At 43.6% G+C, this 57,671-nt stretch carries 40 protein-coding genes (2 of these 40 cut by a window edge); 19 read left to right on the top strand and 21 right to left on the bottom strand.

What is annotated here, in order from left to right; translation table 11 throughout:
* The 9 genes from EXA13_RS04470 to sstT form a co-directional block, all read left to right on the top strand.
* Window positions 1-663 carry the final stretch of a lactate dehydrogenase gene (locus tag EXA13_RS04470; protein WP_238132088.1) on the top strand. It extends 807 nt beyond the left edge of the window, so only the last 663 of its 1,470 coding nucleotides appear in the window; its start codon lies off the left edge, out of view; it ends in the stop codon at window positions 661-663.
* 245 nt (window positions 664-908) lie between these two features.
* A complete protein-coding gene (locus tag EXA13_RS04465; protein WP_238132087.1) occupies window positions 909-2,396 on the top strand; it encodes a hypothetical protein in 1,488 nt (495 codons plus the stop codon).
* Window positions 2,377-3,960, top strand: coding sequence for a diguanylate cyclase domain-containing protein (locus EXA13_RS04460; protein ID WP_238132086.1), 1,584 nt, complete (start codon window positions 2,377-2,379; stop codon window positions 3,958-3,960). Before EXA13_RS04465 ends, EXA13_RS04460 begins: the two co-directional genes overlap by 20 nt.
* 246 nt (window positions 3,961-4,206) lie before the next feature.
* Window positions 4,207-4,971 carry a PilZ domain-containing protein gene (locus tag EXA13_RS04455; RefSeq protein ID WP_238132085.1) on the top strand — a complete coding sequence of 255 codons (765 nt, stop codon included), beginning with the start codon at window positions 4,207-4,209 and terminating at the stop codon, window positions 4,969-4,971.
* A gap of 582 nt (window positions 4,972-5,553) precedes the next feature.
* Window positions 5,554-6,471 carry a DUF368 domain-containing protein gene (locus tag EXA13_RS04450; RefSeq protein ID WP_238132084.1) on the top strand — a complete coding sequence of 306 codons (918 nt, stop codon included), beginning with the start codon at window positions 5,554-5,556 and terminating at the stop codon, window positions 6,469-6,471.
* A gap of 155 nt (window positions 6,472-6,626) precedes the next feature.
* Window positions 6,627-7,055 carry a hypothetical protein gene (locus EXA13_RS04445; RefSeq protein WP_238132083.1) on the top strand — a complete coding sequence of 143 codons (429 nt, stop codon included), beginning with the start codon at window positions 6,627-6,629 and terminating at the stop codon, window positions 7,053-7,055.
* Window positions 7,052-7,642, top strand: a complete 591-nt coding sequence (locus tag EXA13_RS04440) for an SCO family protein (protein WP_238132082.1) — start codon at window positions 7,052-7,054, stop codon at window positions 7,640-7,642. Before EXA13_RS04445 ends, EXA13_RS04440 begins: the two co-directional genes overlap by 4 nt.
* Window position 7,643: 1 nt before the next feature.
* Window positions 7,644-8,093 carry a copper chaperone PCu(A)C gene (locus EXA13_RS04435; protein ID WP_238132081.1) on the top strand — a complete coding sequence of 150 codons (450 nt, stop codon included), beginning with the start codon at window positions 7,644-7,646 and terminating at the stop codon, window positions 8,091-8,093.
* 368 nt (window positions 8,094-8,461) lie between these two features.
* Complete coding sequence (gene sstT, locus EXA13_RS04430) at window positions 8,462-9,676, top strand: serine/threonine transporter SstT (protein WP_238132190.1); 1,215 nt, start codon at window positions 8,462-8,464, stop codon at window positions 9,674-9,676.
* Window positions 9,677-9,754: 78 nt separating this feature from the next.
* Here sstT and EXA13_RS04425 read toward each other — a convergent pair whose 3' ends face one another.
* From EXA13_RS04425 to lamB, 5 genes are all read right to left on the bottom strand, one after another.
* A complete protein-coding gene (locus tag EXA13_RS04425; RefSeq protein WP_238132080.1) occupies window positions 9,755-10,933 on the bottom strand; it encodes a tetratricopeptide repeat protein in 1,179 nt (392 codons plus the stop codon).
* 383 nt (window positions 10,934-11,316) lie between these two features.
* Window positions 11,317-12,930: an alpha-amylase family glycosyl hydrolase gene (locus EXA13_RS04420; RefSeq protein ID WP_238132079.1), complete on the bottom strand. Its 1,614-nt coding sequence runs from the start codon at window positions 12,928-12,930 to the stop codon at window positions 11,317-11,319.
* Between the two features lie 71 nt (window positions 12,931-13,001).
* Window positions 13,002-13,514, bottom strand: coding sequence for a glycosidase (locus EXA13_RS04415; protein WP_238132078.1), 513 nt, complete (start codon window positions 13,512-13,514; stop codon window positions 13,002-13,004).
* A 92-nt stretch (window positions 13,515-13,606) separates the two neighbouring features.
* On the bottom strand, window positions 13,607-14,443 hold the full coding sequence (locus tag EXA13_RS04410) for a MalM family protein (protein ID WP_238132077.1): 837 nt from the start codon (window positions 14,441-14,443) through the stop codon (window positions 13,607-13,609).
* Window positions 14,444-14,556: 113 nt separating this feature from the next.
* A complete protein-coding gene (gene lamB, locus EXA13_RS04405; protein WP_238132076.1) occupies window positions 14,557-15,741 on the bottom strand; it encodes a maltoporin LamB in 1,185 nt (394 codons plus the stop codon).
* A gap of 448 nt (window positions 15,742-16,189) precedes the next feature.
* Between lamB and glgX the strand changes: the two genes are divergently transcribed.
* The 4 genes from glgX to fdhF all read left to right on the top strand — a co-directional run bounded on the left by glgX (window position 16,190) and on the right by fdhF (window position 25,545).
* Entirely contained in the window at window positions 16,190-18,166 is a 1,977-nt protein-coding gene (glgX, locus tag EXA13_RS04400; RefSeq protein WP_238132075.1) for a glycogen debranching protein GlgX, read from the top strand.
* Between the two features lie 142 nt (window positions 18,167-18,308).
* Window positions 18,309-20,156: an ABC transporter ATP-binding protein gene (locus tag EXA13_RS04395; protein ID WP_238132074.1), complete on the top strand. Its 1,848-nt coding sequence runs from the start codon at window positions 18,309-18,311 to the stop codon at window positions 20,154-20,156.
* Window positions 20,157-20,261: 105 nt separating this feature from the next.
* The gene (locus EXA13_RS04390; RefSeq protein WP_238132073.1) at window positions 20,262-20,966 is read left to right on the top strand and encodes a DUF445 domain-containing protein; all 705 of its coding nucleotides are present in this window, start codon (window positions 20,262-20,264) and stop codon (window positions 20,964-20,966) included.
* Window positions 20,967-21,426: 460 nt separating this feature from the next.
* Window positions 21,427-25,545 carry a formate dehydrogenase subunit alpha gene (gene fdhF / locus EXA13_RS04385; protein WP_238132072.1) on the top strand — a complete coding sequence of 1,373 codons (4,119 nt, stop codon included), beginning with the start codon at window positions 21,427-21,429 and terminating at the stop codon, window positions 25,543-25,545.
* Between the two features lie 9 nt (window positions 25,546-25,554).
* Here the strand turns inward: fdhF and EXA13_RS04380 are convergent, their stop codons facing one another.
* Window positions 25,555-26,400 carry an arginase family protein gene (locus tag EXA13_RS04380; RefSeq protein ID WP_238132071.1) on the bottom strand — a complete coding sequence of 282 codons (846 nt, stop codon included), beginning with the start codon at window positions 26,398-26,400 and terminating at the stop codon, window positions 25,555-25,557.
* Between the two features lie 6 nt (window positions 26,401-26,406).
* Window positions 26,407-27,141 (bottom strand): IclR family transcriptional regulator, encoded by a 735-nt coding sequence (locus tag EXA13_RS04375; protein ID WP_238132070.1) that lies wholly within the window; start codon window positions 27,139-27,141, stop codon window positions 26,407-26,409.
* 278 nt (window positions 27,142-27,419) lie between these two features.
* Here EXA13_RS04375 and EXA13_RS04370 point away from each other — a divergent pair, with 278 nt between their 5' ends.
* Entirely contained in the window at window positions 27,420-28,766 is a 1,347-nt protein-coding gene (locus EXA13_RS04370) for a Na+/H+ antiporter NhaC family protein (protein WP_238132069.1), read from the top strand.
* A 52-nt stretch (window positions 28,767-28,818) separates the two neighbouring features.
* Here EXA13_RS04370 and EXA13_RS04365 read toward each other — a convergent pair whose 3' ends face one another.
* The gene (locus EXA13_RS04365; RefSeq protein ID WP_238132068.1) at window positions 28,819-30,702 is read right to left on the bottom strand and encodes a methyl-accepting chemotaxis protein; all 1,884 of its coding nucleotides are present in this window, start codon (window positions 30,700-30,702) and stop codon (window positions 28,819-28,821) included.
* 424 nt (window positions 30,703-31,126) lie between these two features.
* Window positions 31,127-33,667, bottom strand: coding sequence for a glycosyl hydrolase family 18 protein (locus EXA13_RS04360; protein WP_238132067.1), 2,541 nt, complete (start codon window positions 33,665-33,667; stop codon window positions 31,127-31,129).
* Between the two features lie 385 nt (window positions 33,668-34,052).
* On the opposite strand from EXA13_RS04360, the gene EXA13_RS04355 reads away from it, so the two are divergent.
* On the top strand, window positions 34,053-34,679 hold the full coding sequence (locus EXA13_RS04355) for a DUF2057 family protein (RefSeq protein ID WP_238132066.1): 627 nt from the start codon (window positions 34,053-34,055) through the stop codon (window positions 34,677-34,679).
* A 72-nt stretch (window positions 34,680-34,751) separates the two neighbouring features.
* Here EXA13_RS04355 and EXA13_RS04350 read toward each other — a convergent pair whose 3' ends face one another.
* Window positions 34,752-36,140 (bottom strand): SLC13 family permease, encoded by a 1,389-nt coding sequence (locus EXA13_RS04350; RefSeq protein ID WP_238132065.1) that lies wholly within the window; start codon window positions 36,138-36,140, stop codon window positions 34,752-34,754.
* A gap of 303 nt (window positions 36,141-36,443) precedes the next feature.
* On the opposite strand from EXA13_RS04350, the gene EXA13_RS04345 reads away from it, so the two are divergent.
* A complete protein-coding gene (locus EXA13_RS04345) occupies window positions 36,444-37,400 on the top strand; it encodes an AEC family transporter (protein ID WP_238132064.1) in 957 nt (318 codons plus the stop codon).
* 60 nt (window positions 37,401-37,460) lie between these two features.
* Here EXA13_RS04345 and glgB read toward each other — a convergent pair whose 3' ends face one another.
* The 3 genes from glgB to EXA13_RS04330 all read right to left on the bottom strand — a co-directional run bounded on the left by glgB (window position 37,461) and on the right by EXA13_RS04330 (window position 44,615).
* A complete protein-coding gene (glgB, locus tag EXA13_RS04340) occupies window positions 37,461-39,644 on the bottom strand; it encodes a 1,4-alpha-glucan branching protein GlgB (RefSeq protein ID WP_238132063.1) in 2,184 nt (727 codons plus the stop codon).
* 234 nt (window positions 39,645-39,878) lie between these two features.
* Window positions 39,879-42,059: a 4-alpha-glucanotransferase gene (malQ, locus tag EXA13_RS04335; protein WP_238132062.1), complete on the bottom strand. Its 2,181-nt coding sequence runs from the start codon at window positions 42,057-42,059 to the stop codon at window positions 39,879-39,881.
* A gap of 102 nt (window positions 42,060-42,161) precedes the next feature.
* Window positions 42,162-44,615: a glycogen/starch/alpha-glucan phosphorylase gene (locus tag EXA13_RS04330; RefSeq protein WP_238132061.1), complete on the bottom strand. Its 2,454-nt coding sequence runs from the start codon at window positions 44,613-44,615 to the stop codon at window positions 42,162-42,164.
* Window positions 44,616-45,133: 518 nt separating this feature from the next.
* On the opposite strand from EXA13_RS04330, the gene malT reads away from it, so the two are divergent.
* Window positions 45,134-47,842 carry an HTH-type transcriptional regulator MalT gene (malT, locus tag EXA13_RS04325; protein ID WP_238132060.1) on the top strand — a complete coding sequence of 903 codons (2,709 nt, stop codon included), beginning with the start codon at window positions 45,134-45,136 and terminating at the stop codon, window positions 47,840-47,842.
* Between the two features lie 68 nt (window positions 47,843-47,910).
* On the opposite strand, the gene EXA13_RS04320 is transcribed toward malT, so the two are convergent.
* Entirely contained in the window at window positions 47,911-48,267 is a 357-nt protein-coding gene (locus tag EXA13_RS04320) for a YibL family ribosome-associated protein (RefSeq protein ID WP_078925795.1), read from the bottom strand.
* 381 nt (window positions 48,268-48,648) lie between these two features.
* Between EXA13_RS04320 and EXA13_RS04315 the strand changes: the two genes are divergently transcribed.
* Complete coding sequence (locus EXA13_RS04315) at window positions 48,649-50,310, top strand: methyl-accepting chemotaxis protein (protein ID WP_238132059.1); 1,662 nt, start codon at window positions 48,649-48,651, stop codon at window positions 50,308-50,310.
* 67 nt (window positions 50,311-50,377) lie between these two features.
* Here the strand turns inward: EXA13_RS04315 and EXA13_RS04310 are convergent, their stop codons facing one another.
* The 5 genes from EXA13_RS04310 to EXA13_RS04290 form a co-directional block, all read right to left on the bottom strand.
* Entirely contained in the window at window positions 50,378-51,250 is an 873-nt protein-coding gene (locus tag EXA13_RS04310; RefSeq protein WP_238132058.1) for an AraC family transcriptional regulator, read from the bottom strand.
* A gap of 158 nt (window positions 51,251-51,408) precedes the next feature.
* On the bottom strand, window positions 51,409-52,557 hold the full coding sequence (yiaY, locus tag EXA13_RS04305) for an L-threonine dehydrogenase (RefSeq protein ID WP_238132057.1): 1,149 nt from the start codon (window positions 52,555-52,557) through the stop codon (window positions 51,409-51,411).
* Between the two features lie 250 nt (window positions 52,558-52,807).
* The gene (locus EXA13_RS04300; protein ID WP_238132056.1) at window positions 52,808-53,239 is read right to left on the bottom strand and encodes a DUF1090 domain-containing protein; all 432 of its coding nucleotides are present in this window, start codon (window positions 53,237-53,239) and stop codon (window positions 52,808-52,810) included.
* A gap of 20 nt (window positions 53,240-53,259) precedes the next feature.
* Window positions 53,260-53,571 carry a YkgJ family cysteine cluster protein gene (locus EXA13_RS04295; RefSeq protein ID WP_238132055.1) on the bottom strand — a complete coding sequence of 104 codons (312 nt, stop codon included), beginning with the start codon at window positions 53,569-53,571 and terminating at the stop codon, window positions 53,260-53,262.
* Between the two features lie 115 nt (window positions 53,572-53,686).
* A complete protein-coding gene (locus EXA13_RS04290) occupies window positions 53,687-55,072 on the bottom strand; it encodes an SLC13 family permease (protein ID WP_238132054.1) in 1,386 nt (461 codons plus the stop codon).
* An 89-nt stretch (window positions 55,073-55,161) separates the two neighbouring features.
* Here EXA13_RS04290 and EXA13_RS04285 point away from each other — a divergent pair, with 89 nt between their 5' ends.
* Window positions 55,162-55,974: a helix-turn-helix domain-containing protein gene (locus EXA13_RS04285; protein ID WP_238132053.1), complete on the top strand. Its 813-nt coding sequence runs from the start codon at window positions 55,162-55,164 to the stop codon at window positions 55,972-55,974.
* A gap of 76 nt (window positions 55,975-56,050) precedes the next feature.
* Here EXA13_RS04285 and EXA13_RS04280 read toward each other — a convergent pair whose 3' ends face one another.
* Together EXA13_RS04280 and EXA13_RS04275 are read right to left on the bottom strand one after the other, a co-directional pair.
* The gene (locus tag EXA13_RS04280; protein WP_238132052.1) at window positions 56,051-56,647 is read right to left on the bottom strand and encodes a Fic/DOC family protein; all 597 of its coding nucleotides are present in this window, start codon (window positions 56,645-56,647) and stop codon (window positions 56,051-56,053) included.
* A 259-nt stretch (window positions 56,648-56,906) separates the two neighbouring features.
* Window positions 56,907-57,671, bottom strand: partial view of a GNAT family N-acetyltransferase gene (locus EXA13_RS04275; RefSeq protein ID WP_238132051.1) — the 3' end only. 1,254 nt of this gene lie beyond the right edge of the window; only the last 765 of its 2,019 coding nucleotides appear in the window; the start codon falls outside the window, past its right edge; its stop codon occupies window positions 56,907-56,909.

Here is a 57,671-nt window from a genome sequence, read left to right as displayed (position 1 = left end):
AGAGAACGTATTGATCAAAAATATCAAACCATTTTGGCAAGAGGGAATGTGGAAGACCCAATGGGCAATCTCACCACCTTTCACTATCCATCAAAAGGAGCATTAATTCGGCCGCCATATACCGCTTATGCTCATTATCTGCATGTATTAGACTTGTGTTCCACCGACAACCATGTCTCTTTATTTATGCCTCAAGATCCATTACTACGCTCCGCCGCACTCAGTGTGTGCTTACCGCGTATTCGCCAGCAAACCATTGACCTCATGTATGTAGAAGAAGATCACGATTGGCAAGCGACTGGACCTTTTACGCGCATTGATATTGTCTTGATGGGGTGGTGGCGTGATCGCTGGGCGATTGTCAATCAGCAACACGCCGCAAAAGGAATCTGTTATCTTGCAGGGGCTCATCCCTCACCACAGCATTGGCTCCCTATTGCCAGTACTCGCCAAATTGCATTTTATCAACAACGATTTCAATTGCTGTTTGAATCGCTCATCAATGAACCCAGAAGAAAGTTACGCCCAGGAGGCATTCTGCCTCTCTTAGACATTTTCCGAGCTTGGCACAATTTATGTTATCAAGATAAACATGGTTTTACCGCCGCCCAAAATTTAGGCGTGACTCAGCAACCCTTAACATTGAAAGAACTACTCTCTTAACGATCACCGTTGTCAATCGTCAAGGTAAAGGGCTCATTCCTTTTTCTCCCCCTTGAGTTTTCTCGGTGAAAAATGTGAACCAAGATCAATAACTGTCGTAACCAGTGGTAAATAGGCGTAAATTATTGTCATATAACCCTAAGCTTAGATTTGTACTTGAGTCACCTCACAATGCCTATTAGGGCGCCTAGCAAATTTGGCCTCTTGATCATCATTATCAGCATGGTATTGGCAAGGACAACCACTTGGATAAACATCAACACCTTCTCGAACTTGAGCTTGAACAACTAAAAAGTCGTATAGAGTCCGATCATCAGCGCGTCATACACGCAGCTGAGCGGTGCTTATCTCAAGCCAAACAGTTGAATTTTGCTGATGGTATTCTCCAATCACACATTATTATTTCGCGCTGTGCTTGGTGCAAAATGGATTATCGGTTAGGTCTCAAAACCATTAAACAAGCACTTTTGTATCAAAATAGCCTTGAAAGCGATGACTATCTACCGGAAATCCTCCATATACATGCCCTCCATTTTTGGGGGCAAGCAAAATACTACACAGCCCAGCAGTACTGGATTAATGCGCTAGAGCAAGCCTCTTTAACCGATGAGATTGAAATCATTATTGAGAGCTTAATTGGGTTAGGCAATGTCTGGCGAATAACCCATGAATATTCACAGGCCTGCACCACTCATGAATTAGCGGTGAATGTTGCCAATAAAACTCGAATTCATTGGTTGGAAGGCAAAGCACGAATTTTATGGGCTTGGGACCTCTACTTGCTTAACCAATACCTAGAAATGCTTTCCGTACTCGATGGCGCTGAAGAGGCCTTACATGAGCATACAGATAATACTTGGCAGGCCGAAGTTTGGGACTTTCGAGGCTTGGCACTACTCGGACTAGAACGGCTAGAAGATGCAGAACAAGCGACCCAACGGGCCCATGAGCTTGCAGAACAACATAATTTAGTTTGGATGAAAGCGCACTCCTACATCAGCCGAGCTCGGCTTGAATTGCTGCGTAAAAATCACCAAAAAGCGACACAGTTACTACTCTGTGCCGAACAATCCGCACAAATCTTTGATAACGGCGAACTGTTATCACAAATTTGCTTTCAACAATCACTGGTTGCTGAAGAACAAGGGGATGATCAAAAAGCCCTAATCGCGTTTAAAAAATATCGCCGTTTTTCTTTAACCATGCTGCGCGAGCAAACGTCCCGTCTTGGTCTCGATCGTGCTCATGTCTCTAAACGTCAACTTGAACAACGCGCCCATAAACTCATTCGCCGTGTCCGTAGCCAATATGAGTACAACCCAGAAAAACACCTATCCCATGTTGTTGCAGAAAGCTACTGGTGGGAACAGTTGATGATGTTTAAAGCTGAGCTACAAAATAGTAAGCATTCTGTGATGGTGATTCATCATGAGGATCCGCATTATCTAGATATCTGTACTGAGCTTATTCATACTTTGTGCGCGCAACACGACTTACTTTCTCGTTTAAGCCCAACTCGGCTCGGTTTACTACTGGCTGAAACGGGCCATTTAGCCGAACAACTTAAACAAACGATCAATAATATGATTGAAATTTATCCATGGCAGCGTAAAGGATTTAGCGACTCTCTGCCCGCCATCACGCTGCAAGACATTTTAAGTTTCCCTTTTACTCTAGAGCAGCTCGAACAACTTCAACCACAGGATGAACACCATGGAAGCGCTGCTGAATAAAATCCAAGAAGCGGGGTTGGATGTCACTTCTGTGAGTGGAGAAGAAGCCATTATTTTTTGGCATCATGTCCAACAACATATCGCAAGTAATGCCGAAGAGCAGGCTCTGTGTCTGACGCTAAGTGCAGAATATCGCACAGAGATAAAACAAATCGCAAAAAGTATCCAAGAACTCCGCAGTGCTTTAGCTTTGTTGTCAACAAGTAAAGATATTGAGTTGGTACTCACTATCAAGCAAAGCCTGAGTGAAAGGTTGGTTGAATATGGCGAATATACCGCGGCATTAAACGAGTATATCTCCACCTCAAGCTTGGCAGTAGAACACGGCTATATTGATGATTATGCCCAAGCCGTACTGGGAATGGGAAACTTATGTGATGCCTATGGAGATCACCATCGTGCCTTACGCTATTACCAAAAGGTCGATGCTCTCGACCATGCGTTAAATAGCCGCTCATTACGTTTACGATACAAGCTCTATATGTCAGCTTGCCACTTGCACCTTAACCAATTTTCAGCAGCGCAAGCCATACTCAGCGACTGTGAAGCACTAAGTATCCTCGTTAATGACAAAACCTTGATCGGGCAAATTTTACTCTATCAAGCCAAATTATATCGCCAACAAGGCCAACGTGAGAAAGCCATTCATACCCTAACCAACGTTCAGTACGTTAGTGGCAATATTCACTCTGTTTGGTTGTTTAATATGGTACGAATTGAACAAGCCTATTGTTTGCTGGAACTGAATAAAACCCATATTGCAAACCTATTGCTTAGCGCAACAGAAAAGCGGATACCGCTATTAAAAAATGTTTCTATCTTAGAACAAAGCCTCTATACCGCCTTTAGTGAAGTCTGCGCTCGCCAAGGCAACTATTCCCTCGCGCTCCATTATGAAAAAAAAGGATTTAAGATTGAATCTGAACTCGTCAAATCCATACCAATCAGTGAACTAGGTGCCCCCCAATTACGACGACTGGCTCGTTTTGAACCTCAGCTCAAGCTCATTTTATCGGAACAAGAAAACAGAGAGCTCAAAGAAGCCACAGAGCACCAACGAAATACGGTCGCTCAGTTGCAACAAGATGTTTTGACTGATCCACTCACTCAATTGCATAACCGACGCTGGCTCGACATAAAATTGAAAGATCTTCTCCATAACGAAATATCGTTTGCTTTTCTTGTCGTGGATATTGACCACTTCAAATCGATCAATGATGAACTTGGCCATTTAGTAGGAGACAAAGCCATCATCCAAGTTTCATCAACATTAACAGACTATTTCAAACGCTACTTTGCTTCTTGTGTGCGTTTTGGTGGCGAAGAATTTTTGGTGATATTGGAAGGATGTACCTTAGAGCAATCGGCACAGCATGCAGATACCTTTCGTGAATGTATTGCAGATCTAAACTGGCAACCCATTTTAGGAAAACGGCGACTCACCGTAAGTATTGGTATTACGCTGCATCGTGATGGCGAAAATACCCAACGAACCTTCTATCGTGCCGATAAAGCCCTTTATCGAGCAAAGGCCAATGGCCGAAACCAAATTTGTACAGAGTAAGCGCGTTATCGTTATAACGCGCAACCTAATATTCCGAGAATTCATCCCTTTAGATACAAAACACAATTGAAAAACGCCCAATCCAATCATAAAATCAATCAATAAAAAACATTGAATACTAAAATGTTATGAATGGTATTCCTTCCCCATCACCATAAAGACACATGTAAGACTCACTACCCCATCGAAAAACGGAAGGTAGGTATAGACGCACCCAATATTCTCGCAGCATAGACAGGAGAGATTATGCGCGCATCGTCAATGGCAACACACACATCCCTCGGCAGCTCTATGCTTTCCTCAAGCAGTAAAACCGTGTCGACCATCAATAGTGTCGATGCCTTAGCAATGGTAGAACACGGCAGTGAATTAACCTTAAGTATCACCACCCCAGTTGGCACTAAGTTTCTATGTAAAACCCCCTTTATCGGCACACACTCTAATACTTACCTGCTGATTGAGATCCCCCAAATTTCAGCTGAAGATTTACACTATTTTTTCCAAGAAGGGTTTTGGATCCACATTAGAGCAATTTCTCCACGAGGCGAAGGGGCGATGCTGTATTTTAGAAGTCAGCTACTGCATATTTTGCACGATCCTATTGCTTTAGCGATGCTATCTATCCCAAATACAATGCAAGTCACCCAACTACGTAAAGAACCACGTTATGAAGTCAATTTATCAGGAAAAGTGATCTGCGAGCAGGGAAAATCAGAATGTGAAGTGCGAGACCTATCAAAAAGTGGCTGTCGCTTTCTTACCGCCCCACTAGGACGACATCTTCAGATGGATGATCACGTTGCTATCGAAATTTTTGCAGATAAACGAGGGAGTAAATTTTTTGCCCCTCTAATGGGAAGAATTTGTAACCTCCAACGTTCCACCCACTATGCTCGTTATGGGCTCGAATTTAATGAACAGGGGCGAGAGAATGCGAAAAATTTACTCGGAAAGCTTAAATTTAATGGTACAAAACTCACGTTGAATATAGATCATATGGTTAAAGAATAAGCCATAAACAACGGAAAATACATTGTAAAACACGAGAGGGTGGTGAGCTGGAGCACCATATTAAAGCCAGAAAAAGATAAGTCTAAAACTGATAAAAAAGAGCCAATCGCAATAGGGCGATTGGCTTATATTATGTGTGAACAAATTTCTATTCACTAACAACGTCAGTTGGCTAGGTGACCCTCGGCTTTAGTAAGGGTCAATAAACCTTAAGCACTTAACATACCAACTTATAAAAAACCCACAGAAAATAATAAAATTTGGAATTAACCTCTAAAGTTAACTTTTAAAATATAAAATATTGGTAAAAAAGAACAAAAATTATGGGAAGAGCATTTTATTACTCTTTTCTATTTTTCTCCTTTCTATGGTGATATAGGGCAGCCATCCTGTAATCAACCTCTCACCCCAGTGATCTAATTGCAAAATAAAATTGCAAAATGCAAAATGCAAAAAAGTACTGATTACTCAAATAATTGCAGCCATAGGTAAGACGGGATAGCACAACAATCAAGCAAACACTTTTGAATCTATGTCTGCTATACTGCGCGACTTCTTATTTAACATGATGTTAGGTGTGCAATGAATTATGTAAGTACCTTTTTCAAAGGGATAGCCATGGGAGCGGCTGATGTTGTTCCGGGCGTGTCTGGTGGGACCATTGCCTTTATTACTGGTATTTATGACACCTTACTGGAAAGTATTCGGCGTATTAACCCCAGCTTAATTCCCTACTGGAAACAACAAGGCATACGGGCAACTTTTCAGCATATTAATGGTGGCTTTCTTCTCGCATTATTCGGCGGAATATTTACCAGTATCATCAGCTTAGCAAAATTTATTTCTTGGCTATTAGCCTCTCACCCCATTCCGACCTGGTCATTTTTCTTTGGCTTAATTCTTATTTCGGTCTGGCATATGTTGCAGCAAATCCAGCAACGATCACTTTCCCGCTGGTTAGCTATTGGGCTCGGTGTGCTATTTGCTTATACCATCACCGTCCTTAAACCTATCGATATGGAAGTCACCCACCTCAATATGGTAATCGCTGGAAGTATCGCCATTTGTGCCATGATTCTACCCGGAATTTCGGGCAGTTTTATTCTGTTATTGCTTGGTATGTATACTCCCATTCTTAATGCTGTAAAGGCCTTACAAGTCGATTTCCTTGCTTTGTTTCTTGTCGGATGTGTTATTGGGCTAACCAGCTTTTCTCATCTTCTCTCTTGGCTTTTAAAGCACTATCGAGATGTCACACTGACTTTTCTCATTGGGTTGATGCTCGGTACGCTGCCTAAAATCTGGCCTTGGAAGCAAACCATCAGTTGGAGAACGAATTCTCACGGAGAGCAAGTTCCTCTGACTCAGCAAAATTTATTACCATTTGATTATGAGCAGATCACCGCTCAGCCAACACAATTCGGCCTTGCGATTTTTTGCATGCTGTGTGCGGTGTTTCTTGTCCTTGGACTTGAAAAATTTGCCTCTCGCACTCGCTAAATCATCAGCAATCCCCTCCCTTCCCTAATAGCCACACTGTTGGGGAAGGAAACCGCCTCAGAATTTGACTCATAACACATTTCTCTCTTATTTCCGGCCTTCGTCTATTTTCATTATGTTAACATTCTGTGTTTGTTGTCACGGATTGCCATACCATGCATACGGTTATTAAGCTGATACTCGCCGCGCTTGCCTTGCTCACAGGGTTTTATGCAAGCGATCTCATTCAGTACTGGCGAACCAATACCACGCCACAAGAAACTCCTCACTATTGCCCACTCTCGACTCAACCCTGCCAACAGAAAGGGGTCAGTATGACGTTAACTCAAGATATCGTTCAGCCTTTAGTGGCAACTACTCTGGTGGTTGAATGGCCGAACGCCCAAAGTCAACAATTAACGCTCACTTTGCAAGGATTAGAAATGGAGATGGGAACCATAAAATTTCTGCTGACAAGAAAGGCTGAAGGCTCGTTTCATGGCGAGTTAATGCTCCCGGTTTGTACCATGCAAGGCATGACTTGGATAGGAATGTTAACCGATGGACATGCCAGTGTTTATCTTTCAGTAAGGATGGAAAAATGAGTAAAAATTGGTCACTTTTTTTTGTGGTCGTTTTCGCCTTTGGCTTTGGATTGAAAAGTTATTGGGATACCCAACCGACTCAACCGCCCCTCCCCTTTGCCCAGTCTACATTAACCGAACATCCACTCATCGCTCACTTATTTGATACTCATGATCCCCGAATTCGTATTGTGTATTTCGGTTTTACTCGCTGCCCCGATGTCTGCCCGACTTCGCTAGCCATGCTCGCAGGGGCTCTCCATCAATTCAATGAACAAACGCAGCAGCAACTGCGCCCTATTTTTATCTCATTGGATCCAGAACGCGATACACCACAAGCAATCGAAACTTATGCCGCCTATTTTCACCCTCAGATCGAAGGGATTGCGCTTCCTTTCGATCTGACTCAAGTATTGGCTGAACGTTATGGGGTTCTTTTTCAAAAAACAGACCTCCCCAATTCTGAATTAAAATACACCCTCGACCATAGCTCCTACTTTTATTTTCTAAAACCAGATGGCACGTTAATCACCCAAGTTCCACATACCAATACCCCAGCCCCCATTGTGGCGGCGATAAAAGAAGTCATAACCACTGAAGGAAAATAAGATGAAATATCGTCTATTTATTTTAATCGCCAGTTTGTTCACCACTTATACCTATGCCGATGATAGCTTAATGATCAAAGAGCCTTATGCGCGAGCCACTCCCCCAAATGCGCCGACCAGTGCCGTCTTTGGCACCTTAATCAACCATAGCCACAACGATCAGTATATTGTGGCTGTCTCCAGCCCTGCTGCGGGGAAAATCGAATTGCACGATATGATTAAAGAAGGTGAGATCATGAAAATGCGGCAAGTTGAAACATTGAAGGTGCCAGCACAGGGTTACCTAGAATTAAAACCGGGCAGCTTCCACATTATGCTATTTGATCTTCAGCATCCCTTTACCGAAGGGGAAACGATCACTCTCCAACTGCTCATGAAAAATGGCCAATCCCTCTCATTTAAAGCACCTATAAAAAGAATTATGGCAAGCATGCCGCCACACCCTCATTGATAAGCAGGGGGGATTCCCCCCACCCAATAAAACATTCACCACCAAAGACAGAAAATGCAAAATCATTCAACTAAATCATAAACTAGGTTTTTTTACGCAAAAACAACCACAAGTTGTTAACGTTTATTTAAATTTGAGCTGCATTTCACCCTTCTTAGTAATTTTTTATGCTTGTTATCAATAAAACCTAGACACATTGTTTGGTGACGTTAATATTGGCTACGCTCAGCCATGTTTCTACCGACTTGGTGAACGCTCACTGGCTGTGCCACCCAAGGCACTTGATGGTACAAGGGTTAATGACCACGTTGCTGAAGTTTCTTGGGGATAACTATAAAACAAAATTCATTTTCATCGCAGGGATAACTATGCAAAGCAACTCTATTTTTGCCCGTTTTGCTCGTGGAAACCTGGTGTTACAGATCTTAGCCGGTATCATTTTTGGTATCGCATTAGCGACTGTTTCACCAGATAAAGCACAAAGCGCAGGCTTAATCGGTAACCTTTTCGTCGGAGCACTTAAAGCGGTTGCCCCCATTCTCGTTTTTATTTTGGTCGCAGCCTCTATTGCTAATCAAAAGAAAAACCAACACACCTATATGCGCCCCATCGTCGTGCTCTACCTTTTTGGAACTTTTGCTGCCGCGCTCACAGCCGTTGTGCTTAGCTTTATGTTTCCAACCACTTTGACACTGGTTTCAGGCGTAGAAGGTTCCACCCCTCCACAAGGCATTACCGAAGTTCTACAAACCTTACTTTATAAATTGGTCGATAACCCCGTAAATGCTCTGATGTCAGCCAACTACATAGGTATCCTTGCTTGGGCCATTGGCTTAGGGCTCGCACTTCACCACGCTTCGGCAACGACCAAATCGGTATTTGAAGATCTCAGCCATGGGGTGTCGCAAATTGTACGCTTTATTATCCGTTTGGCACCGTTTGGTATTTTTGGTTTGGTTTCATCAACTTTAGCCACCACAGGGTTCGATGCCCTAGCGGGTTATGCTCAACTTCTTGCGGTCCTCCTTAGCGCCATGTTGTTTATTGCTTTAGTCGTCAACCCATTCATTGTCTTTACGAAAATAAAGCAGAATCCATACCCTCTTGTTTTCCAATGCTTGCGTGAGAGTGGTGTCACTGCCTTTTTCACCCGATCCAGTGCAGCCAATATTCCCGTTAATATGGCTTTATGTGAAAAACTCAAACTCGATGAAGATACGTACTCTGTGTCTATTCCATTGGGCGCGACCATTAATATGGCAGGTGCAGCGATTACCATTACTGTATTAACTCTCGCTGCCGTTCATACAGTGGGGATTGAAATTGACTTATTGACCGCTTTATTGCTCAGTGTGGTTGCCGCGATTTCAGCCTGTGGAGCCTCTGGTGTTGCGGGGGGCTCGCTGCTCTTAATTCCTCTTGCATGTAGCCTGTTTGGTATCTCTAATGATGTGGCAATGCAGGTTGTTGCGGTTGGCTTTATCATTGGAGTTATCCAAGACTCCGCAGAAACGGCACTCAACAGCTCAACGGACGTTGTCTTTACCGCAGCGGTTTGCCAAGCGAAACAAAATCAAGCGTAATCAACGGGTAACGTAACGTCTTACGATACAAAACGGCCCGATTCATATCGGGCCGTTTTCATTGCAAAAACTCAGTTCTTATAATGGCTTATGCTTATCCATTGCTGTTTGAGAAAAGTCTAAGACTGGAGGTTTAGGCTCTTGTTGCGAAACCTCAGCGAGATTGTCTTGCTCATCCGCTAACCAATCTGCTTCCTGCTCACACTCAGTCACTGGATCTAAGATATCCTCATCCTCTAACTCTTCCCCTTTATTCGGCACTGGTACAGCGCGTTTATACAGCTTATTTAACGCTCGAATAATCGAGTGTTTATTCACGGTGGAAGCCGTGATTTTTTTCTGTAATGGCTTTGCTAACGACTGTAAACCCACCACGGAGTCCACTCCGATTTCACTGCCAATTTGATCGCGTAATCCTTTTGCTGGCCCATAGCCAAAAAAAGCCGAAAGAAATAACCAAATATAGGCAATAGCATTACCATTTTGCCCGCGAGCCACCCAAGCTTCTCCTGCATGAAACATAGCTTCTGCATGACCTTTTTCTGCAGCACGTTCTAACCAATAACATCCTTTACCATGATCTGCAGAAATTCCCACACCATGCAGATAATTCATCCCCAATTTCATCATCCCTTCAAGGCTATTTAACTTCGCAGCCTTCGCAAACCAAAAGGTTGAATCACTGGGTGCAGGGGCAATATTATCTTTAGAAACACACCAATCTCCCATAAAGATGATCGATTCAATGTGTTGATCTTCTGCCGCTTCTTGAATCAAAGAGAGGCCTTTAGATACATCGGTCTCGACGCCTCGCCCATAAATGAGTGCCAGTCCTGTTTCAAACTTTGCACTCAAGTCACCTTCAATTGCACGAATAAATAGCTGCCAAAATTTCGCTTTTTCTCTGAGAATCATATCATCACGCGCTTTTTCGCAAATGCGCACAATACCGTACATTCCATTTACATTGTCTAATTGTGCCGCCTTCTCGTACCAAAATAACGCTTCTTTTAAGTTGGTTCGCTCAGCTTCTTTGGCTAAATACAAAATTGTAGGAACATGCCCCGATTCCGCTTTAAACAAACGTTCTTTACGTTCTTGTTCACGCGTCCGCTCAAGTGCTTTCCGATATGCTTCTTCTCTGGCTTTCTTCTCTGCTTCCAAACGCTTTTTCCGGATCGATAATGAAATCATCCAAACAAAAATCAGGATAAGAGAAAGCCCTGTTGCACCAATTGCCATACCAATGGTATTCATATCATCTCTTTTTATCTGCGGCTCAATGTACACTCAATGATCTGTTTTTATACAGATATCCCTAAACGATTTGCAACGACAGCCTCAAACCGAAGGAGACAACACTGGATACAGTTTTACCCTTTAACTCACTACCTGCAAGCTTACTGTATAACCACGTATTCCCCAATCGATTCCCCCTTTTCTTCATAAAGAATTTGCACTTCATTCAGTAAGAAAAAATGAAAATGATGGCATAGTGAGCATATTGCCTATATCACCGCCAATATGTCTGAAAAATCGCAGTCAACAATCGCGTCTGGATCATAAAGAGAAACAATAAGTTGTAGATAAGAGATAGATGCGGCACTCCACGATAAATATCTGATGAAGTGCCGCAAAGGTTAGTCAGCCGTTTTCACTTGTAAAAAACGAGCCTGCAAAGGATTTATCGATATTGTGTAATGACCATTGATGGGCGTAAGCCTTGTATGACCATCAAGCAAATCTACCAATTCAATCGCAGACCCCAGTTCTGCGGCTGAAAAAGAAAATTGTTCGGTCATTTGAGAGGTATTTAATAAAAATAACACACGATCCTCGCCCGACTGTTTTAGATCCGCATAACGAGTTGCATCCGCAAGTAAATTAGTTCTAGAACCTTGATAGAGCGCCGGATGGTTAGCCCGTAGAGCCAATAATGATGCCACATAGTTTTTTAAATCAGCTTGGTTTGCATCAAGCGTTGCGTTCACACCCTCAATTTTTGCACTACTGCGTGCGACATGATCGTCACAAACCCCGCGTGTTGCACAAGTTCGGGTATCTTCTTTTACAGCAAAGTTCTCAACTTGATCGCCAATTTCTTCACCATAATAGAGTGTAATTGGGCCAGTATAAGCAGCTTGGAAAGCAAAGGCGGCTTTGTGACGTAACCAATATTCAACCTCATTCGGCTGAGCAAGTCCGCCACGTTGCAACAAATCCCCAAAGCGTACTAAATCATGGTTGCCGAGCATTAGGTTGGGCTGAGCATGTGCGGGGTATGAGTTGTGTGTCGTAAAACCATTATTGAGCCACTGAGCCTCTTTCCCTCCTACACCATCTTCATTCACCGCAAGCGTTTCAACTATTCGGTAACGCATCGGAAAGTCGAAAGCAGAACACAAAGCAGGTGCTTGTGTTTCACCATAAGCTTCATGAGCAATATCAGATTCACCTTTCCAGACTTCCGCCACCATATAACCCAATGGATTCACTGCTACTCCATCAGCATTAATATAAGTAACGCTTTGAGAGGTCTGTTCAACCGCTTTACGAATTTGGATCCAATCAGCCAACGGCACTTGATAAGCCTGATCTAACCGCCAACCATCAATATTAAGCTCTTTAATCCAATAGGTTGCCACTTCTTGATAAAAAGCCAAACTGTCTGGGTAATCAACAGGATCATTGCTACCTGCCGGAAGCAAGCCAGAAGGTGAAGGTTTAATTAAACCTTGCTTATGATGGCCAAACACTCCATCAAAGAAGACATACAGCCCTTTACTATGCGCTGCATCGACTAAGGCTTTCGCGGTGGCCAAGTCCCCAAAACGGGGATCTATTTTAAAATAATCGGTTGCAAAATATCCTGTTGCATCAAGACGATCAGCCCAGTGATCTTGCCCTGCTATTGGCTGAGATTCAAAAATCGGAGTCAGCCAAATCGCATTCACACCCAAGGCTTGAATATAATCCAAAGAATCAATAATTCCTTGTAAATCTCCTTTATGGTGGCTAGTTCCATACCCAGTTTCGTGCCCAATGCTTGAATCACCATCAACAAAGCTTTCGACCATGATTTGATAAGTCATCAATGTATTACTTTTTTCAGCTATTTGAGTAGAGCAAGCATAATTCTCGAGAGAAGTACGCTGACTAAATCGCTCCTGATTATCCTCAGAAGAAGAACAACCGGTTAATATCAAACCAATAATGGAGATTATATTAAAAAATTTATAGATATGAAATTTCATCACTTAATATGATATATTAAACACAGTAAAAAATAGATATTTCTTACTGTGTTTATTGGATTTATGAATGATTATTGACAAGGGTTAACCATGATATTAAAAGGTTTCCCTTTTTCATCAAACTGTAAACTCCAAACATATTTTCCGGATTGCTTAATCTCTACCGTTGTATCTGTACCATATCCACCGAAAGTTAATTCCGTCAGTTCACCCACATTAAGTCGACGACCTTTGGCAGTAAATTGTGGAGACCAAAGCTCAGTCGCATATTGCATTTTATAACTGCCTTCTTTTTCTACGGTCACTGCTTGATAAAAATTATTGCCCTTATACTGGTATTGCCGAGCAGGAACGTGTTTCCAATCTGCATCAGGGAAACTACCAACCACATACAGAGGCTGTTTGATAGGACCAGAAGCTGTACTATTCGCGTTATCACAGCGAGACATGAAGTCAATACTTTCTTGTGGCGATAAATTCGTTAGTGTTTCATCTACAGCAAGAGAATCATAATCGGATGTTGATTGACACCCCATCAAACCAATTAAAACCGACAATAGAAGTGAGGATTCCCTTAATTTCATATTAATTCCTTTTATTATAAATAACACGCTACAAAATATAAAACCATGCTTATAAAATTTGGGTTTAGATATATCTAAACCCAAGTTAATTTTTATTTATTCTTGTTTATTTCTTTAACAAATACATCTTGTGCATCTTGAATACCCAGAGCTTTAGCTTCATCTAATAACCCAAGAGCTTTAGGTATATTACCCTCTGCCACTGATTTTTTTATTTCCGTGTGATAATAATTTCTTGTGTCCGGCTGAACTGTTATATTTTTTTTCATTATATCACTTGAGACTTGTGACGATGATGCTTCAGTTCGAGTGAATGAGAGAAAACTTGGGCCAGATACATTTAATTCAATAGAACCTGTTAAACTATGTGCAATAGGAATATCTTTTAATTCTGGCATATAGTTCCCACGACCTTCCGCATCAATACGGCCAGGGTGAGCAACATATGTGAATTCTTTCATATCAGATTGTGTAGTATAAACAATTAAATATAGACTTTTATGTCCTTGAGGAGGATATAAATCAATATCTGCGACTAAACGATTCCCTAAATTCAGCCGCGGCTTTCTATATTCAAATATCGAACTATCATAATGCTCAACCGTTTCACCTTGAAGATCTGTAATCAGAACATGGGGGTAAAATACGGTATCCTTAATTTCACTGATTACGCTTAACTCCAAACGTCCTCTATCTGCCGGAATTTCAAAAACAGCAACAGGACTAGATATTTGGTCATTGTTCAAATACTGAGTATTAGGAGTAATAGAAACCTTCGTTGTGCTTGGCAATTTAACCGGCGTGATTTTTAACTGAGAAATATTTTCAACGCCTTGCACCATGCCTACCTGATCTTGCTCTACAACCGTTGTAGATTGGCAGCCAGTTAAAGCTATACAACTGCCTAAAAGTAATGCTCGTAAATACATTGGGTGCTCCTGTTCTATTTTTTTAAAGGCTCTCATAAACCCTTAAAAAAATAGCTGACCTAAGCCAGCTATTTACAATATGGACTTAAAATACTTTAGGATCTAGTAGCAGATTACCACCAAGCTTCGACTTGAATACCTGCAACAAAGTCTCCATCACCTTTATCACCAAATGTTGTCCCCTCATGATCTGTGATATATGAACCATATACACGCAACTCAGGACGAGACCAGAAACTATTACCCATTGCCCAAGCCTGAGCAATAGTAAACTTACTGCCAGCAAAATCATCCCCTTTCTCGTTTTCACCGGCATTATAACCAGCTTCAAAAACGGTGCGCATGGTATCATTCCATTTATACATTGGTCGAACAACAACGGAATACTGATCAATATCAACTTTTGATGTACCAATGTCATACCCTGACAAATAAGCTAGCTGATGACCAACTTCCCACGACTCACCAAGGTTCATTACCCCCCAGTTTAATATACGGAAACCTTTTGCATCATTATTGTCAGAACCACCTCGGCCATAGTAAGTTCCAGCTCCCCATAAATTAGCCACTTGAACACCATAACTAGCAGTACCATATTGGAAAATTGTCTGGTTAAAGCCATTGTCCATTCCATGGTGAATAATGGCTGATGCCATAACACCATCGTCGGCATCTTCTGTCATATCATCTTTTTCTGTCGCAAAGTTATAAGCAAGCGCGAGTTCTAAAGAAGTACGATCACCCATGGAAATATTAGCTAAGCGAGCATCAAAAATATAACCAGATGAGTCGTTATTATCCCCATCTTGAATCAGTGCCAAAGAAAGCTTCTGATCACCAACTGAAAGATTTTCAATACCACCACCAGTACCAGAAGTATTTAAGAAATAGAAGTCTGTGATATGGATATCTTTACGTTGGTAGTAACGTTTACCCGCCCAAAGTACAGCGTCAGGATCAGAAGCGATCAACCCCTTAGCCTGAACATTAAACTGCGCAACGTTAATACTATTGCTATCTTCCCAACCAGATTTACCCTCATCACTTTTTGCCATCATGGAATCAATTTTCCAAGTTTGCTCACCTGTTTTTAACTCTTCAGAAAATCCAAATTCATAGTAGTTGTCATTTTCGTTACCGAGACGACCAATACCATTTTTCATAAAAGAAACATCCGCTTCACCGTTACCACTAATACCAGTACCAGCACGGAAATAGCCATTAAAATCGACAGCAAAAGCAGACCCCGCTGCTAAAGAAGCAGCCACTGCAGCAGCAATTACACTTATCTTTTTCATCGTTATTAACTCCATTTAGTTTTTTCTTATGTCACTCTATTTTCACGCTCTCTTTATCGAACTCATAAAGGCAGAAATGAACCAACGATAAAAAGAGGTAAGATGGGACGAGTCCCCAGTTGTTTCAACTGTGAAAGAGGTTACTAAAGGCGCAGGGGCATGGCTTCCTCCGCCCTAACTATATTTAGGGGGGATGAGAAAGGAGGAGAAATTTAACCGTATGGTGTTTTTAAATCATTGATCACGAAATTGGGGGGAGTAGTTTTACTGACTTCCGGTTTCTTACGCTACAAAGTGTCTCTTTGATCACTCTTTTGCCCTCAATGAGTGACTTCGATGAAAGAAAATTACATGAGAATATTTGTGACAAGGCGCTTGACCTTACGCTGACAAAACCTTTTACTTAAAGAGGCAGTGACTGAAAATAGAATAACAACGGTAACTTACCATGACATTGATGCTCTCTAAGCCGTATCCACTCGGCGCGACACTTGATGATGACGGATGTAATTTTGCAATCTACGCTCCAGCGGATACCGACTTACTGCTGGCTCTTTTTCATTCTGATGGCAGCTACCAAACTCTCCCATTAGACAATGAATATGCTGGTATTCAATATACCCATGTTAAGGGGATTAAAGCTGGGCAACGTTATGGTTTTATTACTCAGTTAGAGGGTGAACTGTTTTACCTATCGGATCCCTATACTAGAGCGTTGGACCATGAGCTGAGTTATCAAGTTCCTCTAACGCCAGCAGAAAGTTTTGATCTCCCTAAATGTGTGGTTATCGATCCCAGTTTTGATTGGCAAGGGACAACAAAACCAAGACGTCCACGCGATGAAATGGTGTTATTTGAAACGCACGTAAAAGGCTTAACGAAGCTGCACCCTGACGTGAGCCATAATCAACAAGGTACTTACCTTGGGTTGGTCAGTGAACCCATGCTGACCTTTTACCGTGAACAAAATATTAATACTTTACAGTTGCTGCCCATTGCCGCCTGCATGCATGAACCTCATCTACTGGAGATGGGAAAGGTCAACTACTGGGGTTATAACCCTTATGTTTTTATGGCACCGGATCCTCGCTATGCCACCCATGATGCCGTCAATGAGTTAAAAACGGCCATTCGTGAACTGCATAAACAAGGTATTGAAGTCATTCTTGACGTGGTTTATAACCACACGGCAGAAGGCGGAGAAGGGGGTCCCATCTTTAACCTTAAAGCCCTTGACTCACATTACTACCTGAAACATGGCCAGCAGTTCGCCAATTTCACGGGTTGTGGTAATACCTTGGATCTCGCCTATCAACCGGCCCTAAACCTTGTTATGGATACTCTGCGTTACTGGGTAAGTGAATATCACGTTGATGGGTTCCGTTTTGATTTAGCGGCAACACTGGGTCGTCATGGAGACAATTTCAGCCAAGAAGCCGCTTTCTTTAAAGCCGTTGCTCAAGATCCTCTCTTGCGAGAAGTCAAGTTGATCGCCGAGCCTTGGGATATTGGCCCTAATGGTTATCAAGTCGGTAATTTTCCTTTTGGCTGGAATGAAACCAACGATAAATTACGAGATATTACTCGCAGTTTTTGGCGTGGCGATCAAGGCTACCTCAAAGAATTTGCCACTCGTATTATGGGCTCACGCGATCTCTACAGTGCATCATTATGGCCTTATAAATTAACGGTAAACTACATTACCTATCATGATGGCTTCACATTACAAGATCTCGTTTCATACAAACATAAGCATAATGAGGCCAACGGCGAACAAAACCGAGACGGTCACGGAGACAATCGCTCTGATAACTATGGAGTGGAAGGTGATACCGATAATATGGTGATCCGCACCATCCGTGAAAAACAAAAGCGTAACTTTATGGCAAGTTTGCTCTTTGCTTTTGGGATCCCCCATATTCTTACGGCAGATGTCATTTCACACACCCAGCAAGGAAATAATAACGCTTACTGCCAAGACAACGAAATAAGCTGGCTTAATTGGCAACTCACGGAGCGCAAACAGTACTTTAGACAGTGGCTATCTGAGATGATCACCGCTCGCCAACGTTATATGGTGCCTTTTATTCGTGCCTTTAGTGGTGAAACTCGCAACTCTAACCGCGTGTTTTGGCGTCGTAATGATGGAACCCTAATGGAGCAAGATGATTGGAATCAAGTCAGTTCCGTCGCATTGCATATCGGTATTGGTGAAGATGGCCAAGAGTTGCTCTATTTGATCAACCAAACAAACGCCACGGCTCGCTTTACCCTACCTTGTGACCAAAATCAGGAGTGGTGCGTCATCTGTGATACCAATATGCGTACGGTTCATAAAGACACCGCCAAAGGAGAAGTACTGCAACTTCCTATCTCTATGGCGATTTTACACTACCAACCCAAAAAGAAATGTACAAAACATTAATCAACTAAGCCTCAGAGAACCCAATTTTGGGGTTCTCTGAGCACCATTTTGATATCAACCGATACTTCTGCTATAACAACTCTTCCTCCGCTTCTATTATTCCTATTAATGACTCTTTTGCAGAGTTCAATAAGGGTTTTCCATGTATAAACGATTTGAAAGCTTTACCGAAGCTTTTCCTAAGGCTACCCCACAACGCCCCCCCAATACGTTATGGGCATTTTGCCGACACTATACGAAAGGGTATGAAAAACCATTAATCATCATGGCGTTACTCAGTACATTGATCGCAATTATTGAGGTTTCTCTTTTTGGCTTTATGGGCCAATTGGTTGACTGGCTTTCCAGTAGCCAACCCGAGCGTTTTTTCATCGATAACCGTAACACCTTAATTGGCTTAACGTTACTCCTTTTAGTGGGCATGCCCTTGCTCATTTCGGTTTATTCGCTGTTAATTCACCAGACGCTACTGGGCAACTACCCCATGTCGATTCGCTGGTTGGCTCACCGCTATTTGTTAAAACAAAGTCTCTCTTTTTATCAAGATGAGTTCTCTGGCCGAATTGCCACGAAAGTGATGCAAACCGCGCTGTCGGTACGTGAAACCGTGATGAAAACGCTGGATGTTTTTGTTTATGTGATCGTCTACTTTTCAGCTATGTTGGTGATGCTCGCTCAAGCAGATTGGCGCTTGATGCTTCCCATGCTGTTTTGGTTATCAGCTTATATCACTATTCAGCTCTACTACATTCCCAAATTAAAACAGGTGTCAAGCGAACAAGCCGATGCTCGTTCCATGATGACTGGGCGAATTGTCGACAGCTACACCAATATCATGACCGTCAAACTGTTTTCACATAGCCGACGTGAAACCGATTATGCAGAAGAAGGAATGAACGGCTTTCTAGACACCGTTTACCGCCAGATGCGTTTGGTCACAGGGTTTAATATCTGGGTAGAAATTGCCAATTATCTTTTAGTTTTTATCATTGCTGCGATATCTATCTATTTATGGTCAATCAGCGCCATCAGTGTGGGAGCCATTGCGATTGCGATTAGCCTTGCACTACGAATTAACGGTATGTCGAAATGGATCATGTGGGAAGTAGGCGCGCTATTTGAAAATATGGGCACCGTGGTCGATGGAATGAAAATGCTCTCAAAACCGATCACCATTGAAGATGCCCCCCATTCATCCGCTCTCAAAGTAACCGATGGCCATATTGAGTTTTCAGATGTCAGCTTCCATTACGGAGAAAGTAAAGAGGTAATCAATCACCTTAATTTAACCATTAAGCCTGGGGAAAAAGTCGGATTAGTTGGCCGTTCAGGCGCTGGAAAATCAACCTTGGTCAATTTATTGCTACGTTTTCATGATGTTGAAGGCGGAACCATTAAAATTGATGGGCAAAATATTGCTGAAGTTACCCAAGATTCCTTGCGCGGCGCCATCGGGATGGTGACACAAGACACTTCATTACTGCATCGCTCTATTCGGGACAATATTCTCTACAGTAACCCCACAGCCAATGATGAAGCGATGCGCAACGCAGCGATGCAAGCTCATGCACACGAGTTTATTGAAACATTAACCGATGCATTTGGTAACACGGGTTATGACGCGCAAGTTGGGGAACGAGGCGTCAAACTGTCTGGTGGACAACGCCAGCGAATTGCTATCTCTCGTGTCTTGCTAAAAGATGCGCCATTACTTGTACTAGATGAAGCAACCTCCGCATTAGATTCTGAAGTGGAAGCCGCCATCCAAGAAAGCCTTAATGAATTGATGCAAGGGAAAACCGTCATTGCTATTGCTCATCGGCTTTCAACCATTGCAGCGATGGATCGACTCATCGTGTTAGACAAAGGACAAATCGTAGAGCAAGGCACTCACCAAGCATTGATCAGCCAAAATGGCATTTACGCTCAACTGTGGGCCCACCAGACAGGGGGCTTTATTGGTGGCGTATCAGAAGACGATATCGCCTAATCATATGGCCAGCACACTGGTGCTGGCTCTTCCCTGCTCTGACATTTTCTCTTACTATTGCCCTCTTCCATTTACCTTACTGTTTGATATCCCATTGAAGTCATCATGAACAAAAGTATTATCACAAACCTTATTGCTTTACTGCTACTGGCTATCGGCTACTATTTTGACCAATCCGTCCTGTTTAATGCGGGTTTATTTGCTTTTTCCGGTGCAATCACGAACTGGTTAGCCATTCATATGCTGTTTGAAAAAGTGCCCGGTTTATATGGATCGGGTGTTATCCCCGCTCGTTTTGAAGATTTTAAAGCCGCAATCAAACGATTGATGATGGAAGAGTTTTTTACCGACGCCAATATTGACCGTTTTTTAAATCAAGAAATGAGCAACAATCAAGCGCTTGACCTTGAACCAGTGATAGCTCAAGTCGATTTCAACCCAACCTTTGATTCGCTGGTTGACGTTATCCAACACTCTTCCTTTGGTGGAATGCTGGCCATGTTTGGGGGCTCAGAAGTCTTACTACCCCTAAAGCAACCTTTTGTCGAAAAGATGCAAACGTCGATGGTTCAGATAAGCCAAAGCGATTCAGTAAAACAAGCGTTAAAAGCACAACTTGAATCACCGGCGATGCTCGATGAAATCAAAATCAATATTGAAAGCATCATCAACCAACGCTTGAATGAATTAACCCCACAGTTAGTCAAAGAGATGGTTCAAGCGATGATTAAACAGCACCTTGGCTGGTTAGTCGTTTGGGGCGGTGTCTTTGGGGGCGTGATTGGAATTCTCGCCACCTTGATTCAGTAACTCGTCACACCTCCATGTTGATGAAAAGGAAAATGGGCATCCGCTCATTTTCCTTTTTCTTATCAACATCAATCAAACCCTCTTTTGTTCGAGTCATGGAGAGCAATGAAGCGCTGCCAGTGATCGGAATGAACACCAATACAAAACTGAAACCCGCTGTTCAATAACGGTGATGGGACATTCGAGCCATTGACTCTCTTCCTATATCGTTTTACGCAGAGCAACCAGATTGAGTGAAGAACCGTCAATTTATTTATAAATCCTGCCCTAATCGGCAAAATTGCTGTTGCACATAAACTGCGAGCTAAGTCGTAGGAATCACCGTTAATATTCCTTATACTGTTCCATAACCACAGATTTTTTATGGCTTTATGAGAAATGGAAACGCGATTTTTTTCATAACTTCCCCTCTTACAACTAAGCCTACCAACCTGCGCTTATTGGCGCTGATGAGGTGTTTATGCACGTGGTCGTTAATGGTCAATCCTTCCCCTACCAAGCAGGACTTTCTCTTCTTCAATTTTTGCAGTCCTTAAACCTTGATGTGCCACAACTGTGTGCCGCTAGCCATCAAATGGGTAAACAACACTGCAATTTATGCGTCGTGGAAGAACAGAAACTTGGCATTATTCGAGCCTGTGACACCCCACTACAGCCGCACATGCAGATTGAAACACAGACGCCAACTCTCTACCAACTTCGCCAAAAGGCCTTAGCAGCGATTCTGGCAGAGCACACTGCCGATTGTGAGGCTCCCTGCCAACTGGCTTGCCCTGCTCATGTTGATATTCAGGCATATTTACATCACATTGCACAAGGTGAACCTCAACAAGCCATCTCTGTCATTAAACGTCATTTACCTCTGCCCGCTTCTATTGGCCGAGTGTGCCCCGCTTTTTGCGAAACTGAATGTCGGCGTAGCTTAGTCGATGAGCCTATCGCTATACGTCAATTAAAACGCCATGCTGCTGATATCGATTTAACTACATCGTCTCCAGCCCCCTCAATGATGCCAGATAATGGTAAGCACATTGCTATTGTTGGTGCTGGGCCTGCAGGGCTCGCCTGCGGTTACTACTTACGTTTAATGGGATTTTCCGTCACCTTATTTGAAAGCATGCCGCAAGCGGGAGGGTGGCTACGCTATGGCATTCCTGAATACCGCTTACCTAAACAGGTGCTGGATCAAGAGATAAGCTTACTGCTGAAAACTGGCATGACACTGTTATGCAACCAAACTATTGGGAAAGATTTTTCTCTTTCTCAATTAGAACAAGAATATGATGCTGTTTGCCTAGCAATAGGCGCAACCAAAGCAGTAAGTGCTCACTATCCTGGTAGTCAATTATCTGGGTGCTACCTGGGCGCAGACTACCTAAAAGATGCAGCAACATACCAACGCTTAAAAACGGGAAAAAACGTCGCGATTATTGGCGGGGGCAATACGGCGATTGACTGCGCCCGAACCGCAGTTCGGTTTGGTGCGAAAGTCACTCTATTTTATCGTCGCACTCTTAATGAAATGCCAGCAGAAGAGTATGAAATTCAAGCTGCTGACCATGAAGGGGTCACCTTCTGCTTTCTTACCCGTCCCTTAGAAAACCTTGCAGATGAACAAGGCCATGTCCGAGCAATCCGGCTGCAAAAAATGGCATTAGGAGAAGCGGATAGCTCTGGGCGACGTAAACCCATCCCGACGGAAGAAGTCTACGAACAAGCCTTTGATACTGTGATTGCCGCTTTGTCCCAACAGCCAGATCTTCAACTTTTTAACGGGCAAAAAGCACACGTTCCACTCACCCAATCACACACCGCTTGTGTCGATCCTGAAACACTGCATCACTATAACAATGTGTTCTCCATTGGCGATTTCCGTCGCGGCCCTGCCACGGCAATTGAAGCGATTGCTGATGGAAAACAAGCCGCAGAAGCCATTGCCCATCGCTTAATCTTAGGTCTCAATCCTCAGCAAAAAATATTTGCCAGCCGTAAAGCTCCTTCACTCAACCTTGTTAAACGCAATGAATATCGCTTTGAAGCCATTCAGAGAAGAGTGCAATTTCCACATATTCCAAGCTTATACCGCCGTAAAAATTTTGCCGAAGTGGAGCTTGACCCTGGAAGAAATGCGGCGAAATTAGAAGCCAGTCGCTGCCTAGAATGCGGTTGCCAAGTAAATACCGACTGTCGTTTACGCGACTATGCCAGTGAGCACCATATTGATGCGACACAGCTCACCTTGGTTGAACGCAGTGGTTATCCCGTTGATAAAAGTAGCCCTTTTATTGTCTTTGATGCTAACCGCTGCATCAGTTGCGGGCTTTGTATCCAAGCCTGTCAGGAAGAAAATGTACATGGCGTGTTAAGTTTTTCGAACACCGATCATAAACCGATATTTAACCATAACCAACGCATTAATGATTCTCAGTGCAGTCAATGTGGCGCCTGCATACAAGCTTGTCCAACAGGTGCATTAGTGGATAAACGCGACAAATCTCATGCACGAATAGACATACTAAAACCCATCACCACGATTTGTACCTATTGTGGGGTAGGGTGTAGTTTGACTTTGTATGTCGATGAAAACGCTAACCGCATTCGACACATTGAAGGAAATAAACGCTCGCCCGTAAACCAAGGTATGCTTTGTGTTAAAGGGCGATTTGGTTTTGATTTTCTTCACAGCCCTGAGCGGCTAACGACCCCACTGATTCGCCGACACGGTCAGTTACAGCCCGCGAGTTGGCAAGAGGCCTTAACTGAAATTGCTCAGCGTTTTCGCAACATTAAAGAAAACTATGGCAGCCAAGCGCTCGGTGGGTTTTCTTCGGCCAAAGCCACCAACCAAGATAATTATCTCTTTCAAAAACTCATCCGGCGAGAATTTGGCACCAATAACGTCGATCACTGTGCTCGCCTATGCCATGCCTCAACGGTAACGGGCCTTGAGGCATCCTTAGGCAGTGGGGCCATGACAAACGATATCGCCAGCATTGCCCATTCTGATGTGATCTTAATCATTGGTTCGGATACCACCGCCGCTCACCCAGTGATCGCCTCACATATAAAACGAGCCGTTCAACAAGGGGCAAAATTAATTGTTATTGACCCTAAACGGATCAAAATGGCGGATTACGCTACCTTATATGTGGCTCAGCGGCCAGGTACCGATGTAATGTTACTCAACGGTATCATGCAGCAAATCATCACTCATGCTTGGTATGATAACGATTACCTACAACAACGTGTAGATGGATTTGAAGCTCTGTTGATGGAAGTGATGTCTGACCACTATTTACCAGAAAAAGTGGAGCTTATCACCGGAGTGAGTGCACAAGATATTTACCGTATTGCCCAAATGATCGGCACTGCTCGTGTAACCTCTGTTTTTTATGCCATGGGTATAACCCAGCATACTACTGGTCATGATAATGTCCGCTCCATTGCAAACTTGCAGCTATTGTGTGGAAACATCGGAATCGAAGGTGGGGGAATTAACCCACTGCGCGGACAATCAAATGTGCAAGGTGCCTGTGATATGGGCGCGCTCCCAACCGATTACCCCGGTTATCAAAAAGTCACTCATCCACTGGTACACACTAAGTTTTGTCAAGCTTGGCAATGTAATACACTTTCCCAGCAACCCGGATTAACGCTAACGGAAATGATTGATGCTGCAGAGAAACAGGAATTGCGTGGCCTATATGTGATGGGAGAAAACCCCGTACTGAGCGATCCCAACCAGAGTCACGTTATCGAAGCACTAAAACAACTCGATTTTTTACTGGTACAAGACATTTTTCTATCGGAAACCGCACAATTAGCCGACATTGTTCTGCCCGCGTGTGCGTTTGCAGAAAAAAGTGGTCACTTCACCAATACTGAGCGAAGAGTTCAATCATTAACTCCAGCCCTCACACCACCGGGGGAAGCCAAAGAGGATTGGTGGATCATCACACAGATAGCCAATGCGATGGGCGCGAATTGGTCCTATCACAGCGTAGAACAGGTTCATCAGGAAATATGTCAAGTCACCCCTCAATATGCCGGAATGACTTGGCAACAGGTCGCACAAGGTGGCCTGCAATGGCCTTGTCATGCAGAAGCACCACAGGGTACCCGCTTACTTCATCAGCAAGAATTCCCTCGAGGCAAAGCACAAATGGTTCCGGTTCCATTCCGATATGCCGCAGAACTGCCGGATGAAGATTACCCACTTATATTGACCACAGGGCGAGTGTTAGAGCAGTTCCATACTGGCACCATGACTCGCAAGACTTCAGGATTAAATGAAAAAGCTAGCGCGCAGATCATGATCAGTGTCCAAGAGGCAGAACGATTAGGGATAACCAATAGTGAAAAAGTGCGCCTCACCTCACGCAGGGGTTATATTGAAGCTCCGGCGTTTATTACCAAACGAATGCAATCAGGGGTTGTGTTTGTTCCCTTCCATTTTGCAGAGGCTCCGGCAAACCGGCTGACGGTTAATGCTTGCGATCCCTATGCAAAAATTCCAGAGTTTAAAGTTTCAGCAGTGCGGCTAGAAAAAATAGTTCCGCCAATCACGGAACCGGAGTAGCCCACTGGGTTACTCCTTATTGAATGAGTAAAAAGATTCTTGAGATAAACGACCAAGCTCATCAATCATTTCTTTGGTTTGTTTAGAATAGATGAGCTTATCTTTCGCACCAATCAACTGGATCAGTTTTACTTTACCAGACATCACCGCTTGGCGTAGCACCCGTAAAACCATTTGGTTATCTAAAATCTTATGATCATCCAAGCCATTACCGGGTACTAAAGAAGCAAGATCAATAGAAATCACTAATTGATCGCAATGTTCAATATAGTGCTCCAGTTGGTTTTTCACTTGAGCTCGATGACGAAAGCTACATTCTTCTTCCGTTAACCAATCACAGCCCAAATCTTCTGCGTACTCCCATGTTTGGCTCGCTACACGATCAGCATCAATGCCAAAATAAAATAACCGAGTCTGTTGATAACGAGACAGCGCAAAGTGATACACCGATCCAACTTGTCGGTCTAATGTCTGTTTGAGTTCAAACTGGTGACCAATATGAATAATACCCAACTCTTCGTTATCGACCGCGAGCAGTGGCAGTGCATTCAGCAGTAACTCGTGACAGTTCCCCAATATGACAGGGACCGAATGGATGGTTAAATGGTGGTTTAATAGCTCTCGAAACCGACTATCTGCCGGATCGCGTAAGACAAGATGTCCGGCATCCGCATAATTCGTATTCACTTGTTGTTGATAAAGCCAATCAGAGGCAAATTCTAAACTTTGCTGAGCAAATTCAAACTCGACTTGCGAAGTCGGCTTTACCTGTTCACACACGGTACAGAAACTAAACGCCGACATAGCGGGTGCCGAAGAACGGCCAAGACGATAACGTTTGAATAAACTAAGCATGATGAATTACCTTTCTGGTGGCAACGCACGAGCGGCCTGTAACACATGTAAAATGATTCGTTGCCGGTGAGTTTCCACCCGATGAGCAGGTGCCATCACCGAAATTGCCCCTATCAATTTACTTCCTTTCATTACCGGAGCACTAATGCCTGAAACACCGGGATCAATTTCAGACGTACTCACGGCATACCCATGACGACGAATCTTTTCCAATTCTGCCTGCCATTTTTCCATGTGGTTTTCTTCCCCAAAATAGCGCAGGATTTTTTCACAGCGCTGGGTTGGCATATACGCCAGTAACACTTTAGATGAGGCACCACGAAGTAGTGGTTGACTTTGACCCTGGACGAAGCTACATCGAAGTGCCTGCATACTTTCTTTTTGGCTAACACACAATGCACGGTATCCTACCGGCACCATATACGCCGCCATCTCCCCCGTTTGCTTTTGTAAGCGGCTTAACACCGCCTCCACTGCATCTAGGTTATGTTGGCTTGTTTCATAACTCCGCATGAGCAACAACGCGGCAGGTCCAATAATCAGCGTTTTGTCGTGAGGGCTCTCTTCAATTAAGTTCCACTCTTTAAGAAGTTTTAAATGTCGATACAAACTACTGAGTGGAACTTGTAATTGCTCACTTAAGACTTTTGCCGATACGGGTTCCTCATTCACCGCCACTTGCATTAACAACTGAAGCGATTTTTCATTAACCTGACTAGCAGAAGGTTTGCTCTCATTCATAGGGTTCTTTTTAGCCTTTATTATCTTTTCACTCAAACTTTTATTCTTATATAGCGAGAATCTTGTATCATTGAAAGCATTGCTTTCTTATATAACGAGAAAAGAACAAAAATAAATCAATGGAAATAATAAAAAGACGATGTGCTTCACTGGGTTAATCACGGCATACAAAGACATATAAGAATCTGGATGTTTAGACGGCCATAATTTGACAAGTGACGAGGGAGCGATTAGTCTGCACCTCTTCGTTCTTCCAGAAAATCAAAGTTGTCATTTGCATGTCCCCAAATTCCTCTACCCATAAAATCATCGCACCTTCAGCCACAGCTCTGATTCCACTGTTGGTATTTTTAATGCTATTCATTGGCGTAGGTACTTATTTGACGGTTCAAGGGGTTGAATTTGCCTTTTATCAATTGCCCGCACCGATTGCGATTTTACCAGCGGTGATCATCGGGTTATTACTAAGCAAAGACTCGCTGAACCGAGCAATTGAACAATTTATCCGAGGTGTCGGCCACCCAGACATTATTGCCATGTGTTTGATTTATTTGTTAGCGGGAGCCTTTGCTGCGGTAGCAAAAGCTTCTGGAGGCGTTGATGCAACGGTGAATCTTGGGTTGTCAGCCATTCCAACGGAAATGATTCTTCCCGGAATTTTCATCATCTCCGCTTTCATTGCGACCGCAATGGGAACCTCTATGGGAACCATTGCTGCGGTTGCCCCTGTAGCCTTGGGGATCGCTGAGTCATCAGGTATGAGCCTGCCTTTGACCGCTGGCGTTGTCTTAAGCGGCGCAATGTTTGGAGATAACTTATCCATTATTTCCGATACCACCATTGCCGCCACTCGCTCTCAGGGCTGTGAAATGAAAGATAAATTCCGAGAAAATATTCGCATAGCCCTACCCGCAGCACTCTTTTCGCTTATTCTGTTTGCCTTTAGTAGCGCAGCTACACAAACACCAGAAACAGGCGATATCGAATGGTTAAAAGTCATGCCTTATATGATGATCTTAGCGCTCGCCATATCGGGAGTGAATGTATTTGTGGTTTTGACGGTGGGAATACTGCTCGCTGGCGGAGTCAGCTTAGCTGACAATGACCAGTACGCATTAACCAATCTAGGGCAAGATATTTATGCCGGATTTGGCAACATGCAGGAAATTTTCTTACTTTCGATGCTGATTGGCGGCCTCAGTGAACTGATGCGATGCCAAGGAGGACTCGCATTTTTAACCCAATTTATTAGCCGAGTGATCCATCTGTTTGGCCAAAAACACTCTCAAATTGCCAATAGCCGTGCGAGTGAACTTGGGATTGCGGGACTGGTTACTTTAGTCAACTCTTGCACTGCCAACAACACAGTGGCGATCATTGTTTCTGGAGGCATTGCGCGTGAGCTAGCACAAGAAAATGCCGTGACTCCTCGCCGCGCTGCCAGCTTATTAGACATTTTTTCTTGTGTCATGCAAGGCATTCTGCCTTATGGTGCTCAAGTTTTACTACTGGGGTCTATCTTTAAATTATCACCTCTAGAAATTATTGCTCATTCCTACTACTGTTTTGCTTTAGCTATCGCGGCCATGATAGCGATTTTCTTAACGCACCCAACACGGCGATAACACAATGTAGCCATCAAGCGATGCAGAAACCGCATCGCTTGAACCATAAAGATTACAGTTTAAAGGTTGCCACTTTTTCGCTCAGTTCCGCCGCTTGCTGTTTCAAGGTATTTGATTGGCTCAAACTGTCCTCTGCACCATCAGCCAATTGTTCAGTCACATCTTTAATCGCCGTGACATTTTGCGTTATCTCGCTCGTAACATGAGTCTGCTCTTCCGCGGCAGTCGCAATCTGTGTAGCCATATCACTAATTAATGCCACCGCAGCATTAATTTCTTCCAAGGCATGAGTCGCTTTATCTGCATCTTCAACAGAATTAGCCGCAAGCCCAGAACTGCTTTCCATTAATGTTACTGCGCGTTTGGTCGTTTCTTGCAACGTTTCAATGGTTGATTTGATCTCTTCAGTCGACGTGTGCGTTCGTTGCGAGAGCACTCGAACTTCATCCGCGACGACCGCAAAACCTCGCCCTTGTTCGCCTGCCCGAGCCGCTTCAATCGCTGCGTTTAACGCCAACAAATTGGTTTGCTCAGCAATGCCTTGAATGGTCGCTAATACAGTCGAGATTTCTTGCGCATGCTGATTTAACGCAGAAATAACGCCGCTGGCTTGAGAAACTTCTTGCGCCAAATTATTGATCGAGGCTTTGGTATTCAAAACCAGTGTGCGTCCGTTATTAGTACTGGTTGCTGAATCTTGCGCGGCCTGAGCCGTTTGTTCCGCATGTGAAGCAATTTCTTGAGTTGCCGACGCCATTTCTGTTACCGCAGTCGCCACCATAGTGACTTCCTGCTGTTGTAGGCCCAGTTCTGAAGCGGATTGATTAGCACGATGCGCGCTGTGTTCGGATTGAGCCGTCAACTGTTCAGACTGATGACGAATATGGCCAATAAGCTGCTGCAAACTTGCTACAAACGTATTGAAACTCTGGGCTAGCTTACCCACCTCATCATTATTTTCGACGGTAATTCGTTGGGTTAAATCCCCGCTACCATTGGCAATTTGTTCCAATGCTTGAGAGACATTATTGAGGGGGCGAAATAAAATATTACACAGCAGGTTAAACAATATGGTACACACCACCACCACCAAAAACGTCACCAACAACTGCCCCCATAACGCATCAAATAAAGGGGCAATCAGTGATGAATAATTAATAACCACCACAGAACTTAATGCCGTCCCTTCAATAGCTCGCGCAAAAAGCACGTACTCTTCACCTTGGATTGAGACGTTCATATCTTCACCAGAACGTTGAGCCGCTTGAATATCACTAAAGTTTAGCCCCAATTCTGAGACACTTTTATTCAATAATTTGGTATCGGAGTGCGTAAAAATATTACCCTGTTTGTTCGCGATAAACATATAGCCCGAACCTGGCAAAATAACTTGTTTCATGCTGTTGAGGATATCGGTGATTTCAACATCGGCACCCAACACCAGTGCCTGATCATGCAGGTTAATGGCTTTACCCAAAGAAACCACATTCGCCCCCGTTGCCGCCGCAACGGTGGGGTTATCCATAAACACCTCGTTTGGATTGGCTTTAGCATTGATATACCACCCCCATTGACGAGGATCGTTATTGCCAGGAGGCAAAACCACCCCATTTGCATTCTGTTGCGAGCCATCTGGGTAAGCAAGAAAGACATTATCAAATGAAGCCGAATGTTTGACTTGTTTTAAATGAGTCACGATCGCATCCGGTTTGACTTCTTGAGACAAAGAGGTCAATGCCCGTTCTTTTGAAACTAACCAGTCTGTCACATACTGGTTATAAGAAGCGGTTGCACTTTGTAGGCGCTGTTCAACTTCAACATCCAAGCGGCCTAATGCCGCATTGAATGAAACAGCTTCAACTAATACGCCCCCGATGATAATGGCGGTACTGGCTGAAATGGCCAGTTTATTTTTTAATGATAGGTTTTTGAACATACTCAGTCCTGGTCGTTAACACTGTGCACTTCTGTTCACGAAGTACTTTTTTATTTGGTGGGCATTATAATTTTTAGCCTCAAAATTAATGCGAACTGCCCAACGAATTTGTTTATTTTTTGCTAAAAATAATAGACGGTAGAATTCAAAACAAAGATAACATTGATGAAACAGCATGAAATATTACGCAAAGTAAGAAGTGATAGATGAATGAAATGGTTTAAAAAGTCGCCTCACCGGTCTCTATTTCCTCATTTATCGCCCTACTTGCTACGCCTTATCGTCATTATTATGACTATAGTTGATAGCGATAAAAACGCGGTATCAGGTTGATAAAATGTGAACTATTCACAAAAATTCTGTGCATTTATGCAACACAATAAAAAGCCCTACTCATTGAGTAGGGCCGCATAAAGAGAAGCGATTATTGGGTTGAACAATCCGCAATACCAACGTCTTTCCAAACACCCCAAGTGCCAGATTGAGTTGGATCATCACCTTGTGTCCACCATTTGGCTTCCCACACTTTTCCTGACCACGTCACTTGGTTCCCCCCCACATACACCGCAGAAGCATCCCAAAGGTTTTCACATTGATCATCCAAGTTGGCAGCCAATACAACAACTGAAGTAGTAGCAGATGAACTGGCTTGCCCATCACTCACCGTGACAGTAAAGCTAAGAGTCGTATCTTGCGCATACTCACCCGCCGTAAAGATCACTTGATCGTTCTGCACTTGTGCGTTGAGGCCAGCAGGCACTTCCCAACTAAAGGTCAACACATCTTGCTCTGCATCGTTTGAAGCGGAAGCATCAATCACTACGGAATCCCCTGCATTCACTTGGCTTGGTGCTGAAATAGTGGCAACAGGAGGAGTATTTTCAGGTTCTCCATCCGCCGCTTTTACAGTGATTTGTACCGTAGCCGATCCCGTTGCGCCATCGTCATCGGTTACGGTCAGAGCAAAGGTTAATACTTCCGTTTCTGTCACTTCACCTATCGTAAAGCTCGCTTGTGCCGAATTTGCATTCGTTAGCGTTACCGCAGGCCCAGATAACTGCTGCCACTGGTAGTCAACAATGGTTCCATCACTGTCTTTAGATGCGCTCCCATCTAATGTTACACTGGCTGGCCCAACAATGATCTGTGCTGCACCCGCATTCGCAGTCGGTGCACGATTAACCGGAGGCGTTACGCCGCCCGCTAATCCATCATGCATCGCATTCAGAATATCACCATTGTCTGCATCAATTTCCCATGAGAATAGTCCCCCTAAGCCAAGGCTACGAACATAAGCCCCTTTCGCTTTTACTGAACGTTCATCATCAAAGGTAATCAGCTCACCCGTAGTGCGGTTCCAGACCCAAGGTGCTTCAGCTTGAGCATCATAGCCATACTCAAACCCATTAATCCCCGTATTATTGGCCCCTAGCATATAAGATTTAATGCCTTTGTAATCAATGACCCCTTCTTCCCATACTCCTTGAGTGGTTGAACCTTTCAGCTTACCGTTACCCACCCCAGTCATCGGATCGGATGGATCGGTTAATGATGATGGCATCACGCCTTCCCAACCACGACCATACATCGCCGCTCCCACAACGATTTTATTAGCAGGAACCCCTTGAGCAAGCAGTAATTGAATCGCGTTATCTGCCGTGTAAGCGGGGCCTGGATACGGTTCACCATTTTCATCGAGCCCAGTTCCATCACACTGACCAGGACGCATAAAGTTGCCACAATACAACGCCGTTTGATGGCCTAATACATTGTTCCAGCCGCCATAAAAGTCATAGCTCATGGCAAAGAGGTGATCCATATGCTGAATAGCTTGCCCGTAATCAACATCTTCTATCTTATCGTGACCGACACCAATGGCAGACGTTAGCTCATAACTACGGCCTGTTTCTGATTCAAGCTCATTAAGCATTACCCGAAGCTCTTGCATTAATGCAATATAAGCAGGTCCATCATTGGTAGGGTCACCCAGATCAGGAGCCGCACCATCACCACCTGGGAATTCCCAGTCAATGTCAACACCATCGAAAAATTTCCACGTTTGTAAAAAACGCTTCACAGAAGCAACAAAAGTGTCGCGGTTTGCTTTCGTAGTAAAGTCATAGAAAGGGTCAGATAACGTCCACCCACCAACTGAGGGTAAGATTTTCAGATCAGGGTAGCGCTGCTTCAATGCCATTAACATTGCATAGTTGCCTTTAATCGGCGAACTGTACTGATGCCCCGCTTGTGGAAAGCTTTTTTGATACGCCGCCCATGGGTCATGAATAACCACTTCATAATCGGGCACCCCCTGACAAGCCGTCATAAGAGCATTGTAGCTATTCCCTCCCACCGATTTCACCGATTCGTTTGGCCCACAAATGGGAATGAAGCCATATAAAATATGAGTTAAATTCTGCGCCGGAATGTTATCAACCGTATAGTTACGCCCATAGATGCCCCATTCAACAAAATAGGTGCCAACAACCGTATTGGGGTCTAATGAGTAAGTTTTATTATTGGGATCCACATTCATTGTTAGTGGATCAAGGTGAGCGCCGTCGGTATCGGCAATGATCAACTCTGCAGGAGAGCTCGTGCTGCACGAATTATCGTCACAAGCTGCTATTTCAAGCTGATAACGCCCACCTTTATCATACGTAAAGCTAGCGGTGGTTTGACTTCCCTTGATCGGCCCAGAAGCCACCTCTACCCCATCAAACAGTACTTTATAAGTATGACCCGTTTCCCCACTCCATTGGTTGAAAGTGAGGGTGATCGGAGCTTGATCATGGTATTTTACCATCTGTTTGTAACCCGCTGTGGTTTCCATCGCGAGTTCTATTTTCGAAAATTGTAGGTTGTTCGACCCATAAATATCAATACTCGGGGCCGCAGGGGCTGCCATTACGGCTCCCGAAAGCGCTAAAGTAATACTCGCAGCGCACAGAGTCATACGGTTCATAGTTATCTCTCTTATTTTCTATCGATTGCACTCAAAATGAGTGATGGCTGCTCTTCCACGGCTCAAGAAAGAACATCAATGAGGAGTATTTGATAACTGGCCGGATTTTAAAAATCGCGTGCTAGGGTTTACGAGGCATCACGATCATTTCGTCATGACAATTCAAGTCATTACATGACAAATTCAATCTTGAGCCAAGAAACGGTAATTTTCCTCAAACAAGGTAGAAGAACGGATATTTTCAGCTACTCACTGATCAAACCAAACTCAAGAGATGAAGTTTTGATGACAAGGTGAAGCTTCACACAGTGAAAGCTTGATTTTCTGACTGACAATCGGCAACCTCACTGGTGCAAACGCGTAAGCGGACAAAAGGATAAACCTAATGAATAAAATCAAATCTTTATCATGCATTATGGTAATGATGTTCAGCGCTTCAGCCATGGCAAAAGTCACCATCGAAATCCCAGATACGATTGATCTATTAGTTGTCAATGGTGAGAAACCACAGACCTCTGGTAGTTTTTTCTCTGCCAATAAAACCGTTAGCTTAGAAGACGGTGAACAGCAAATTGTGTTTCGTTATCAACCTTATTTTACTCAGGGAAGTGATCGCGTTCGTGTTGAAAGTGATGCGATAGTGGCAACATTTCAAGCTCAAGATCAAACCCTGAGTTTTGAATTACCTCAATATCGAAATGCCATTGAGGCAGAAAAAAATATCAAAACGATGGAATGGTCATTACAAGACAAAAACCAGACGCCTATCACAATGCGCCAAGATCGTTTGATCAAACCCGGAATGCAAATTGGCCGAGACTACCCACAAGAGATATTTAAATACAATTTAGAAGGAGGGCCTGCAGCCATTGCCACAACATTTGAGCCCTCTGCGACCACGATGAAAATGAGCCAAGCAACCGATAGCACCGCCGAAGAGATGTTGCACTTTTGGTATAACAAGGCAGATGCCGCCACGAAAGCACGCTTTAAAGCCTTCATTAATCAATAATGAAGAAAGCCCCTAACAACATATTCGTTAGGGGCTTATCTTATTGGTACACTACATTCGATCGTTAGTAAGCTAGTTCCAGAACAGCATGGCTATCGCTGACAAAATAGCAATACACGCAATATTCAGAACCATCCCCACTCGCATCATTTCATTTTGCTTAATATGCCCCGTCGCAAACACAATCGCATTCGGTGGCGTCGCCACTGGAAGCATAAAAGCACAAGACGCAGCAATCGCAATCAATACAGAAAGAATGATAGGAGAAACGCCTAATGCTTCAGCTACACCAGCAAAAACAGGGATCAACAGCGCAGCACTGGCTGTGTTACTAGCAAACTCCGTTAAAAACACCACAAATGCCGCAATCACGATAATGATAAACATCACATGCAACTCTGAAATCATGGCACTGAGTTCACTGGCTAAGAAGAGGCTAGTTCCCGTCTGTTTCAGTATATTACTCAAACAAATACCACCACCAAATAGCAGCAATACTCCCCAATCAGCAGTTTTTTCGATATCTTTCCAATGCACAACACGAGCTACACTGACTAAAATAATGGCACCAAGAGCAATAATGGTATCAAAGCTTTTAAAGCCGCCTAGCAGGGCATTGACAGGTTTACTGAAGATCCACAACGCAACGGTGAGGGCAAAAATCGCCAAGGTCACGACTTTTCCTTTATCCCAATCCACAACATCATGATTCAACTCAAACTGACCTTTTAGGTTTGGTTTAAGTAGCAAATAAAGCAGAACAACAGCAATCGGAAGCATGATGATCGTGGTCGGAACCCCGAACTTCATCCATTCAGAGAAAGAGAGACCAACCTGAGCGGCAGCAATCGCATTGGGAGGGCTGCCCACCATGGTAGCAATACCACCAATACTGGCGCTATAAGCGATCCCAAGCAGGACAAAAACATACGTATTATGCCCTTTATCTTGATCGACTTTACTCAAGATCCCCAGCACAAGCGGTAGCATCATTGCAGCCGTCGCAGTATTACTGATCCACATCGAAAGTGCAGCCGTGACACCAAACAGCATAAAGACCGCCACACTAAAACGGCCGCGCGCCATCAGTAACACTTTATCAGCAATCACTTTATCTAACCCTTGTCGATGCATGGCTGCCGCCAATGCAAATCCCCCTAGAAAGAGGAAAATAACCGAGTTAGCAAAGTTATTTAAAGCGGCTTGCGTGTCAAATACACCAAAAAGCACCGCCATAATCGGCACCAAAATCGCGGTTACCGTGACATGTAGCGCTTCAGTTAGCCACAACACAGCAATAAAAGCGAGAATACTCAGGCCGAGTACCACATTAGCATCAAAAGGTAAGGTATAGAGTAGGATAAAAAACAGCGCAATATCAGCAAGGACAATTAAACTGTTTCGGTTGAATAACCACTCTCGGGTATTATTGGGCAAAGGGACACTATCATTTCTATTCATTATTATTCTTCCTTATCGGGCCGATCGGCAAGACGTATGATTCCATAGATTCAAACAAGAGGATAATTATTATTGCCAAAATGTTAACCTTATCAAAACTATGGATAATAAATTAACACATTGAAATAGATAATCTTGTTTGCTATGAATTCATTAACATAATAAAAACAACTCATGCCGAGTTAAACAATTCATCCTGCAAATAATGAAAGATCGAGAGAAAGAAAGATTTTCCAGATAACCATTCCCGCAACGTTCCTTCTATGAAAGAATGAAAATAACCATCACGACGATTAACGGGTTATGAACGGAATCATTGAACAATTGCAGTTTTCCCTCTCCATCACGGGCCCGATCTGTTTAATGCTGATATTGGGAGTATTTCTCAAGCGTATTCAATTGATTAACGATAATTTTGTTGATGTCGCCTCTCGAATAGTCTTCCAAGTCACCTTGCCCGCCATGCTTTTTTTAAGCATTGTCCAAGAACCCCACGATTTTTCATCTAGCCTGTCATTGATTCTTTTTGGTTTAATCGCCAATGTTGTATTTTTCCTCTTCACTTTCTGGATGAGTAAACGCAAAGTTCGCCACCCACAAGATCAAGGCGTGGTGATCCAAGGGGGATTTCGAGCCAATACCGCCATTATTGGCCTTGCCTATGTCGCCAATATTTACGGTAATTCTGGGGTTGCACTGGCTGCACTTTATGTTGCCTCCACCACGGTGCTTTATAATATCCAAGCCGTGATTGCTTTAGCACCGAAAGGTGAAACACAAGGAACTAAAGCGACAGCAATCATGCTCAAAACCTTGACTAAAAACCCACTAATCATCTCTATTGCGCTAGGAATGGCCTGCTACTGGATTGCTCTACCCATCCCTACCATTATTACGGATGCAGGCCACTATTTTGCCAATATGACACTTCCGCTGGCTTTACTCTGCACCGGGGGATCACTCAATATACAATCACTAAAGGATGATACCCATTCCACTTGGTTTGCCACTTTGTATAAATTGGTTTGGTCACCACTGATGATGACAGGAGCGGCACTGTTGTATGGATTTAGAGGGGAGGATCTCGGCATTATTTTTCTGATGAGTGCCGCTCCAACCGCCGCTGCCAGCTATGTTATGGCAAGAGCCATGGGGGGAAACGCCACGCTGGCAGCAAATATTATTGCTCTCACCACGGTTCTTTCTCTGTTTACCTGTACATTTGGGATTTTTCTGCTCACAAATTGGCAGCTAATTTGATGTGACGAATCAATATAAAAAGGCCCTATTAGGACCTTTTTAATGGGATGAATCAATACATCATAAACGCTTATAAAATACCGTTGCTAGCGGTGGAATACGCAATAGTAATGATTGTGTTAAGCCTTGGCTCACCACCTCCTCAGTAGAGGTCGATGCCAACACAGCAAAATCACTTCCCCCATAAACCGCACTATCAGTATTCAGTAATAACTGGTAATTCGCGGCCTGTGGTACACCCAACCGGAAAGCTTCATGAGGTACTGGGGTAAAGTTGGTGATCACAAGGATACGCTCCCCTTTAGCATTCAAACGCTCATGAGCAAGAATGCTCGCTTCAGCTTCATCTTGCAAACGCCACTCAAACCCTTGCGGCTCACAATCTAATTCATGTAGTGCACTTTCCGCACGGTACATATGGTTCAAATCTCGCACTAAATTTTGCACACCTTTATGGCGTTCAAATTCAAGTAAGAACCACTGTAACTGATCATCATGGTTCCATTCGGCCGTTTGAGCAAATTCCGCCCCCATGAAGTTAAGCTTCTTACCTGGCTGACCATACATATAGCCTAAGTACGCTCGCATATTGGCCGTTTGTTGCCACTCATCCCCTGGCATTTTATAGATCAGAGACTGCTTACCGTACACCACTTCATCATGGGAAAGTGATAAAACATAATTCTCACTAAACGCATAAATCAGTGGGAACGTCAGCGTATTGTGATGATATTTACGGTGGATCGGATCTTCTTTAATATAAGAGAGGCTGTCATGCATCCATCCCATATTCCATTTAAATCCAAATCCTAGCCCTCCCATAAAGGTTGGGGCTGAAACACCAGGAAATGCTGTTGACTCTTCAGCTATCGTCATCGCATTCGGGAAATGCTTATACACTTCCTCATTCATCCACTTCAGAGTGGCAATGGCATCGTAGTTTTCACGGCCACCATCTACATTGGGAATCCATTGATCATGACTGCGAGAGTAATCGAGATAAAGCATCGATGCGACCGCATCAACCCGGATGCCATCGATGTGGAACATTTCGAACCAATACAAGGCATTCGAGACTAAAAAGCGTCTGACATGCTCACGCCCTAAATCATAAATGTACGAGTTCCAATCTTGATGCCAACCACGACGAGGGTCGGGATCATGGAAAAGTGGCGTACCATCAAAATGCGCTAACCCATGAGAATCGGATGGGAAATGGGCTGGAACCCAGTCTAATACGACACCGATTTCAGCTTGGTGGCACTGATCAACAAAATATTTAAAATCGTCAGGTGAACCATAACGACTGGTCGGAGCAAACAGTCCGACGGGTTGATAGCCCCACGAACCGTAAAAAGGGTGCTCAGAAACCGGCATTAACTCCACATGGGTGTATCCCATTTCTTGTAAATAAGGCACCAATTCATCCGCTAATTCACGGTAAGTTAAAAAACGTCCATCTGCCGCCCGTTTCCAAGAGCCAGGATGCAATTCATAAAATGATAAGGCTTGTTTACGCTTTTCTGTGACTGGCCGCTGTTGCCAGCTCGAATCTTGCCAATCATAACGCTGATGATTATAGGTAACGGAAGCAAAAGAGGGATGCTGCTCAGCATAGAAGCCCCATGGATCGGCTTTATGTGGCAAACTCTCACCATGTGGGCCTTTGAGTTCAAATTTATACTGCGTTCCTTCCGGCAAGTCAGGCACAAAAATGCCCCAAATACCATAATCAAGGCGTTGCATCGGATGACGACGACCATCCCAATGGTTAAAAGCACCGATCAAACTACAAGCCGAAGCATGAGGCGCATAAACCAAAAAACGAATACCACTGACTGAGTGTCCGTCACGTTCTAAGGTGACAAACTGCGCTCCCATTTGGTGATACATCTGTTTGGGAGTATGGAGTTCTTCATACTCAGCATATAAGGCATGGTATTGGTAAGGATCATCAATAATCTGCTCAACTCCAGACCAATCAATGGCTAATTGGTAATGGGTAAACCGTAAATTTTGGTCAGACTTTAGGATAAAACCGCCATTCTCTTCTGGGGATAATGCAACCCTTGGCTGCCCTTCCACTAATAATTCAACGTTATCAGCCCCCGGCATCCAAACCCGTAAAGCCCCTTGTTCTGTAGGAAGATAAGGACCTAAAAATGAAAAGGGGTCAGCAAAAGCGGCATGAGATAACTGATGGTAGGCCTGCTGTTTTTTTGATGGTTTCTTTGTAGGTTTCAATATACCTTCTCCTAACCGACTCTCTCAAAATGGAAAAAAGGCCCGCACAAAGCGGGCTTGCTAGCGAAAAAATAACCAGAGAGCTCTTATCAAAAAAAGACAATCTATAAGAAAACTCAATACTTATCTGGCTATTTAGTTAAAGACATCTTAGCTAACTCCAATCAAACATGGAGTGACCTAGCCTTAATTTATGAAACTCATTACTAAGAAAAAGCGAGGTCACCTCTCAGTTTACTGACGAGCTTTCGCTCGTGTGTCGGTTAGTTTTGCTGCAATACGGTTCACATCTTCACGAGCAAACAGCTCATCTAAATTCATAGAGAGTTTACGACGCCAGTTAGGATATTCATTAACTGTACCGGGAATGTTCACGGGCTTATCCATTTCTAACCAGTCTTCAAGCTGCACACTGAGTAAAGCTGAAGATCCCGCAGCAACGTGAAGTTGTAAGGCTTCACTTAAATAAGAATCCATCGGAACCAACTGTGCATCACGCCCAACCCCTTCAGGCAAATATCCATGCCATGCAACGGAGTCGAGAATGCCTTGCTTGCATTTCAAACGGTCAACAAACAGCCCTTCCAATTGTGCTTCATTTGGATACAAGCCTATTTCTCGTCCCATTTTCAAATCGTCGCAATGCCAAAAACCTCGTAAGGTCGGCATATCATGAGTACATAGCGCTGCCATAGATTGCTCAGCGTAATGTTTAGGAGAAATAAATCCACCGTCATCTTTTGATGTTTCAAAGAAAAAGACTTTATAAGAATGCACTCCCGCATCTCGTAACAGTTCTACGATTTCATCGGGAACCGTACCCAGATCTTCTCCAATCACACTGCAATGATGACGATGTGACTCTAAAGCGAGAATGGCCAGCATATCTTTAACTGGATAGTAGATGTATGCCCCTTTCGTGGCGTTTTCACCTTTCGGGATCCACCATAAGCGCAATAAACCCAACACATGGTCAATACGCAACGCACCACAGTGTTTCATGTTTGCACGCAGCAATTTGATGTACGCATCATAGGCAGTAGCTTGTAGCACCTGCGGGTTCAGTGGTGGTAACCCCCAGTTTTGACCAAGAGGGCCAAGTACATCCGGCGGAGCGCCAATACACGCATCTTGAACTAAATTTCCCGCATCGGCCCAAGTTTCAGCCCCTGCATCAGACACACCAACAGCTAAGTCACGATAAAGCCCGACGGTCATCCCTTTCTCATCAGCCAGCGCTTGGGCTTCATTAATTTGCGTATCAGCAATCCATTGTAAATACATATACAGATGCACCTGATCTTGGTGTTCATCAATATATTTCTGTACTGCGGCATTATCAAAATGACGATATTTTTCAGGGAAAACTGGCCATCCCCAAACAGAATTATCTTGGCTATGCAGATCGACATGCAAAGCATCAAATGCGGCTTGGTGCAGTAAACTTTCTCCACCTTGTTCAACAAAGTTTAAGAATGCTTGCGCCCGATCTGTATTTTTATCTAAATGGCGCGTTTTAAACTCCGCAAAAAGCAGTGGCAAAACACTCATTTTGAGGTTGGCCACTTCGCTGTAGTTAACCCAATGTGTTTCACGGACTTTTTGTAAGCGTTGTTGGAACTCTTGGCTTCCTACCTGTTGTTGTGCTTGTGCACTTAATGCAAATTCAGGAACAGAACTGACATCGATGTATAAGATATTGAGCCAACGACGAGAAGATGGGCTGTACGGACTCGCCCCTTCTGGGTTTGCAGGAAATAATGAGTGAATAGGGTTTAAGCCAACAAAATCCCCACCACGAGAAGCGATATCGGCCACCAATTGTTTGAGATCGCCAAAATCACCGATTCCCCAGTTATGCTGTGTACGCAAAGTATAAAGCTGAATACTTGGCCCCCACAGCTTCTTACCTTTTTCTAACTCTGGCTGTTTATAACAGGCTTTCGGTGTGATGATCAGCGTCATGCTATAAGGGGTTTTACGACGCTTACGCGTGATCAATAAGGTGTGATACCCCCATGGTAAATCGTTCGGTAAAGCAAAAACTAAAGGGCCACCGTCTGCTCTTTCATCACGAATGATTTGTGACTGAAGATAGCCTTCAAAAATATCACCTTGCTCAGTTTCAAGGCGCCAATTGAATTCACTTTCACGAGCACTTACGCCCAAATAAAGCGGAACTTCGATCGCTTCACCATCAGAAACAACAAGTACAGAATCCAGCACTTCTTTCTTGTGCTTTTTCTCTGCCGATTTCAATAGGGCATCATCACTACTGGTATCGTAGCCCATAGAAGCTAAAAGACGACGAATTGTGTCGTCTGAAACACTTGCTTCATCGCCCCATGCGCTTATATAGCTGTCGGCAATGTTTGCCATTTCAGCGACTTGTTTTAATGCATTATGTTCTTTCATCGCTCTCTCCGAAGGGACAACATCCCCTTCAAATCATGTAGGGTGTATAAGAAAAAGGAATGAACCAGCCAAGGGAATACCTTGGCTGGGAATTTGGGGTGATTAGCGTTTAACCGCTTTCAATTTCCAAATATTATTCACGTAGTCACGAATACTACGGTCAGAGCTGAATTTGCCGACTAAAGCGGTGTTTAGAATCGCTTTCTTCGCCCAACCCGCTTGATCACGGTATTGTTTATCGATCGCTTCATGTGCTTGTACGTAAGAAGCAAAATCAGCCAATACTAGATAAGGGTCACCCCCATCGAGCAAACTGTCATAAGTCGCACGCAACTTGCCTGGTGCGCCTGGGGTAAACTCTTCACCCAGCAGTAAGTCTAAAGAGGCTTTCAGCAGAGAGTCAGCTTGATAGTAATCATAAGGGTTATAGCCTTGTGCTTTTAATGCTTCCACCCCATCCACTTCAAGGCCAAAGATGTAGATATTGTCATCACCCACTTCTTCTCGAATCTCAACGTTCGCCCCATCCATCGTACCGATGGTTAATGCACCGTTGAGTGCCATTTTCATATTCCCCGTACCTGACGCTTCTTTACCAGCCGTAGAGATTTGCTCAGACACATCTGCCGCAGGAATAATGATTTCAGCCATGCTAACTCGATAATCAGGAATAAAGACCACTTTGAGTTTGTTGTTCACTCGAGGATCGTTATTCACTTTTTCAGCAATCTTGTTCAGTGCATAGATGATTTCTTTTGCTAGGTGATAACCTGGCGCCGCTTTGGCAGCAAAGAACACCACGCGAGGGTGCATATCAAAGTTTGGATCATTTAATAAACGATGGTAGAGAGACAAAATATGCAGCATATTTAAGTGCTGACGTTTGTACTCATGCAAGCGTTTGATTTGAACGTCAAAGATCGCATTAGTATCAAGCTCAATACCCATGTTCTCTTTCACCCAGTGAGCCAAACGTGCTTTGTTCTCTTTTTTCACCGCCATAAACTGTTTTTGGAACGCTTTATCGTCCGCATATTCAGCAATCGCTTCTAATTGCTCAAGATGAGCAGGCCATTGATCGCCCACTTTTTCAGTAATCAAGGCCGATAAACCTGGGTTACAGAATTTCAGCCAACGGCGAGGAGTAATGCCATTAGTCACGTTTTGAATCCGTCCAGGATAAAGCTCAACGAACTCAGGAAAGAGGTCACGCTTCACCAATTCAGAGTGTAATGCCGCAACACCGTTAACCGCATAAGAACCCACAACACATAAGTTCGCCATGCGAACCATGCGATGGAAACCTTCTTCAATGATCGACAATTTTTGCTGCTTAGCCACATCACCCGGCCATTTAGCACGAACCTCTTGCAAGAAGCGGTGGTTGATTTCGTAAATGATTTCCATATGACGAGGCAGTAAACGTTGAATCAACGATTCACTCCACGTTTCCAACGCTTCAGGTAGTAAGGTATGGTTGGTGTAAGCAAAGGTTTTCGAACTGATGTCCCACGCTGCTTCCCACGTTAGATCACGCTCATCAATTAAGATGCGCATCAACTCTGGAATCGCGATTGTTGGGTGAGTGTCATTTAGCTGGATAGTTTCATATTTAGGCAAGTCTTGGAGCGCAAAACCAGCAGCTTCATGGCGGCGCAAAATATCACGAACCGATGCTGCACTATGGAAATACTGCTGCATTAAACGCAGTGTTTTGCCTTTTTCATGGTTATCGTTCGGGTACAATACTTTCGTAATATTCCCTGCATCAATTAACGCGTGCTGCGCTTCAAAATAGTTACCGTTGTTAAAACTTTCTAATGAGAAAGGTGCAATGGCACGACATTCCCAGAGGCGCAGTGGGTAAACAGTTTCACTTTGATAGCCAACAATCGGTAAATCCCAAGGCATTGCTTGAACCAGCATCCCAGGAACCCAACGACGCTTCTCTTTACCGTTATCGTTATACACTTCAACATGACCGTAGAAGCCAATTTCTTGTTTCAGTTCAGGACGAGCCACTTCCCAAGGATAGCCTTCAACACCACACCAAGCATCCGGAGCTTCTTTTTGGTGGCCTTCTTCAAAGGATTGCTTAAATAAGCCGTATTCATAGTGCAAACCATACCCAACGGTTGGGTATTCTTGCGCCGCACATGAGTCCATAAAACACGCAGCTAAACGGCCTAAACCGCCATTACCTAATGATGGGTCGCGCTCTTCCTCTAAGATATCAGTCAGGCTTTGACCAAGCTCAGCCATCGCTTCTGAAATTTGATCATACAACCCCATGCTGATCAGGTTATTGCCCGTTAAACGACCAATCAAAAACTCCAGCGATAAGTAGTTAAGGCTTTTTGCATTAACAATGCGCTCATCTTGTTCCGTTTCCAGTAGGTCAAAGGTCGTTAACTCAGCCAGTGCACGACCCATTGCTAAATACCAAGCTCGACCACAAGCCTGCTCTACCGTTGTTGCATAAGTCGCAGTGAGGTGGCGTTTTACGTTAGCTTGGAATAATGCTTTATCAAACGTTTTCTGTTGCGTAGGTTTCATTGAGAAATCTCACTTCTAGGTTCTAATCCATCTACGCCATATCCTGCCTCTGCCTATTCAACAAAGCATCCTCCTGCTTATGTAGGAAAGCGGGAGGAGGAGCAAGGGCGTAGAAGACAGACTGAGTTCATTGAAGTGATCTAGCTCTCATTGATATCGATTAAAGCGCTTTTATGAGTGATATTGATCACGCCAACATCGCAAATCACCCAATTTTTCCTTACTCATAGAATCTTTTACCCATTAAAACTATTTACTCAAAATGTTATTTTCATCACAAATAATTTTCGAAATTTGCGTAATTTTCACAACCTCTCGTATGGGTTTGGTTTGGAGAACCTAAAAACACAGAGACAAAAAGAGACATTGATCACAAATATAGGGCGTAGTTGGTGGGAAACTGTGAATCATTCAAAAAAGCCGTGGAGGATCAATAACCGTACATCTGAAGTTCTAGTAACATCCTTGTCACTAAATAAATAAAAAAACTTCAACACACTCAATGACGAGACAATACGATGTGGATACCCTCTAAATTAACACGCCCTGGACGGCTGCATAATGCCATTGTCCGTCCACGAGTTTTAGAACTTTTACAACACGCACCTTGCTATAAATTAGTTCTTTTCCGCTCTCCTGCGGGTTATGGCAAAACAACCATGGCCGCACAATGGCTTGCCGATAAACCCAATGTGGGTTGGTATAGTATTGATGAAAGTGACAATGACTCCTTTCGCTTTATCAATTATTTACTGCAAGCCATAAATAAAGCGACGCAGCAAAGCTGTCCTAATGCACAAAAGCTGGCAGAACGTCGTCAGTTCTCATCATTGCATTCGTTATTTAGTGAAGTCTTTGCTGAAATGTCGGAATTTCATCAGGAATGTTTTGTTGTACTTGATGATTACCACGTCATCAATGACGATGATATTCATGAGGCGATGCGTTTTTTCCTTAAACATATGCCCGATAACCTCACTTTAGTGGTTACAAGCCGGATGACCCCACCGCTGGGTACCGCAAACTTACGAGTTCGGGATTTAATGATCGAAATCGGTAATGAGCTATTAGCCTTTGATACTGAAGAAACCACTCGTTTCTTTAATCAACGTGTTGCCGATGGCATCGATGATACAACCGCAGTTAACCTACGTAACTATGTGGAAGGCTGGCCTTCTGCTCTACAGCTAATCGCACTGCAAGCTCAACATCAAAAGCGCACGTTGGCACAAACTGCGGAATCGGTTTCCCACTTTAATCATGCGCATCTCTGGGATTACTTAGTTGAAGAAGTCTTTGATTTGCTCGATGAAGATACCCGTTATTTTCTGATGCAATGCTCCGTTTTAGACCATTTTAATGACAGTTTGGTCGCAACACTGACCGAACGAGACGATGCTTTAAGTATGATTGAGTCTCTGAATCGTTATGGGCTCTTTATCTACCCTCTTGAAGGGGAACATAACTGGTATCGCTTCCATAATTTATTTGCAGAGTTTCTCGCTCATCAACGTTTAGCCCGCATTCCTCAGCAGGAGCAAGAGCTACATCGCTCAGCCGCCCGAGCATGGCTCGAAGCCTCGACTCCTCACCAAGCCTTACGTCACGCAAACCAGGCGCAAGATACCGACTTACTGGCCAATATTTTAACGCAATATGGCTGGAAGATGTTTAACCAAGGTGAGCTTAAAGTTCTAGAGTCTGCCATTAATTTGCTTTCCCCCCATCAGCTTTATCGAGAACCTAAACTCTGTTTGTTACAAGCATGGCTTGCCCAAAGCCAACATCGTTATGATGTGGTCGGCGATATGTTAGCCAAAGCGGAAAAAGAGATGAAAGCTCTGAATGTCGAACCGACTTATAAAGAACAGGGAGAATATAATGCTTTGCTTGCTCAAGTGGCCATTAATAAAAATGAACCAGAAAAAGCACTGCAATTGGCTGAATTAGCGCTTAGCCAGCTCGATAGCAGCGTTTATTTAAGCCGAATTGTGGCCACCTCTGTCGTGGGCGAAGTAAACCACGTACTGGGGCATTTAAGCCGAGCATTATCTATGATGCAACAAACTGAAAAATTAGCTCGCCAGTATCAAGTTTATCATCAAGCCTTATGGGCGCTCTTACAACAAAGTGAAATTCTGATTGCTCAAGGTTATGTTCAAGCAGCTTTTGAAGTTCAAGACAATGCATTCAAATTGGTTGAAGAACAACACCTACACCAAGTGCCCCTTCATGAATTCCTGTTACGCATTCGAGCGCAAATATTCTGGTGTTGGAATCGGCTAGATGAAGCAGAAGAGTGCGCCTATAAGGGGTTAGACATTCTTGGCTCTCACTCCCCGAGCCAACACTTACACAGCTATTCTATGTTGGCTCGTATTGCGATTGGACGAGGAGAACTGGATAAAGCCGGTCGCTTTATAGAACAGGTTCAGCACTTAATGAAGCAGTCCCACTATCATGTAGACTGGACAGCTAATGCCTCTCTCTCTCTGTTGTTATACTGGCAAGCCCGTGGAGACATTAACGCGATAGAAGGCTGGCTGAGCACGACCATTCGCCCTAAAAAAGCCTGTAATCACTTTTTCCAACTGCAATGGCGCAATATTGCGCGCGCACAAATCGGCTTAGAGCAATATGATGAAGCCAAACAAACACTAACGTTTATTCAAGATCAAGCAAGAGAGTACCACTTACTCACCGATCTCAACCGAAACCTGATTGTTGAAGCGTCCTTAGCAGTAGCTTGCCAAGAGGAGGAGCTCGCGCGAGAAAAGCTCAAAGAAGCGCTTCGACTAACCAATCAAACCGGTATGATAGGTAACTTCTTAATTGATGGTCAGCGAATTGGTCATTTGCTTGAAAAATTGATTCATCGAGTGGAACTTGGAGACTTAGAACGCCACCGAGCACAGCAGTTAATTAAAGAAATTTCCACCACTCAACGCAGCCGTTCAATTCATTTTGATGAAGAGTTTGTTGAGAAGTTGATTAATCACCCAAACATTCCTGAGCTGGTTCGTACCAGCCCGCTTACCCAGCGAGAGTGGCAAGTTCTTGGGCTCATTTATTCAGGCTTTAGTAATGAGCAAATTGCTCAAGAGTTGGATGTAGCAGGCACAACGATTAAAACACATATTCGCAACCTATACCAAAAACTCAATATAGCGAACCGTAAAGAAGCCATCTATACCGCAGAGAACTTATTACAACTGATGGGCTACTAACGTTTTTAACTCCATAAAAAAGAGCCAGCAAAATGCTCGGCTCTTTTTTATTTGCTAAGGAAAACCGATTAAAACGGTTTTGGCGCAAATCCTGTCATCGCTTCCAAGCGAAGTGCTTTACCAATTTTAGTGGTGGGATGCACAATCACTAACCCTTTGACTGATTTTTTCAGTTTACCGAGATCCGCCTGCTCAGCTTTGGTGAGCTCCCGATAAAAAGGCATATCCGAAAGGATCTTTCGTTCTTTATTGAGCTCATATTCCGCTTTATTTTTTAAACTATTTACCTGCTTGGTGAGCTGTTCCACTTCATCGGTAAATTTACTGATCATGGCACTGTCACCACGAGTTTTGGCTGCATCCAACTTGTGACGGCAAGAATCAAGGCGATTGTTTAGTTGTTGAATGTCATTTTTTAGACTCATGGTATTACACTCTTACTGATAAATGGCTGCGAAGTATACCATAGCCCACAGGGAGGATTAAAAGACAAAAACACCCTCTTTTCCTTTTCATCCCAAAACGCGCGAGGTAAGCCAAAACTTGTCATAAAATAAGTAAGAAATGTGAACAACCTATCCGTTATTGCGCAAACATAAAACGATAACTGCAGTATTATGATCATACCCAAATGACTTTGTGTGACAGCTCGTTAGTCAGTATGTTCTCCCTTATCAGCATCAATAAACGATTTGCTTAAAAAGAACAGACGTCGATCACACCGCTGCACCAAGTAGGTAGGGAAAATAATAATAAATATCGCCTTCAGTTGGTCACTATTCGGCATACCTAGGATGGAAAAGCTTATGAATCTGACTATACGCCACCGACTCTATATTTTATCGATCGTCCCTTTACTGCTCATTACCTTGAGCATGATTTATTCTACTTTTTCAGAAACAAAGAACTTGAGCCATGAACAAATGACGGCGACTCGTTCAGCCATGATGGAGATGAAAAAAGCCGAGCTAAAATCCTATCTAGACATTGCAGAATCGGCTGTCGAACCACTGCGAAAACAGCGGGCATCATTAGAAGAGGTGCTGACGATTTTACGTGAAATTCGATTTGGTTCAGATGGCTATATTTTTGGTTATGACAGCAAAGGGACTCGTGTGCTACTCGGGCAAAGTGATGCAGGGCTTGGAGAGAACCTGATCAACATGACCGATAGCCACGGTAACTATCTTATCCGCGACTTGATCAATAACGCGAAAAAAAATGAATTCTCGATTTATTACTTTCCCAAACCTGGCGAGACTACACCACTGCCTAAGTTAAGTTATTCCGTTTACCTACCGCAGTGGGATCTCACCATTGGAACAGGGTTTTATACTGACGATGTCGATGCTGAAATTGCAGCCATGGAAAAAAGAGCCGACGAACAGCTCACCAGCAGCTTATGGACGTTAGCTTCTATTGCTGGTGTGATTGTAATAATTGTCGGTGTAATGGTTGCTCTACTCAATCGAAGCATTATGCATCCTTTGGGTATTCTTGATAATTCAATTCGTTCTTTTGCTAGTGGTGATGCCGATCTAACCGCACGTATGGAAAGCTTTAGCATTCCTGAATTTGCCCGTTTAAGTCGAAATTTCAATATGTTCGTTGCCAGCTTACAAGAGATCATTCAACGTGTTCATCAAGTCGGCCAGCAAGTGGTAAGTGAAACGGATGCCATGACGCAACGAGCAGCGCAAGTGGATGATGTAGCATCAAACCAACGAGAAGAAACTGAACAAGTTGCTACGGCCATGACAGAAATGACCACCACGGCCCATGAAATTTCCAGCAATGCTAGCCAAGCCGCCCAATCAGCAAAAGAGGCTGAAGATCAGGCACTAGATGCACACACCATCGTCGAATCAGCAGCACAATCTGTTCAAGCCTTAGCGGTCGAAGTTGCAGAAGCTAGCCATGTGATCTCCAAACTGGAGGATGATGTACAAAATATTTCTCGTTCACTGGAGGTCATTCAAGATATAGCAGAACAAACAAACTTGTTGGCGTTGAATGCTGCAATAGAAGCGGCTCGAGCAGGAGACCAAGGCCGAGGCTTCGCCGTTGTCGCGGATGAAGTCCGTAAACTCGCCAGCCGAACTCAAGACAGTACTGAAGAAATTCACACCATGATTCAGCAATTAAAATCGGCCTCTGATAATGCGGTAAGAGCGATGGATTCCAGCCAAAATCGAAGTACATCAACCGTCGAAGAAGCCAGCAATGTTGCTAAAGCGCTAGAAAAAATCCAGCAATCGATAGGAACGATAATGGATATGAACTCACTGATTGCAACCGCAACCGAAGAACAGAGTATCGTGGGGCAAGAAATTTCTCAACGGATTGTGGTTATTTCAGATCAAAGTAGTCAATCTGCCGATCTGGCCAATGAAAATAGAAGTGGTAGCCAAACATTAAATGGTCGAGCCCATGAACTTTATCAGTTAGTTGGTCGATTTAAAGTATAAACGCTACAGTGTTTACACTGTAAATAGGCACATCACGTGCCTATTTACCCTTCACACTATTCCTTATTCAATTCACCACAGCAGACATTCCGGTTTGATACTGCACCTGATATTGTTTTGGAGTCAGGCCAAACTTATTTTTAAATAAACGAATAAAGTAAGAAATATTTTCATAGCCGAGCTCCAATGCCGCTTCCGTTACAGACAAATATCGAAGAAAAGATTTAGCTTGCTGCAATTTTATTTCTGTTAAATAAGCGCTGGGCGTTTGTCCAGTAATCTGCTTAAATTTTTGGCTAAAATGAGACAGCGACATATTCACTTCCTCAGCAAAATGGGATACCGACATCGATCTTCCCTGTTCAGATTGCATTAAATGAATGATTCGACTAATAGGATGATGTTGGTGCAATGAGAGGATATCGTTACACCCTTGGCGTTTCAGCAGTTCATAGACTAACTCCTGACTGACCAGATCCAGTAAAAAAGAAAGGTTAGCATCACCACTACTCAGTATTTCTTGTGTCCGAGCATGCAATGAAAAGAGGCGTTCATCTAACTTATCTAGCTGAAAAGAACTCGTCTTTTGACCAAGAGCGGGCTTGACCTCTAATACCTCTTCCACTCGATCAATCACGCTATCCACCAAACTATCGCTAAATTCATACACAAGGGCGTTCGTTGGCTCCGGCATCGACATGTGGACATCTGTATAAGGTGACAGTAACACACATTGCTGTTTCGAATAGCGAAATGGCTGGTGCTGATTAATGCGAACTTCTTTGCTGCCTTGCAAAATCGTACATAAACGTGGCATATCATAGCAGTGATATTCACCACTAAAGTGCTTAGGTAAGTGGTAATAAAGTAAATTAACTTTGTCTGTCGCAAGCGCATACTGTGTTTCATCAACACGGCTAAAACTATGGATTGTTCTCATTCGTCAGTCGGTGCGTCGTTACTTTCATCCTCTTATCATAATCGGGTATTGAGATGATCGAAATAGAAAAACGGGAAATTAACGTGGAACAGCGGTAAGAGAAAGGAATAAACCGACCAAGCAGGGTATTCACTTGACATCGAATACCCTGCTGACCATTACATCGCAGCTTTTAGAATCTCAATGATCTCCGCCTGTGTCGCTGCTTTAGGATTGGTCAACCCGCAGGCATCTTTGAGGGCATTATCAGCAAGAACTGTAAAATCTTGCTCTTTCACTCCTAGCTGAGCAAGCCCAGATGGAATACCGACCGCCTCTGATAATTGGCAAATAGCTTTAATTGCCACATCAGCTCCTTGCTCTATCGTCATGTCAGCGATATTTACCCCCATAGCCTGGGCAACATCACATAAACGCTCTGCTGCAACTTGGCTGTTAAACCGTTGGACATGAGGAAGCAACACGGCATTACAAACACCATGTGGTAGGTCATAAAACCCACCAAGCTGGTGCGCAATGGCATGTACATAACCCAAAGAAGCATTATTAAATGCCATGCCCGCCATAAATTGAGCATAAGCCATATTATCACGAGCGGAAATATCATCGCCCTGCTTAACGGCTTGGCGTAAATTTGCTTCAATCATTTCAATCGCTTTGAGTGCAACAGCATCGGTAATGGGGGTTGCTGCCGTAGAAACATACGCCTCGATCGCATGAGTCAATGCGTCCATCCCTGTTGCTGCCGTAAGTGAAGCCGGTTTTGCCAACATCCACTCGGGATCATTTACCGACATCATAGGTGTCACATGCTTGTCCACAATCGCCATCTTTATATGACGTTCATCATCGGTAATGATACAGAAGCGGGTCATTTCTGATGCCGTCCCAGCCGTTGTATTAACAGCAAATAAGGGTAATTGTGGTTTTACCGAACGGTCAACGCCTTCGTAATCTTTAATTTCCCCCCCATTAGCGGCTAATAGTGCAATACCTTTGGCACAGTCATGCGGTGAACCGCCGCCTAGAGAAAGTACGCTATCACATTGCTCTTGCTGTAATTTTGCTAATCCCTTTTGTACATTTTCAACTGTTGGATTCGGTTTAGTTTCATCAAAAATAACGGAAGAGACTCCGACTTGGCTAAGCAAGGCCATGACCTTATCTGCCACACCCATTTGGTTTAGGAACCGATCCGTGACAATCAAAACTCGCTTAAAACCATGAGATGCAATAACTTGAGTCGCTTCAGCTAGGCAACCTGGGCCCATTAAATTCGTGGAAGGAATATAAAATACGCTAGACATCTTTTGCTCCTGAGAGGGTAACCCATGCTGATATCAATTTCTCACCGAGAGAAATTCTGTGGGGCGTAGGCTAGCAGGAGCAAAGCAGCAGAACTAACCCATTTTTTACAAAAATAGTCGAGATTATTTCCAAAGGCAAAAAGTTTTTCAACCGCTTGAAATCAGCATTAAGTCTAATGTTAATCTCCTAAAGTGTACCCATAGTGAATAGACATTAATGTCACACAAGAACCAGCGACAGCTTAGAGTATTATTGAGCCAACAACTCAGATAACTCTTGTTGCAAGCGGTCTAATTCCGCTTGTTGCTGTTCGGCTTTCTTCTGATATTTTTCCACTTTTTTAGCTTTTCCCTCACGGCCAGCTTCTCGCTGATCATTTTGGTAGTCTTTTATTTTTTCTTGTTTCTCCTCAATAGCCTCTCGTAATTGCTCAGCTAATTGCTCAGGAGTGCAAGATTGGTGTACAGCTCGTAAGGCTTTCGTTAAACCCTGTTCTTTTTTCTTGTTGCCCTGTTGCTGAGCACGATCTATTTGAACTTCAATTTCACACTGCTTTCTCTCACATCCGGTAAGCTCAGAACAAGAGGGAGATGCCCAAACAGAACTAGAGTAGCCATACATCAGCAAAGAAAAAAGAGTAAGCCGTGCATAGCGCTGAGCTCGGCAATCTAATACTTTCATTATTATCATCCTAACAAGATCTAAGGGTTAAGCAATGTACGCTCTTGTAAACATTCATAGTCCCCCATTTCGAAGGCGCGACAAACCCAAGGCCGCTGTTCGTAAATAGTACACATAAAGGTTTCACGATCTAAAGCCGAACACCATCCATCTTCCAAACGACGCATCGTTTCCCCTCCCCATTGATCAACCGCGATGTGCTGTTTAGGCACCCCAGTGTCACTAATAATCATCACTTCGAGCCGACAACAGCAAGCTCGACAATTAGAACAGCTGACTGAAGATGAGGAAAGGGAATCAATAGAAGAGGAAATCGGAATCTGAGTTATCATGAACATCTACAATGAAAAAGCGTATCTCATGATACGGCAAACTGAATAAGAGATCTAAGTAAAATAGAGACGCTCATTCAGCCTGCCATAGATGATCGAATAGGTGAAATCGCCATTAGATCCAGCCTAATAATAACCACCATAAATAGTCTAGTGGCATTAACAGGACAACCGTTATCCCAGCCAAAGGCAACGTAACTTTGACTAGCTTGGCTAACGATTCATTGGAGAGTTGCATCGCCACAATCAATGGCCCCACTTGGTAGGGGAAAATTACGGTAGAAAAGCCGATGACTTGGGTCATTAAAACGGCAGATAAAGAAAAACCACTTGCCTGAGCAAAATCGGCAGCCATCGGAGACAACACCGTCGGTACACCTGGAATGGTCGCAACCAAACCTGTCAGGGTTGAAATGAGCGATAATGCCATAAAACTTAAGAAATCATTATCACTGGACGTAGGTAATAAATGACTAAATAGCTGCCCCATAGATGCCCCAAGGCCCGATACATTCACCAATGCACCCAACCCTAACGCCGCCGCAACAAAAATGACCGTGGCAAAATCAATAGAACGATTAAATGCTTTGGGCTCAACCACACCAAATTTTGGCATCAGTAAGATAACCGCTGTGGCTAGCCCGACCCAAGCAGGATTAACGCCATGGATCGAATCGGTCACCCAGAAAAATAACGTGGCACCAAGTAATGCAATTACTTTTGTCTGCTGCTTACGATCATCCGCCGTCGGAGCCACTTCAGCCACCTCCGGACTCGTAATTACTGCGGGGAAAAGGCGCAATACCAACCAAACAAGCAATAAGGACTTAACAATACCTAAAATGGGAAAGTGCAGTAATAAATATTCTGTATAGCCGAAATGTAAACCAAATAAGGTTTCACTGGAACCCGCCAAAATCATATTGGGAATATTGGATGGTAACACCGCAAAGCTAGGCATATTACACGCAATGGCCAGTGCGACAGCAATACCAATTCGTCCATTACTGCCTTTATTAAACCCAACACGTTCAGCTAGAGCCATACCAATTGGAACTAAGACAACGGCTCGTCCCACAGATGAAGGCATAACAAACCCTAGTGCCATCGCCGTCGCCACTAAGCCAAAAATGAGCCGAGAATAGCTGAGCGTTAAAAACGGTGCAATTAAGGCGGCAACACGATCACCTAAACCGGATGATGAAATAGCTGCACCAATGACAAAACCAGAGATGATCAGCCAGACTGCCGTTGATGAAAAACCGGAAAATAACAAACTCGGTTCAGCCAATTGAAAAACCGCAGCCAACGCAAAAAAGATTAAACCCGTTAAAAATGGAGGTAATGCTCCCGTACTCCAAAGTGCCAACGTCAGCAACACCACAGCGGCACTATAAGAGAAATGAAGCGAATGATCAGAAAGTGGAAACATGACCATCAACGCCGATACTAGCAGCACTCCGATGATCAAAACTTGTTTGATACTGACGCGTGTGAACATATTTTAGGCCCCAATACAGAGAACGAATGTACAAAAAGTGTGTCGTCTTCTAAGATAGCCGACAACCGATGACGTTTTAAGGGCAAATTATGACAATGCACATTCCCAAAGCGACAATGTTATCTCCCAGCAATGTCGCTTATACATTGGACGCCAATCGCCCTGTATTAACGCATGGGCGCAGCATGTTAGCAGAATCGGGCATCGTTCCTCATGCGCATCCCCGAGGGCAACTTCTGTGGGCCGCCTCTGGCGTATTAAGAGTCACCAGTGAGCAAGCGATATGGGTTGTACCTTCGACTTATGCGATGTGGATTCCAAGCGGGGTTTATCACCAAGTGAACAGCGAAACCAGTGCAAAAATTCGCAACATTTACATTGACCCTTCTTACTCAGTTAGAGAGCACGAAAAAAGTGTCGTCATGCTCGCAATGAGCTCACTGATGCGGGAAATTATGCTAAGGCTAACCGAAGAAACGGTTTCTCCGATTGATGAAGCAAGGTTACAACGATTAGGATTGGTTGCGATTGATGAATTAGAACTGCTTCGTCCGCTAAAAGTACGCTTACCATCTGGTACGGATCCAAGATTACAGCGATTAATTAATCATATGGTGACTCATCCAGACATTCCCCACGCCTTGCCTCAACTTTCACAATTAGTCGGAGCGAGCGTTAGAACCATTGAACGGTTATTTAAAGCAGAGACAGGAACAACGTTTAGACAATGGAGAAGCCGATTTCGATTAATGAACTCTCTCGACAAACTCACTCAAGGAGAGAGTACCACCTCAGTAGCGCATGCATTAGGGTACAAAAGTGTCAGTAGTTTTATTGCTGCCTTTAAAAACCAATTTGGCTATCCTCCTCAAGAATACTCACGCCATCTTGATAATCAATAACCCCCGATAAGGCTTTTATAGGGTACTCGCTATCATCAGAAACACGGTATCGATGCAATACTGTGGTAGCTCCGCATTAGGCTGGTACAGAAAGCGCCTGTGAAAATATTGCTTGTAACGGGACAAGATTCGCATGCACACCTGCAATATTCGCTTCAATCCACTGCTGTTGAGTAATCGATGGCCAAGTAAGTTCATAGCCGAGAATGAACACCATTTCCTCAAAAAAGAAACGCTCCACACGGCCATTACCTTCACGAAATGGATGCAATAAATTGATATCACAAAAAAGATCCGCAATGGCTTCGATCAATACTTCCCGGTCAGATACATGGTTAAGAAGTGGAATTTTTGAAAAAATTTTTTCGGCTTCAGGTTCAATTCGATTTACGGTACAAAATCGAGTACTTCCTTTAGCAATATCCACTTCACGAATCTGGCCAGCCCAAGCGTAGAGATCTTGAAACAAATAGTAATGTAGGTATTTGTAATGAGCGAAATGAAAATCGACTAAACTACGCACGGAAGATTGATAATGACGATAACGGTAGGCAGTAAATTCCGCTTCAGCCTCAGCAAACCGATCAGCATCTTGTATATTCAGTAAGTTAACCAGAAGTTCAGTATCTGGATAACAATACTTATCGTGTTTTGTTCCATATTTATCGCGCATAATCACGTTTTAGCTCTTCAATCGAGCGTTTCTCGCTGCCTGCCTTTAATGACAATCCTTCATAAGCCAAGCTAACTTTAAAGTTTTCCATCTTAGGCGTAAATAGGGGCTTACTCTGTATTAGCGATGAGTTCGATGTTTTAATCATTATATGCCCAGTTGTTTTCCGTTTGTCATTCATTACTTGGTTGACGATCATCTCACCAGCTTCTCCTAAATTAGCAGTGCTGATTTACACTGTAAATAATGTCGAACTTTATCACTGGAGTTTACACTGTAAATCAGCCATAAGATCGGTTAATTGTAATCGTAAATGGTGCTCTACCTGTTTTCGGCCGCTATAACCATGGCGAAGGGCACAAAATTGCCATGAATGTTGTTGTAATACTTTTGCGATGAGTAAATCAGAAACTCGATCGATAGGCATCTCTAGCAACCACTGTTCTATCCAAACCGCCACACTTTCATAGTTTGCGCCGCCGAGAGCATAATGATAAATGAGGGTTTTAGCGTCGGTATTGAGTTTATTTTCATGCCATCTCATAACACACGTTAGCAGAGCTCGAACAACCTTTGGCTCCAACTCTTGCAAAGTCTCTTTCAGTTCATATTGCAGATAAGGAGCAAGCTGCCTTCTCGCCTTATCGAGCCAATCAACGTGTTTACTGTAGACCATCAACAAAGAATAGCAACCACTAGCTTGGTCACGATGTGAACCTATTTTTATCGGATGAAAATCATTTTTGTGCCAAAAATGAATCAACTCAGCCGTCGCACCAAAACTGGTTGCAAAGTAGTCGCAAGGGTGTTGTTCAATAAAATGGTGTAATAAAGCACTGCCAAGCCCCTGATTTTGTTTGGCAGGATGGACAGCAATACGCATCACCCGCCAACATGACTGGTAAGCAGCCTGAGAGATTCCTAACTGATTTGCGATAGTTATTGGAGCGAGATGTCCTTTAGGACGACGCTTTCCGAGTTGAATGTGTTTAATTAATGCCGTATCAAGTTGACCTTCCCGTAT

The organism is Vibrio cincinnatiensis (assembly GCF_022113815.1).
In the GTDB taxonomy this organism is placed as follows: domain Bacteria; phylum Pseudomonadota; class Gammaproteobacteria; order Enterobacterales; family Vibrionaceae; genus Vibrio; species Vibrio cincinnatiensis_A.
The sequence above is the reverse complement of the archived record's forward strand: the minus strand, read 5'-3'. Positions and strand labels throughout refer to the sequence as shown.

What these genes read in the sequence shown, in the direction of transcription:
- EXA13_RS04365 (WP_238132068.1), bottom strand. Translation starts at nt 30,702, where the DNA reads ATGTTCAAAAACCTATCATTAAAAAATAAACTGGCCATTTCAGCCAGT.
- yiaY (WP_238132057.1), bottom strand. Translation starts at nt 52,557, where the DNA reads ATGTCTAGCGTATTTTATATTCCTTCCACGAATTTAATGGGCCCAGGT.
- EXA13_RS04285 (WP_238132053.1), top strand. Translation starts at nt 55,162, where the DNA reads ATGACAATGCACATTCCCAAAGCGACAATGTTATCTCCCAGCAATGTC.
- EXA13_RS04360 (WP_238132067.1), bottom strand. Translation starts at nt 33,667, where the DNA reads ATGAACCGTATGACTCTGTGCGCTGCGAGTATTACTTTAGCGCTTTCG.
- EXA13_RS04290 (WP_238132054.1), bottom strand. Translation starts at nt 55,072, where the DNA reads ATGTTCACACGCGTCAGTATCAAACAAGTTTTGATCATCGGAGTGCTG.
- EXA13_RS04370 (WP_238132069.1), top strand. Translation starts at nt 27,420, where the DNA reads ATGTCCCCAAATTCCTCTACCCATAAAATCATCGCACCTTCAGCCACA.
- EXA13_RS04390 (WP_238132073.1), top strand. Translation starts at nt 20,262, where the DNA reads ATGAACAAAAGTATTATCACAAACCTTATTGCTTTACTGCTACTGGCT.
- EXA13_RS04355 (WP_238132066.1), top strand. Translation starts at nt 34,053, where the DNA reads ATGAATAAAATCAAATCTTTATCATGCATTATGGTAATGATGTTCAGC.
- EXA13_RS04455 (WP_238132085.1), top strand. Translation starts at nt 4,207, where the DNA reads ATGCGCGCATCGTCAATGGCAACACACACATCCCTCGGCAGCTCTATG.
- EXA13_RS04345 (WP_238132064.1), top strand. Translation starts at nt 36,444, where the DNA reads ATGAACGGAATCATTGAACAATTGCAGTTTTCCCTCTCCATCACGGGC.
- EXA13_RS04300 (WP_238132056.1), bottom strand. Translation starts at nt 53,239, where the DNA reads ATGAAAGTATTAGATTGCCGAGCTCAGCGCTATGCACGGCTTACTCTT.
- sstT (WP_238132190.1), top strand. Translation starts at nt 8,462, where the DNA reads ATGCAAAGCAACTCTATTTTTGCCCGTTTTGCTCGTGGAAACCTGGTG.
- EXA13_RS04415 (WP_238132078.1), bottom strand. Translation starts at nt 13,514, where the DNA reads ATGAAATTAAGGGAATCCTCACTTCTATTGTCGGTTTTAATTGGTTTG.
- EXA13_RS04310 (WP_238132058.1), bottom strand. Translation starts at nt 51,250, where the DNA reads ATGAGAACAATCCATAGTTTTAGCCGTGTTGATGAAACACAGTATGCG.
- EXA13_RS04425 (WP_238132080.1), bottom strand. Translation starts at nt 10,933, where the DNA reads ATGAATACCATTGGTATGGCAATTGGTGCAACAGGGCTTTCTCTTATC.
- EXA13_RS04330 (WP_238132061.1), bottom strand. Translation starts at nt 44,615, where the DNA reads ATGAAACCTACGCAACAGAAAACGTTTGATAAAGCATTATTCCAAGCT.
- EXA13_RS04460 (WP_238132086.1), top strand. Translation starts at nt 2,377, where the DNA reads ATGGAAGCGCTGCTGAATAAAATCCAAGAAGCGGGGTTGGATGTCACT.
- lamB (WP_238132076.1), bottom strand. Translation starts at nt 15,741, where the DNA reads ATGAAAAAGATAAGTGTAATTGCTGCTGCAGTGGCTGCTTCTTTAGCA.
- EXA13_RS04450 (WP_238132084.1), top strand. Translation starts at nt 5,554, where the DNA reads ATGAATTATGTAAGTACCTTTTTCAAAGGGATAGCCATGGGAGCGGCT.
- EXA13_RS04320 (WP_078925795.1), bottom strand. Translation starts at nt 48,267, where the DNA reads ATGAGTCTAAAAAATGACATTCAACAACTAAACAATCGCCTTGATTCT.
- glgX (WP_238132075.1), top strand. Translation starts at nt 16,190, where the DNA reads ATGACATTGATGCTCTCTAAGCCGTATCCACTCGGCGCGACACTTGAT.
- EXA13_RS04435 (WP_238132081.1), top strand. Translation starts at nt 7,644, where the DNA reads ATGAAATATCGTCTATTTATTTTAATCGCCAGTTTGTTCACCACTTAT.
- EXA13_RS04315 (WP_238132059.1), top strand. Translation starts at nt 48,649, where the DNA reads ATGAATCTGACTATACGCCACCGACTCTATATTTTATCGATCGTCCCT.
- EXA13_RS04445 (WP_238132083.1), top strand. Translation starts at nt 6,627, where the DNA reads ATGCATACGGTTATTAAGCTGATACTCGCCGCGCTTGCCTTGCTCACA.
- EXA13_RS04375 (WP_238132070.1), bottom strand. Translation starts at nt 27,141, where the DNA reads ATGAATGAGAGCAAACCTTCTGCTAGTCAGGTTAATGAAAAATCGCTT.
- EXA13_RS04440 (WP_238132082.1), top strand. Translation starts at nt 7,052, where the DNA reads ATGAGTAAAAATTGGTCACTTTTTTTTGTGGTCGTTTTCGCCTTTGGC.
- EXA13_RS04350 (WP_238132065.1), bottom strand. Translation starts at nt 36,140, where the DNA reads ATGAATAGAAATGATAGTGTCCCTTTGCCCAATAATACCCGAGAGTGG.
- malQ (WP_238132062.1), bottom strand. Translation starts at nt 42,059, where the DNA reads ATGAAAGAACATAATGCATTAAAACAAGTCGCTGAAATGGCAAACATT.
- EXA13_RS04380 (WP_238132071.1), bottom strand. Translation starts at nt 26,400, where the DNA reads ATGCTTAGTTTATTCAAACGTTATCGTCTTGGCCGTTCTTCGGCACCC.
- EXA13_RS04395 (WP_238132074.1), top strand. Translation starts at nt 18,309, where the DNA reads ATGTATAAACGATTTGAAAGCTTTACCGAAGCTTTTCCTAAGGCTACC.
- fdhF (WP_238132072.1), top strand. Translation starts at nt 21,427, where the DNA reads ATGCACGTGGTCGTTAATGGTCAATCCTTCCCCTACCAAGCAGGACTT.
- EXA13_RS04295 (WP_238132055.1), bottom strand. Translation starts at nt 53,571, where the DNA reads ATGATAACTCAGATTCCGATTTCCTCTTCTATTGATTCCCTTTCCTCA.
- malT (WP_238132060.1), top strand. Translation starts at nt 45,134, where the DNA reads ATGTGGATACCCTCTAAATTAACACGCCCTGGACGGCTGCATAATGCC.
- EXA13_RS04410 (WP_238132077.1), bottom strand. Translation starts at nt 14,443, where the DNA reads ATGTATTTACGAGCATTACTTTTAGGCAGTTGTATAGCTTTAACTGGC.
- EXA13_RS04280 (WP_238132052.1), bottom strand. Translation starts at nt 56,647, where the DNA reads ATGCGCGATAAATATGGAACAAAACACGATAAGTATTGTTATCCAGAT.
- EXA13_RS04420 (WP_238132079.1), bottom strand. Translation starts at nt 12,930, where the DNA reads ATGAAATTTCATATCTATAAATTTTTTAATATAATCTCCATTATTGGT.